This window comes from Ralstonia sp. UBA689, assembly GCF_002298975.1.
Lineage (GTDB): Bacteria > Pseudomonadota > Gammaproteobacteria > Burkholderiales > Burkholderiaceae > Ralstonia.
Window position 1 is genome coordinate 1 of sequence record NZ_DBMV01000045.1, and the last position, 56,915, is coordinate 56,915.

Here is a 56,915-nt window from a genome sequence, read left to right on the forward strand (position 1 = left end):
AGGGCATCCGCCTGAATGGCGGCGGGTCGGAGGTGGAGATTAAGCCGGAGGGTGTTTTTATCTACACCAAGGGACAGCACCTGGTGCATGCGGCCAATCACCAAGGGCTCGGGCCAATCAACAAGCCGCTCAAGATGCCGATCACCAACATCATGGATGCGAAGGTGGCCGAGCACTTTGTGCTGATGGAGCACTCGGGTTGGGTGCTGCCGCAGCAGCGCTATCGCATCACGCTCGACGATGGCCAGGTCATCGAGGGCACGACCTCCGATCGCGGCGAAACGTCGTTAGTCATGAGCGACAGCCTGCGTATCGCCGTTTTGGAGTTGCTGCGCAAAGACGGTTCGTTATTGTCGGCATTGCACGCGACCGTGGTCACGACTGCGAACGGGAAAGGGGCACCTACCTAAGGAGGAACCACATGAGTGAAGTGTGTGGGCCATCCAGACGCACTCCAGCGTGCCCGCGCGCAAGCGATGGATTTTCTTCAGTATGTTGATATGGAGGTCCCCCAATTGAAAACGATGCGAAGGTGGCCGAGCCGGTCCCGTGTTATTGCGATCACGCGGAACCGCCCTGGAAGAACAACGCACTTGTGTGTGTCGATAGGGCGGTGCCTTACCGTGAAGCTCCGTCGAATAGGTATTGCTTTGCTTGTGATCTGGCTGGCCGTGTTCGCCAGCTGGGGTCTCAATTGTCTGGCGCAGACGCGGTCGGTCGCCAAGGTCAAGGAGGCCACGTTCGTCGATCAAATTGTGTTGGTGGAGGGGGGCTCCGGCTGGAGGTTGCCTCATCAGCGCTATCGCATTAAGGTCGATGACGGTCAGGTCATCGAAGGCAAGAGCAACGATCTCGGCGAGACTGTGGTGATCAGGACCGACCAACCGCGCAGCGCTACGCTGGAGATGCTGCGCGAGAACGGTTCGCTGATATCGGTGTTGCCCGTAGTCGTGGGCAAGAGAAATGCGGACAGCAAAGGGGCACAGGCCAAGGGAGTCACCGAATGAGCGGGGTTCGCAAACACAAGGTTGGGCTGCACGAGATGCCCATCCACGACAAGGCGCAGCCCACCAGCGCTGGGTCCGTGCCGCAGTACGCCATATGTCTACCCGACCCATGGGGCATGCGGTACTCGGAAGCCGATCCTAAGCGAAAAGGTGACCTGATGTATCCGGTGGCTCGCGACTATGCCAAAGCCTTGCATGATGTGCTGATCAATCAGGTGCAGTGGGGAGCGGCCTATTTTGGGCCGCCGAGCTCTGAACCCAAGTTGAAGCTGCAATGGCCGATTGATAAGGATGCGAGCAGACAGTTGACCGACTTGGTGACGCCCGTTGTACAGGCGGCGCTGACCTACCCATCAGCGGGCTTTGGGATTCCAGATAGCGTCGTGCCAGTCAACATGGGGGTAAAGCCGCCCGACCCCAACAGGCCTGGGCTGCAGGGGGTGTTCTCTCCCAATACGTGGAGCCTGCTTCTGAGCGCTGAACAGCTTGCGCCGCTATTCCACATTGAGACCGTGGGTGCAGCCGAGAGCGGTAATCGGTACGAACAGATGGGGCCCTTGAGAGTATTTGCAGATACTTTGTATCACGAAGCGCGGCACTGTCAGCAGTGGTTCTGGGCCTTCGCCATGGTGCAGCAGTACCCGGACAATTTCCCGACTCTGCCTAACATTGGCCAATGGCCGGAGGCGTTATCCGGAGGGACACCTGAATCGAACGCAATTAGTCCAGAGCCTGATCAAGCGTACGCAGTGATCAAACTGGCGGCACAGCAGATGATCCCGGCCGAGCCGACTGCGCTCGCCAGCTTTAAGCGCATGGCACTGGGCTTGTACGTCTATACGCTCAATCTGTGGCGGCATGCCCCAAATGGCTATCGTCCGCCCTACCTGCTTGATGCGGCCGCCCTGGAAGATGAGTTTCAACGCGCCCGCGCATTGGCAGTGCATCTGCTGCAAAACGTTGGCATAGGAGGCACCCCAATTGATATTGATGCGATGGTGGCGGAACCGGTCCGGTGTTATTGCGATTACACGGAACGGCCCTGGGAGAACGACGCTTTTGCGTGCGGCGAGATGGCAGCCGCATACTGGGACGCAGAGCTTGGGCTGGCGCTCAAGACGTATACGGCGGGCCAGTGCAGCCATGCTTATGAGCTGGCTGATCGTGCTCGCCAGTTGGAGTCCCGCATGTCTGGCACAGGCGCAGCCAAGCCAGAAGGAGGGCACTGAGATGCCGTCCGTTACTGCAACTCGGATGATGGCCGAGGCCCAGCAGGCCCAATTGATCGAGTTCGTGCGCATTGGGCTGCAGTGGATGGCCGGGCAGTTGTCGTTCGATGTGGTGGTCCAGCGGTTTGGGCAGCCGAAGAAATATGAGCAGCCAAACAATATCGAGTACGTCTTCTACCTACCAGACATGTCTGTCGAGTTCCAATTCGACAAGCTGAATCTAATTAACGGTAAGCCGCGCCTCAAAGGCTTCAAACTGGAGGTGGATGCGAACGTATACACGAATATCCCCTATACGACATGGGACAGTCTGGGGATGGTTCGGGCTGAGCCGGAGGTTTTCTTTGACCCAACCGGCCGACGCGATGTTTCTGGCTGGGACCCCAAAAACTACGCTGCCTTCAAATACCGTCTGCCGATGCCACCCGATTCCCCCTTCACTGTCAGCGCTCGCTTTAGTTACCTGGGCGAATGGGTGAATGAATACGGTGATGCCACGCTGAACAACTTCCGGAATGCGATCAATCTGCGTGACCTGAGCATCGGTCGTTACTACCTGACGCCAGATGACCTACAAAAGCGCCAGCAGGCCAAGCGCCAGAAGTACGGCGAGATGCGCTTGTGCACCGGAATGATCTGTCCTGAAACGGCAATTTGGGAAGGCTGGACCCCCGGCGGCCTGACCGACAAGAGTGTCGTCTGGGCTGGACAGATGTTTCCGCGCGCCAGAACGATCCCGCTGCATATCCAGAGTTGGTCACCATCGGTCGATGCGCTGTGGATGTGGCATGGCCCCTACAGTCCAGACAAGCCCTTGGGCTAGGGGACACCGCGCCGGCGGCGGTGGGCCACGCCGTGCCGGACAACAGCCACACCGAGCAGCAACGTTAAGGAAGACCGGGATGCCAACTTTTACCTACGTGGCGGGACGCAACGACCACGCAGCGCGCGACCGCGCGTTCTACCTGCTCAAGAAGTACACGAGCGCGACGCTGCTGCGCCGCGCGATCGACCTGTATGCGGAATTCGTGCGCGACTTCGAGAGTGCAATCAAGCGTCCCGAGAATGTGTACATCAACCTGAATGGCCAGCCGATTGATTTCGGTGAGGATTTGGAGCGCTTCCTGCGCTTCCTGCAGCCGATGGAGTATGCGCGGCCGCTGCTGACCGATCCCGCGCGCCGGCCGGAGGGCTTTGCGCTGTTGCGCGATGCGATCGACTTCAGCAGCTTTATCTGGGGGCGGCGCTATGAGGAATACGGGGCCGGTGAGCTGGGCTCCTTATTCTACAAATTGGGGTATCGATGGGACAAGACAGAATCTGTTGATGCATTTGGAAAAGCCGCGTTATCTGCCTCCTTGATCTCGGTTGCGCTGACAACCATCAACAAGGCAGCGATTCTCTATTTGGGCGATCAGCATGATGCACGGTCCGTTAAGCGTTGGACCTACGAGAGCATCTTCTTTGATGATCTTCCGCTCAACCGAATCCCGCGAATCGTATTTCCCGATCAACTGCCAGCGTGCCCGCCAATGAACGAAGAAAGCGATGGGCAGGTGTGGAGTGGTGAGACGATCCCGGTGACGGGCATCTGGGAGCCGTGGGCGGTAGACCCGAAAGTGGGTGCACGGTGCCCGAACTACTACCTGGCGGGGGATGTGGCGAGCCAGTACCAGTTTGAGGGCACGGACACGCTGGAGGACGTGCGCTGGCGGCTGATCTGGAAGGACACGCGCTACGCGAACGGGGGGATTCCGAGCGAGGAAGACGATTATTTCGCGCCGGAGCAGCAGGCGGTGATGGGCGGGCGCATGCGGTCCGCTTATCCGGGCCAGCCGTGCCCCGAGAGCGGCGAATGGTATGCGCCGCACTTGAAGCTGCGGCAGCGGGTGCAGGCCGGTGCGCCCATGCCGGGGCCGGAAACGAGCCGATCAGGCAACGGGGTTGTGTGGTATCTGCGGATTGTGGAGCCGGAGCTGGTTCCCGAGCCGGAAGAAGACGTGATCGCGAAGCTTGGCTACAACCCGGTCGTAGAGCCACCGCCCATCTATTGCAAGACGCGGGAGATTTGTCCGAAGACCGGGCAGTGGATTCCGATCGTGCCGCAGGATATCGCGCAATATGAAGCGCTGACGCGCCCCGAGAGAGGGCTGACGAGGCCGCTGTATGTGAAGGCGGGCGCGCCGATGCCGCCGTTCGGTGCCTATACGAAGGAGGACGAGGCACGGATCGTGTGGAAGTGGATTGGCGAGAACGGCGAATACGGTGGCTGGAAGAGCTAAGGCGATGGCGTTGGATAGGACTGGCCCCGGCAGATCACCTACCGCAAGCAGTCTGAAGCGCATGGCGGTGGGGTTGTATTCAAGCATCCATAGCTCCGAAGCCGGCACCACTTCCTCGCCGGCACTCACCGCCGACAGGCTCCCGTCTTGGTGCAGCTTGCGCCTGCGGCGCCCTTGCTTGCACGGTTGTACGAGGGGGCGAGTTCTTGCAGCCTGGGTTGCCTATACCGTCACCTTGCCGGCATGACGATGTTTGAAGCAGTCCAGTCCGATACCGGTCCCGGACGAGAGTGTTGATCGCGCGCTCGCCTGGCTTCTCGCCGCCCCAGGTGATCCCTTCCTCCTTCCCCTTAGGCCTGGGGCATTTTTTTTGTTTGGCAGACAACCCTCTGGAGCCGATATGAAGGACTCGCACGGCCGAGAGACGGCCCGCCTGGGCGACGCCACCGACCACGGTGGCGAGATCATCGAAGCCGCAGCGGATCTGTCACACCTCGGTATCCGGGTTGCGCTGGACGGCCACCTCGTCAGGTGCCCGAAGTGCAAGGGCACGTTCCCCACCTTGCCACTGGCAGCCGAACCCACCACGGCCGACGCGTGGCCTATCTCGGCGACAAGACCGCCTGCGGCGCCACGTTCGTGCGCGCCTGATACCGATTCTTCTCCCACCACGGGACCCGTCATGTTCAACCCGATTCAATCGCGCACGCTGGCTATTGCCGGCGCGGCGCTGCCAACGTTTGGCATGGCAGCCGCGCCGGTGCTGGTGCCGGTCAAGCTCGCCGAGCGCGAAGCTCGGGCTTCCGAGCAAAAAGATTCGATTGGTCGGAGCTTGGAGAATCGACCGCCGTGCTCTGAGGTCGGGATACCGAGCTTTTCGCTCGAAGCGCCGGGCTCAAGGCTCCAGGGGCGAAGCGCGGGAGGTGCAAAAAGTCGAGCCCAGACGCTGGAACGCCACTTGCTGACCACGGGCGCCCGTGCTGTGCGTTGCAACGTCCGCCCCAAAAACAACGAGCCCGGCACTAGCTTGTCCACAGATGCCGGGGCAATGCGAAAACGCATGAGCGACTTCGCCTGATTGGCCCTTCCAGAGACGGTGCCTGCTTATGTTGCCGCACGACTTTTCAGCAAGCGCGAAAGCACCGTCTTCACTTATTTTGATTGACTCCCTTCCGTGTACGGGTCGCGTTTGACCTGTTTGGCGCCTTCCGTATAGGGGTCGCGCTTGGCATGCTTGCCCCCTTCCCAGTACGGGTCGCGTTTGCTCTGGTTGGCTCCTTCGGTATAGGGATCGCGTTTGTCCTGTTTAGCTCCTTCGGTATAGGGATCGAATTTGCCGGCCCTTTCACTGCCGCTATAAGGAGGTTCCGGCTTGCTCTGTGCGTAGGCTGCCGCAGAGGTCGTTGCTGCGACAACGAGCACCGTCATGATGAGTTTCCTATTCATCGTTTGCTCCCATGTTTGGTCAGACGACCAACAATCCAGATTGGCCCGAGACCCACTCCATCGCATTCATCTAGGTCCAGAGGCAATCGCCGCCTGCACCAAATAAAGTCTAGTAATCCAGCGGGCTTTACCGTTGACGGTGGTCAAGGCTCGACGGCCTCGACGGCCGCCAGCGCAGGCAAGGACGTGGTTGCCCGGCGCTGAGCTGTCCGCAGATGCCGGGGCGATGCAAAAACGCACGAGCGACTTCGCTTCATTGGCCCTCTCAGCGCGCGGTCGGGCTGGCGCAAAAATTGCGCATCGATCCGCCAGAACACATGTTTCAGCCGAAAGGGCGGGAGGCAGCCCACGAAGGTATGTGGGCCTGGGGCTGGATACCCGGCGTGGCATGCTCTGCGGCTTCTTTGCGGCGCACAAATGGGCCTGTGCCGGTCATGTCGTTCAGTTAGGTGATTCGGATTGATCCCGTCGTCCCTGCGCAGGGTAGGGGGCCAGCGGTTACCCGCGTGAAAGGCCCGAAGACGCTGGATTCCCGCCGCCTGCGCGGGAACGACAACACCGGCTTTGCTGAGCGGCATCAGGCCTGTGCCTGGGGTTTGGGAGGCTGCGGCCCGGCGTGTAAGCAGAAGTTTACATATCCCAATTCTCTTCCTTTAATGGACAACGCTTGCCAATGCAAACCAGCAAGGGGTGTCCATGAGCCATTTCGTTGACAGGCTGCGTTTCTTTGTTTCTGAGCGACCGAAGTTCTCGGAAGGACACGGGGCTGTCACAGACGAGGACCGCAAGTGGGAAGAGGCATACCGCCAGCGATGGCAGCATGACAAGATCGTGCGGTCCACGCACGGGGTCAACTGCACGGGATCGTGCTCGTGGAAGATCTACGTCAAAGGCGGCATCGTCACGTGGGAAACCCAGCAGACGGACTACCCGCGCACGCGCCCCGACATGCCAAACCACGAGCCGCGCGGGTGTTCGCGCGGGGCGTCGTACTCCTGGTATCTGTACAGCGCAAACCGGCTGAAATATCCGATGGTGCGCAGCGCGCTCGTCAAGCTCTGGCGCGAGCGCCGCACGATCATGGACCCTGTGCAGGCCTGGCAATCGATTGCCGAAGATGACACTGCGCGCCGCAGCTATCAGAGCCGCCGCGGCCTTGGTGGTTTTGTCCGTTCAACGTGGGACGAGGTCAACGAGATTGTTGCCGCCGCCAATGTCCACACCATCCGCAAGCATGGCCCGGATCGCGTGGTGGGGTTCTCTCCGATCCCGGCCATGTCGATGGTTTCGTACGCGGCCGGCTCGCGCTACCTGTCGTTGATCGGCGGTGTGTGCCTGAGCTTTTACGACTGGTATTGCGATCTGCCGCCGGCCTCGCCGCAAACCTGGGGCGAGCAGACTGACGTGCCGGAATCTGCCGACTGGTACAACTCGACGTTCATCATGCTGTGGGGTTCGAACGTGCCGCAGACGCGCACGCCAGACGCGCACTTCATGGTGGAGGCCCGCTACAAGGGCACGAAGATCGTCTCGGTGTTTCCCGATTACGCCGAGGGCGCGAAGTTTGGCGACATCTGGCTGCACCCCAAGCAAGGCACCGACGCTGCACTGGCGCTCGCCATGGGGCACGTGATCCTGAAAGAGTTCCACCTGGCGGGCAAGAGCGACTACTTCATGGACTACTGCCGCCGCTTCACCGACATGCCGTGCCTGGTGCGGCTTGTGCGGCGGGGTGACCAGTACGTGCCCGACCGGCTGGTGCGCGCATCGGATTTTGAAGGCGCGATGGGCGAGGCGAACAACCCCGAATGGAAGACCGTGATGATCGACGAGCTCTCGGGCAAGGTCGTCGCGCCGGTCGGGTCGGTCGGGTTCCGCTGGGGGCAGAAAGACGGCGAAGACAAGGGCAAATGGAATCTCAAGTCGGAAGCGTCGTCAGGGGCTGCCATCGTTCCGCAGCTTTCGCTTGCCAAGACCCATGACGAAGTGGTCGACGTGCTGTTTCCCTACTTCGGCAATCGCGAGCACCCGCACTTCAACCACACGGGGCACCCGTCGGAGCTGTCGCGCGCGCTTGGCGCACGGCGCCTGCAGACGCGCGATGGCGAGATGCTGGTGGTGACGGTGTATGACCTGTTTGTCGCCAACTACGGGCTGGACCAAGGCCTGGGTGGCCGCGACATCGCACAGAGCTACGACGATGACCTGCCGTACACGCCGGCGTGGCAGGAAGCCATTACCGGCGTCAAGCGGGCGGATGTGATTTCGGTGGCGCGGCAGTTTGCCGAGAACGCGCACAAGACGCAGGGCAAGTCGATGGTCATCATCGGCGCCGGGATCAACCATTGGTTCCACATGGACATGTCGTACCGCGCGATCATCAACATGCTGATCATGTGCGGCTGCATTGGTAAGTCGGGGGGCGGTTGGTCGCACTACGTGGGGCAGGAGAAGTTGCGGCCCCAGACCGGCTGGACCGCGCTGGCATTTGCGCTGGACTGGCACCGGCCACCGCGGCACATGAACGCCACGTCGTTCTTCTACGCCCATACCGACCAATGGCGCTACGACCCCATGGACCCGACGACGCTGCTGTCGCCGCTGGCCGACAAGACGCGCTTTCATGGCACGCCGATCGACTACAACGTGCGGGCCGAGCGCATGGGCTGGCTGCCGTCGGCGCCGCAACTGGCGTCGAATCCGCTGGATGTCGGCCGCAGCCTTGGAAGCGGGGGGGAGGCTCCCGATGCGGTGGCGCGCGGGCTGGCCTCTGGTGCACTGCACATGGCGTGTGAAGACCCGGACAACCCGGCCAACTTCCCGCGCAACATGTTTGTCTGGCGCTCGAACCTGCTGGGCTCCTCCGGCAAGGGGCACGAGTATTTCCTCAAGCATCTGCTGGGCGCGGTGCACGGCGTGCAGGGCGAGGAGGTTGCCAAGAACGGCGGCAATCGCCCAGAAGAGATCGCCTGGCACGACAATGCCCCGCAGGGCAAGCTCGATCTGCTGGTGACGCTGGACTTCCGCATGTCCACCACGTGCATGTACTCCGACGTGGTGCTGCCCACTGCCACGTGGTACGAGAAGGACGACATGAACACGTCCGACATGCACCCGTTCATTCATCCGCTATCGGCGGCGGTGGACCCGGCGTGGCAATCGAAGAGCGATTGGGAAATCTTCAAGGGGATCGCCAAGCGCTTCTCAGAGCTGAGCGTCGGGCATCTGGGCGTGGAGCGCGACGTGGTGCTGGCGCCCATCGCGCATGACTCGCCGGCAGAGCTGGCGCAGCCGTTCGACGTGGTCGACTGGAAGCGTGGCGAGTGCGATCCGGTGCCCGGCAAGACCATGCCGGCGGTGATTGCCGTCGAGCGCGATTATCCAAGCACGTTCCAGAAATTCACCTCGCTCGGCCCGCTGATGGACAAGCTGGGCAATGGCGGCAAGGGCATCTCGTGGGATACGAAAGACGAGGTCAAGCTGCTTGGCGACCTGAACTATCGCGTTGCGGATGCGGGTTGCGCCAATGGCCGGCCGCGCATTGACACGGCCATTGATGCGGCGGAGGTCATCCTGTCGCTTGCGCCGGAAACCAATGGCGCGGTGGCCGTCAAGGCGTGGGAAGCGGTGTCGGCCATGACGGGGATCGAACACGCACATCTGGCCGATGCCCGCGAAGACGAGAAGATCCGCTTCCGAGACATCCAGGCGCAACCGCGCAAGATCATCTCTTCGCCAACCTGGAGCGGAATCGAATCGGAGCACGTGTCTTACAACGCCGGTTACACCAACGTGCACGAGCTGATTCCGTGGCGCACCATCAGCGGCCGCCAGCAGTTGTACCAAGACCACACGTGGCTGCGCGCGTTTGGCGAGTCGTTGTGTGTGTACAAGCCACCCATCGACACGGGCAGTTATGAAGCGATGGTCGGCAAACGTTCAAACGGCAATCCGGAGCTGGTGCTCAACTTCATCACGCCGCACCAGAAGTGGGGCATCCACAGCACCTATACAGACAACCTGCTGATGCTGACCTTGTCGCGCGGCGGGCCGATCGTGTGGATGGCCGAAGCCGACGCCAAGCAGATCGGCATTGCCGACAACGACTGGATCGAGTGCTACAACGCCAACGGCGCGCTTTGTGCTCGCGCCGTGGTCAGCCAGCGCGTGCCGCGCGGCATGGTCATGATGTACCACGCGCAAGAGAAGATCGTGAACACGCCCGGCTCTGAAATTACCGGCACGCGGGGCGGCATTCACAACTCGGTCACCCGCATTGCCATCAAGCCGACCCACATGATCGGCGGTTACGCGCAACTGTCTTACGGGTTCAACTACTACGGCACGGTCGGGTCGAACCGCGACGAGTTCCTGATCGTGCGCAAGATGAAGCGGATCGACTGGCTTGACGACACTTCACCCGCCTCGTTGCCTGCAGGAGCGCGCTCATGAAAGTACGTGCACAGATTGCGATGGTGCTGAACCTGGACAAGTGCATCGGTTGCCATACCTGTTCAGTGACATGCAAGAACGTATGGACGAGCCGCGAGGGCATGGAATACGCGTGGTTCAACAACGTGGAGACCAAGCCCGGCATCGGGTATCCGAAAGATTGGGAGAACCAGGATCGCTGGCGCGGCGGCTGGGTGCGCAAGGCAGACGGCAAGCTGCAGCCGAAGCTGGGCGGCAAGTGGCGGCTGCTGGCGCAGATTTTTGCGAATCCGCATCTGCCGGAGATCGACGACTACTACGAGCCGTTCACGTTCGACTATGCCCACCTGCAAACCGCGGGCGATTCTGCCGCAATGCCGGTCGCGCGGCCGCGCTCGCTCATCAGCGGCGAGCGCCTGGAGAAGATCGAGTGGGGCCCGAACTGGGAGGAAATCCTGGGCGGCGAGTTTGAAAAGCGCGCGAAGGATTACAACTTCGAGAACGTACAGAAGGACATCTACGGCCAGTTCGAGAACACCTTCATGATGTACCTGCCACGGCTGTGCGAGCACTGCCTGAACCCCGCCTGCGTGGCAGCATGCCCGTCCGGCTCGATCTACAAGCGCGAGGAAGACGGCATCGTGCTGGTCGACCAGGACAAATGCCGTGGCTGGCGTATGTGCGTGTCGGGTTGCCCGTACAAGAAGATCTACTTCAACTGGAAGAGCGGCAAGGCGGAAAAGTGCATCTTCTGCTATCCGCGCATCGAGGTTGGGCAGCCCACCGTGTGTTCGGAAACCTGCGTGGGCCGCATTCGCTACCTGGGCGTGTTGCTGTATGACGCAGACCGCATCAGCGAGGCGGCAAGCGTGGAGCACGAAACCGACCTGTATGAGTCGCAGTTGTCGGTGTTTCTCGATCCGCACGATCCGCAGGTGATTGCACAGGCCGAGCGCGACGGCGTGCCCGCCGCCTGGATCGAAGGCGCGCAGCGCTCGCCCGTGTACAAGATGGCGATCGACTGGAAGATCGCGTTTCCGCTGCATCCGGAATACCGCACGCTGCCGATGGTGTGGTACGTGCCGCCGCTCTCGCCCATCAACGCCGCCGCCAACAGCGGCGAGCTGGGCATGAACGGCTATCTGCCCGATGTTGAATCGCTGCGCATTCCGTTGCGCTACCTCGCCAACCTGCTGACGGCGGGCAAGGAGGCGCCCGTGAAGCTTGCGCTCGAACGCATGCTGGCGATGCGCGCCTTCATGCGTGCACGGCATGTCGATGGCGTGGCAGCGCCAGCGGTGCTGGCGCAGGCGGGTTTGACCACCGCGCAGGTCGAAGAGATGTACCGGTACTTGGCAATCGCCAACTATGAAGACCGGTTCGTCATCCCGACCACGCACCGTGAATATGCCGAAGATGCCTTCGACTTGCGCGCATCCTGCGGCTTCTCGTTTGGCAACGGATGTTCGGACGGCACCTCTGACGTGGGGCTGTTCAGCTCGCGCAAGAGCGGCCGCACGATCCCCATCCGCCAGGAGTCTTGACATGCCGGCTGCATCGACCAGCTCAACAGGCGTGGTGTTTTCTGTGCTGTCGGCGCTGTTGGATTACCCAGACCAATCTACGCAGAACGCCTTGCCGGAAGCACGCGCGCTGCTGAACGCGACACGCGCGCTTGCGCCGGATGCGCGCGCCGGGCTCGACCGCTTCATCGATGAATACGCCCAGCGCGATCTGATGACGCTGCAGGAACGCTACGTTGCGCTGTTCGATCGTGGCCGCGCGACCTCGCTTTACCTGTTCGAGCACGTGCATGGCGAATCGCGTGATCGCGGTCAGGCGATGGTCGATCTGCTGAACATGTACGAGAAGCACGGGCTGTATTTGCGCCAGGGCGAGCTGCCGGACTACCTGCCGGTGTTTCTTGAATACCTCTCGCGCCTGCCTGAGAAGGAGGCGCGGGGGCTCCTTGCGGAGACCGGCGAGATTCTGCAGGCCATTACCACGCGGCTGACCGAGCGGGCGAGCCGGTATCGGTTCGTGGTCGGCGCGCTGCTGCCGCTGGCTGGTATCCGGCACAGCGTGTCGCTGGATGCCGAGAGTGCCGATGACGACGCCGATGCGCCGCCCAGCGCGGCAGACTACCGGGCACTCGACGCAGCCTATGCCGACGAGCCGGTGCGGTTTGTCGGTGCGCAGACCCCTGCGGCCGAACCCCTCCGTTTTTACGACAAGCGCCCGGGCCACCCCCGCTGAAGTGGTGCGATGAAGCGGCCCCATTCAAGTTGTCAGGAGAACTGGCATGAGTGACTACCTTCACGAGTTCCTGTATGGCATCTACCCGTACATCTGCCTTGCGGTGCTGTTACTGGGCAGCCTGATCCGCTTCGATCGCGAGCAGTACACGTGGAAGAGCGATACCTCGCAGATGCTGCGGCGTGGCACGTTGCGCGTGGGCAGCAATCTGTTTCACTGGGGCATTCTGGTGGTGGTGGTGGGCCACTTTGCGGGGTTTCTTGCGCCGCATTGGATGGTGTCGCCCTTCCTGTCGGCGTCGGGGCACCAGTTGCTCGCGATGGTGGGCGGGGGTGCGGCCGGCATTGTCTCGATCATCGGCCTGACCATGCTGATGCATCGGCGGTTGACGGATGCGCGCATCCGGCGCAACAGCCGCACCTGGGACATCGTCATCGTGCTGATGCTGTGGGTGCAGCTCGCGCTTGGGCTTGGGACGGTGGTGTTGTCGATGCGGCATATGGATGGCGCGCTGTTCGAGGTGCTGACCGACTACGTCAAGGGCGTGGTCACTTTCCGCCCTGGTGTCGCGCGCCTGCTTGTTGGCGTGCCGCTGACGTATCAGTTGCACATCCTGCTTGGTTTCACCATTTTTCTCGTGACGCCTTTCACGCGGATGGTCCATATCTGGAGCGGCTTTGCGTCGCTGGCGTATCTGATTCGGCCGTATCAGTTGGTGCGCAAGCGTTAATGGCGATGTGTGTGGGGGGGAGGCTTGATGAGCATTCAGGCAACGTCCGGCAGTGCAGCCGTGGTTCGCGTCAACGGAGTGGTGATCGACGCGGCGTTGATTGCTGAGGAAGGCCAGCACCACGCAGGCGAGCCGGAGCCGCTGGCTGCGGCAGCCTGTGCGTTGGCAATACACGAGTTGCTGCGGCAGCGCGCTGTGGCGTTGCAGCTCATTTCAGACTGCGATGCGCTGGATGATGCGTGCGTCGATGCGTTGCTCGAACGCGAGTTGGCCGTGCCCGAGCCAACCCGTGCCGATTGCGAACGGTATTACCAGAACCACCAGGCCCGCTTCCGGCGCAACGATATCGTTTATGCCAGCCATATCCTGTTTGCGGTGACCGACCGTGCGCCGGTCCCGCTGCTTTTGCAAAAGGCAGAGCAGACGCTGAAGCAGGTGTTGGACGCCCCCGACACCTTCGAGGCGGTGGCGCGCGACGTCTCCAATTGCCCGTCTGCGGGCGTGGGCGGAAGCCTCGGCCAGTTGTTGCGCGGCGACAGCGTTCCGGAGTTCGAGCGCGTGCTGTTCGATTCAACCGAAACGGGGGTTCTGCCGCGCATCGTCAAGACGCGGTTCGGATTCCACATTGTGCGTATCGAGCATCGCGTGGCGGGCGACACCGTGCCGTTCGATGCGGTCGAGACCGAGATTGCCCAGTACCTTGAAGCGCGCGTCAGGCACAAGGCCATGCAGCAATACGTGTCGATACTGGCTTCGCAAGCGCAAGTCGAAGGCGTGGATCTTGGGGCCACCAATGGCCCGCTGGTTCAGTAGGTCGGCAACGCACAGAGCAAGGGGGAGCCAGCATGCGAGCACCAGGCGCAACGGAAAATCAGGCCGGCGCACCGGCCATCTCGGCCCAGGCGTGGTCGGTGCTGCTGGCAAGCACGCTCGCGTTCATGGTCTGCTTTGTGGTGTGGATGATGTTTGGCGTGATCGGCGTTCAGTTGCGCGAAGATCTGAAGCTGAACGGCACCGAGTTCGGCTTGCTGACCTCCACGCCCGTGCTGACCGGAGCCCTGATGCGGCTGCCCCTGGGCGCGTGGACGGATCGCTTTGGTGGCCGCACGGTCATGACCACATTGCTCGTCGTCTGCGCGGTGCCGGTGTACGCCGTCAGCTACGCAACCGCGCTTTGGCAGTTTTTGGCGATCGGCTTGTTTCTCGGCTGCGTGGGTGCGTCCTTCGCGGTGGGAACCCCGTACGTTGCGCGCTTCTTTCCGCCGGAGCGACGCGGTTTTGCGATGGGGTTCTTTGGCGCTGGCACGTCGGGCGCGGCCGTCAACCTGTTTCTCACGCCGTCGCTGCAGGCGGCTTACGGTTGGCGTTTTGTACCGCGTGTGTATGCGGTTGCGTTGCTGGTGACGGCGGTCATCTTCTGGCTGGCTTCCGCACCCGATCCGGGCGCGGGGCGGGCACAAGGGTCTTGGCTGGACAGCTTCAAGGTGCTGCGTGACCGGCGTGTCTGGCGACTGTGCCAGTACTACTCGATCACCTTTGGTGGGTTCACCGCCCTGTCTTTGTGGATGCCGCAGTATCTGAAGAATGAATATGGCATGACGCTGGTGGCGGCGTCGGCGTTTGCGGCGGGGTTCTCGTTGCCTGGGTCGGTGCTGCGGGCCGTTGGTGGCTTGCTTGCCGATCGCTGGGGTGCCCAAAGCGTGACCTGGTGGGGGCTGTGGGTCGCGTGGGTCTGCCTGTTCTTGCTCGCGTATCCGCCGACCGACCTGGTAATTCACACCATCGATGGCGCATTCAACATGCATCTGCAGATGCCGCTGGTGGCGTTCATTGCGCTCATCTTCCTGATGGGCGCGGTGTTCGCCTTTGGCATGGCGTCGACCTTCAAGTACGTGGCGGACGACTTCTCGGCAAACATGGGGGTTGTGACCGGCATCGTCGGCTTGGCCGGCGGATTGGGTGGGTTTCTTCTCCCCATCATCTTTGGTGCTTTGTTGGACGTGTTCAGAGTGCGCTCGTCGTGCTTCATGTTCCTCTACGGCATCGTGTGGGTGTCGCTGATCCTCCTCTACCTGTCGGAAGTGCGGCAGGCACCGCTGACCGGGCGCGTGGGGCAGCAGGCTGTCCAATAAGGTTGGGCGTTCGGAACAGGGCAGCGAACGCCGGCTTCCGCTTGGCCTATTTACCTATTGGCGCTGTGGAAGATAGAGGGTCACAAGCACCGACGCGCTTTCCAGCGCCTCCAGCCAGTGCGGTTCTTCCGGTAGAAGCAGCAGGAGGTCTCCCGCACGCATGATGTGTGTGCCCGAGTTCATGCCGAACTTCAGGACGCCCTCAAGGCATTGCACGGTAATGTCTCCCGGCGCCTGGTGGACAGGGATTTGGCCACCTGCCGGCAGCACGAGTCGCATGACTTCAAGGTGCGCCGAGCGGATCAGGGCAACGGATTTGGCTTGCTGAAGTGCGGCGCCCAGGGGGCGGATGTCGATCAGTTCTCCGGGGGCGGCGTGCGGTATTGCCATGTGCTCTCCTGGTCGTCAAAGCGGCGTCGATCAAATTGCCCGGCGGGCGAGCATGTTTCGGATTTCGCTGATCGCCTTGGCTGGGTTCAGGCCCTTGGGGCACACGTTCGTGCAGTTCATGATCGTTCGGCAGCGGAACAGGCGGTAGGGATCGTCAAGGTTGTCCAGGCGCGCCGCGGTGGCCTCGTCGCGCGAATCCACGAGGAAGCGATACGCCTGCAGCAGCCCGGCCGGGCCGACATACTTGTCGGGGTTCCACCAGAACGACGGACATGCGCTTGAGCAGCATGCGCACAGGATGCACTCATAGAGACCATCTAGCTGGTCGCGTTCCTGAGGCGATTGAAGGCGCTCACGCTCCGGTGGCGCGCTGTCGTTGATCAGGTACGGCTTGATCGAGTGGTATTGCCTGAAGAAATCCGTCATGTCCACGATCAGGTCGCGGATGACGGGCAGGCCCGGAAGCGGGCGAAGAATGATGTGACGCGGCAACTCGTTGAGGTTGGTCGTGCAGGCAAGGCCATTCTTGCCGTTGATGTTCATCGCGTCTGAACCGCACACGCCCTCCCGGCATGATCTCCGGAAGCTCAGTGTCTGGTCTTGCGCCTTGAGGCGAATCAGCACATCCAGCAGCATCCGGTCGTCTGGCCTCAACTCGACGTCGAAGGCCTGCATGTGGGGCTGGGCATCGGAATCGGAATCGGGATCGTAGCGGTAGATGTCGACTATGCGCGTATCACTCACGACGTCTCTCCTTCGGCACGCGTTCGCCACTCGTTCGCCACTGTGATGCATCGTGCCATCGCAACTGGGCGCGACGGCAGTCAGGCGCTTAAGCGGCTTGGGCCTTCGGTTTGATGGGCGCGCCGCGTTGCTTGTTCTATCTCTATACCAGCGGCGCGTAGGTGTCTAGAAAAGCTGGAGTGATTCAACGTGCCGGTGCGGCGAGCAGCAAAAAAACCCGCCTCGGGGCGGGCTCTGGCTGGCGGCCACGCACTACCGTCCCGTTGGCGGGTGGGTGCGAATCGTCAGTAGGGAGGTGGCGTGTGCGCGTTGCATGGCGCCATGTTGCCACCGGTTCAGGCGGCGCGTGGCTCAGCCCACCAGGTTGCCGTTGTTGCCGATCATCGCGACGTCCACATAGTCGAGCCCGGCGTGGTTGCCGTGGTCGTAGTGGACGCGCACGCCGCCAAAGTCGCGCGTGCCGAACCCTTCCAGCGCCTGGATGAATGCCTCGCGCGTGGGGTTGGCGCCGCAGGCTCGCAGGCCTTCAACAATGACCCGGGCGGTGAGGAAGCCTTCAACTGCCTCGTAGGTCTGGTTGCTGCGCACGCCAAACTTGTCGTTGGCATCCCGAAACGCGCGCACCAGCGGCTGGGTACGGGCATTGGGGCCGGGCATGACCTGCGTGATGGCCACGCCGTGAGCCAGCGTGCCGGCCTTCTCGAAAACGGTCTTGGGCGTGGTGACCGACAGCACCCACGGTTGCGGCAGCGGCAGCGGGCCGTGCTTGGCCTGAAAGCGCAGCAGCATGTCGGCCACGGAAGACGCCGAGGTGAACAGCAATGTGGTCTGCGGGTTGGCGGCGGCAATCGTGTCGACCACCATGTCGATGTCGTCGCCCTTGGCGTTGTGGGGGATGAGCGTGACGATCTGCGCGCCGAATTTGCTGGCGGCCGCCTTGGCGGCATCGGCGTTGCTGGAGCCGAACGCGTTGTCCTGGTACACCACCGCAACACGCTTGAGCCCGATGGTGGTGGCGTGCTGGACCATCTTCGTGACTTCGTCGGTGTAGCTGGCGCGCGTGTGGAAGAGTGGGGCGCTGGCCTTGCGTGCGGCACCGGCGCCGGTCATGGTGCCCACGGTAGGCACGCGGTACTGCTCCAGCAGCGGCAGCGCGGCGACGGTGTTGCCGGTGCCGCCCATGCAGGCCAGCCCGAACACGCCTTCCTGCACCAGCGCCTTGATGTTGGCCACGGTCTTTTCGGGCACGTAGTTGTCTTCCAGCCGTTTGACGACCAGCTTGCGGCCGGCCACGCCGCCCTGGGCGTTGACTTGCTCGAAGCCGGCCAGCAGGCCATCGGTGTAGTTCTTGTACAGGCTGCCCCATACGCTATCGAGCCCGATGGACTGCCCAAAGACGATCTTGTCTGCAAACACGCCAGCTTCTGCCGCGCGTGCCATTGGCGCCAGCATCATGGCGCCACCCAGTACGACTGAACTACGAACGAATTGCCTCCGATCCATGCTTGTCTCCGCCCCTTGTTTTATTGGTGGTGTGGCAGGAGTGTCGAAAAGCACAGCCCGGGAGGAAATGGCGGATAACCCTGATGTGGAGAAGGGGCCGCAAAGCACGGACATCCACAAGGCCACGGAAATGGCCCGGCAGATGGGTCACCAGACAACGCTTGAGTGGATCTGCGCGCTTATGACGCATAGGGCAGGCCCGCCGCGTCAAGCCTCCACACGGCGGGCCGAGGCGGCGTCCTGCAGGTGGCAGCCAACCTCCTCGGAAGGGCTGGGTCGAGTACCGGCCGTTCAACTCGCGGCGGCTGTGCTTGATGCACGTTAAGCCGATGCGCGACGAGCGGCCGGAAACGCGAGGGCGATGCGACAAGGGCTACGCAGGTTGCTTACGTCGCCTGGGCCGCCCCATCATCATTGACCTCAGACTTTCGGGACGTGCAGTGCGTCCCACGAAGCCTTGCCGGGAATGCCGTCAGCGTCCTTGCCGGAGTAGCCGATCTTGCGCTGCCAGGCAGCGTAGGAAGCCTTGTCCCCGCTACCCCAGGTGTCCTCGTGCAGGTTCGACTCGTAGCGATTGCAGCCAACAGCGATCAAACGGGCGTGCATCGCCGCAATGATCGGACTCTTCTTGCCGTCCTTGAAGAAGGCGGCACCCGGGAAGGGCTCGAGTTTTGCCGGAACAACAGGAGGGAATGGTGGTTTGACCGGCTTGCTCGGTGTGCTGGAAGAGTAGGCCGGGCGACCGAACCCCACAATGTCGTGAACCGTGCGCTCGAAGCGACCGCAGATGTGGTCGTAGTTGCCCTCGATGGTGTGTACGACATCGCCAGAGACATCCGTCACGATGCCGACGTGGTCAATCTTGGCGATCGACTTTCCGCCGGACCACTCGAAAAAGATGATGTCACCGCGATGGATTCCCGAGCTTGCAACGCCGTGATCCACTGGGTGCCACTGGCCGTGGTCTTTGAACGCCTGTGCGTGTGCTGGGGTGTATGCAAACCTTCCGCCAAAGCAAACCGGACCAGCGTTGCCGGAGTGGTAGGCAGCGTAGGTGATTGTCATGTCACACCAAGGCTCGCCACTCGCGCCATACCACTGGGTGATCTTGTTGACGTCGTGTCCGCCGGTGTCATGGACGCCAATCAGTTCTTCCATGGCAGAGACCATTGCTTCTAATCCGCTCACTTGTAGCCTCCTGAATGAAGATGTTGACCTATTGGGTAACACGGTCAGCGCAAAAATTAAACCATTCAGTTGCGCAAATCGATCAATGAATTGTTTTTTCAAATAAATGAAAAATCAATTGAAGAATTTATATGATTTTTGGCGTGCCACCTCCTGGAAAGGCGCAAGGGAAGGATGTGCGCCTTCACCCGCTCTGGTTCATCCATAAGCTTGCCAGGCACGGCGCTCTTGCCCAAGGCGCAGGGATTAACCAGTCGCAATGTGCTGAATGCAAGCGCCTGGTCTTTCATCGTCTCATGTTGTTTTAAAGATCTCTTTTTGCTGTCAAGGATTGTGCGATCTTTTAAAGAAATGATTTGGTCTACGATAGTTTTCTAACTTGCTATCTGAGATCACACTGGCATTGAAATTAATTCATATCAGATGGCAAAATATTTTATTGCAAAAGGGCGCGCAAATAATGAGTATTGCGTTATGCGGGATTGAAGGCGAACGATGGCCGGAAATTGGGTGAGGCTACGCGCGCACCTCGGCGGATTCGGCATGGCGCCGAAGCGTGCGTCGATCCGTTCCACCAGATGATCCTGTCCGGCCGGCGTTCCAAGAAAAAGGAGGGTATGTCATGTCATTTGCACGTTTACATGGTTGGCGCGGTGACACAGTCAGACGGCACTTATCGGCCGGCCTGTGTCTCGCGCTCGCTTCGCTTTCGTTTGGTGTCTATGCCGATGAGGCGCAGGAGTGCCTGGCGGCCTCAGGGACCTTGCTCGTCGGCCGTGTCGCGTCTGCGCCGTACTTCAAACATGGCATGTTCCGCAACGGCATCGAGCTGTCACATACGCATCTGACACTGCGCAGCGATACCGACGGCGCGGACTACGACGTTGCGATCGATAACGTCTTTGCGCTGGGCTACGAAAAGAACGCCAAGGCCGTGCCTGCCCCGTTGAATTCCATCGCGGTGGGAGACCAGTTGGAGGTGTGCGGCATCCCATTCGAGGGTGGCATCCATTGGGTCCATACCAATTGCGGCGATATGCCGACGTCGCAAGAGCCGAATGGCTGGGTCAAGAAGATCGGTGATGACGGGACGGCTGGCCCGAATCTTGAGGGCGGTCAGACGTACTGTTACCTGTGGTCGCACCGCTAGACACCGCCAGATGCAAGACGCGCGCGCGGGAGTCATTCTCAGGAGGACGCCGTCATGAAGCCCAAGAAGATACTGATCATCCGCCACGGCGAGAAGCCCGGAGACCCGGGCACGGACGCAGCCACTGACGGCCCGAATCTGTCCACCAAGGGGTACGAGCGCGCAGGGGCCTTGGCACCTTATGTGCCTGAAGTTTTCGGCAAGCCGGATTTTCTGTTTGCCACGAAGGCGTCGAAACACAGCAATCGCCCCGTGGAGACCGTCACGCCGCTGGCCAGTGCGATCGGGCAGCCGATTCATGACGACCATGCCGACAACGAGTACGACCAGCTCGCCAGCAAGCTCGTCAGCGACGACAAATATGCCGGCAAATTGGTGTTGATCTGCTGGCACCACGGGACGATCCCCGAGCTGGCTGCCGCACTGGGCGGTGTGCCACCCGAACCGCATTGGCCACCCAACGTGTTCGATCGTGTCTGGATTCTCGACGGCGCGAAGGAATCGGGCCATGCGACGCCCATGCAGAATCTGCCGCAGTGCCTGCTCTTTAACGACACCCCTAAATAACGCGATGGCACTCGCCCATCCTGCCCGCACGCCGTCGTCAACCAGCGCCCGAATGGGTACGCCGATCGCGTATCCCTTGATTCCATCAAGGAGCAACCATGGCTGTTGAACTCAAGTGCTACGCAAACTGCGACGACGTCTTCCTGGCCTGGTGGTCGAGGCCGAACGGCCATATCAGCGCGATCGACGGCTGCCTGGGTTTTCAGGTCGAAGTGCGCAACGACAGCGTTGCTGGCCAGCCGGTTGAGATCCTGCCCAACCTGAAGGGCTTCAAGGCCGATAGTCCGAAGGTTGGCGAATCCCGCCCTTCGAGCGAGTGGCCGCTGCAGACGTTTTCCTGGACACATCACGCCGTTCTTCACGGCGCGACCGGAGACAAGCTGAGCTACCGCGTGACGCCCATGACGGGCCAGCCTGGGGCACTCAAGGCGGACGCGGCGAATGCCAGTGGCTGGGTTCCCGTTGTGCTGGGTGCGTCGGCAGGCCCCGACGCCAAGGCCTTCTTCAACCGAGGCGTGATCCTGTCGCAGTTCGTCAGTCGCTATGCCAAGGAGCGTGGCCTGACGACGGTGCCGGAACTCAAGCGTGACCTCACCAACGACGTCACCAGCCCGCTGATGCAGTTCCTCAGCGGGGAGCTGGGCAAGGCAATTCGCGGCATTGTCGACACCGTGAGCAAGGACGAGACGCTTGAAATTTACTGCTCGCTGTTCGAACTCGATCTCGATGACCTGATTGAAGGGTTGATTGCCTGCGGGAGCCGAGCACATGTGATTCTCGCCAACGGGTCGGTCAAGGCGGCTGGCGGTGACGAGAACAGCAAGGCGGCGGCACAACTGGAAGGCAAGGTTGATCTGCACCGGCGCATGACGGCGCCACATGGTCTCGCACACAACAAATTTGTCGTTGTGTGCGAGAACGGGAAACCGACGCATGTCTGGACCGGTAGCACGAACTGGACCCTCACGGGGCTGCATACGCAGATCAACAACGGCATTGCGCTGAACAGCGCCGAACTCGCGCAGGCGTACCTCGACCACTGGCACGCGCTGATCGAGGCTGGGGATGCGTTCCCGAAAACGCTTGTCTCCGGCGATGGCGAGCCCCAGGGCCCGTTCAAATTTTCCAGCGGCAACGCGCGCGTGTGGTTCACGCCCACGCCAAACTCAAAGGCAGACCACGATGGCGGCGCAGATATCGAGTCGTTGATCAGCGTGGTGAGTGCGGCCAAGCAGGGCATCCTGTTCATCATGTTCATGCCCGGTCAGGAGCCGCTGGACACGATCCTCAAAGCGCAGCCCAAGGGTCTCTATGTGCGCGGCGTGGTGAGTACGCTGCCGATGGGGACCAAGGACAAGCCGTCGCCCACCTTCCAGCTTCTGACGGGCGAGGATTTCAAGACGTATTCGCACGACGTGGTCCAACCACAAGGGGCCGAGGCCGTGGGCAGTTTTCTTTCGACATTCACGCGGCAGGAGTTTCTGAACGGGATGGGATTTGCCATCACCCATTCAAAGGTGATCGTGATCGATCCGTTTGGCGATCATCCCGTTGTCGTGAGCGGGTCGCACAACTTCTCGGCCAGCGCGAGCGGTAAGAACGACGAGAATCTGCTGATCATCGAGAACTGTCCAGAGCTCGCCCAGGCGTATGCGGTGAACTGCATGAGCGTCTATGGCCACTATCGTTGGCCCGCCTATCAGCACGACCAGGCGCATGCTCAACCGGCAGACGGGAACGCCGGATACCTGGCAACGACGCCTGCTTGGCAAGAGGCGGCGCTGTCCGGTCAAAAGGCAAACGACTTGACGTTTTGGGGGGCTTGAGTTTGGGCGCTCCTTGGCATTGGCCGAGTTGCGCGGGCTCCGAACTTTCGAGGTGAGCCGCTAAAGATTGGCGACGGTCGCGCTGCGGATGATGCTTGCTGTCGTTGCGCTGTCGAGCGACGCTTCCAAGGTTGCCATCATGACGTTGGGGTTCTCGCGAGTTGGGGATCCATCATCGGAGGGTTCGGTGCTTGCGAGTATTCGTGGCAACGCCAACCGTCATGGTTTTCGTGCAAGACTTGGTTGATCCCACGTATTTTCGGAACCGGCCATGCACCCCCCGTATCCCGGCGCCTGCCTGTGCGGCGACGTTAAGTACCAGCTCGTTGCTGATCCGCTCACGTTCTACGTCTGCCACTGCATGATGTGCCAGCGCCGAACCGGCGGTGCGGCGCTCCCCGTGATGTGGGTTCGTCGCACGGACTTGGAGATTCTCCAAGGGCAGGCGCCGCTTGCGGAGTTCGACTTGGGCAACGGCCATACCCGCCGCGCCCGCATCTGCCCGCGCTGCGACACGCGCCTGTGGGCCGAGCCGCTTCATAAGCCGGACATCGCGCTGCTGCGATCGGGCACGCTGGAGCATCAGCAGACGTTCGAGCCGATCGCGCATGTGTACACGCGCAGCAAGCAGCCGTGGCTTCTTATTCCGCCAGGGGTGGCGCAGTTTGAAACGTATCCTGAGCAGCCGGGGGAATTGATTCGGTTGTGGCAGTTGCGCGTCACTCGGCAGTCCGATTAGTCCGGCTTCTCACTGCCCACGCATACCGTTGTATCAGCGTCGTTGCGGCAGCCATGGCTTGCGAACTTCATTGTTCTTCCGCGCCAGGATGGCTGTATGCTCGCGCGCCATTGCTTCGGGTGCCCAGTAAGCCCGAACCGCGCCCACCGGAAGATGCCGGGCTTTCAAATCAATGCGATCAAAAATGCGGTCGACCGGCGCAAGAAGGCGAGCATCTTCAACGCAGAAAAAGAACCGTGATGACGCCTAGCGCGAGCAAGATCAAAACGATCCCGGAGATGCGCTCCAGCCAGGGCAGTGTCCGGGCGAAGCGACGCAGCACGGTCTGGTGGCCGATCAAGACGGCGATCAGCACGTCCCACAGCAGCACGACGCTAAACATCCAGGTGCCGTAGACCGTCTTCCAACCCGCGCTGGCGTGCGGGCCCGTCAGCATGGCGGCCAGGCTGGCGTAGAACAGCGCGTTTTTTGGGTTAAGGATGCCCGAGAGGAAGCCCATGCCGGTGGCGCGGCGCCAGGCGATGGGAGGATGCCGCGGCGTGGTGGCGCGGCCGCCGGATGCTGACACGTCCAGATCGTTGCTGCCGGCGTAACGCACGAACAGCACGCCGAGATAGAGCAGATAGGCACAGCCGGCCAGTTGCAGAACGACGAACAGCACACTGTCCGGCCGCAGCGCAGCGGTGCCGGCGAATGCGGCGGCGATGAACACCCCGTTGGCGAGGGCAATGCCCAGGCAGGCGCCGCTGGCGATGCGCCAGCCGGCGGACAGCGAGGTTCGAGCGATCAGAAAGAAATCAGGGCCGGGAGAGAGCAGCGCCAGGAAATGCGCTGCGGCGATCATCAGGAACTGCTGCATGCAAGGCACTCATACGGATTTTTCCTCGCAGTGTGCCGAGCGCGGCGCGTTCTGTATTGAAGGAAATTGCAGCCGTATCGCTCTGGCGCTATGCGCGGAAACGCCCAGGCGTCACGCCCGCATATGCCTTGAACACCCGTTGGAAATGCGCTTGATCGGCAAAGCCCAGGCTTTGGGCCACATCCGAAATGCCGTCCCCACTTCGAATTCGTTCCTTGGCGAGGTTGATGCGTTGGTTCAGTTGCCAGGAATGCGGGGTCATGCCGGTGACAGCGCGGAAAGCGCGGATCACCTGGTAGCGACTCATACCGGCCAGGCGCGCCAGTTCATCCAGGGCAATGCTGGAAGCCGGCTCGGTGCGCAGACAATGCAGGGCGGGCTGGATCTGTACGGCCAGGTTCAACGGAACGTTCGGTGCCTCGATGCGCAAGTCCTGCGTGGTGTCGCAATCTCCGATGAACTCGATCAGTGCTGCCTCCTTGTCACATGGGCTGGCCTCGGAGAAGAGCAACGCGTTGAACTGGCAGAAACGCGTATAGACCGCCGGGTCGGTCACGACCCGTACCGGCTCGGCATCCATCGGGCTGGCCTGCGTGTATTCCTGCCGGACGGCCCGGAGCCAGTCGGCGTCCAGGTGCAGCATCTGATAGCTCCAGGCTGTGTTGGGCGCCGGGTTGCAGGCATGCACGCGCGCTGCTGGCACGAATACGAGCGTGCCGGGATGCAGCACAACCGGGCCATCGGCGGTGCCAGTGAAGATGCTGCGGCCTTCATCAATGGCGCCGATGGAAAAGGTCGGATGGTAGTGCGGTTTGTAGCAGGCCCGGCTATGGCACGCGCGGCGGCTCTCGACAAAGGGCATGGCCGGATCGCGCCAGAACACCTGGGTCGGATCGCTACGCAGCGCCGCGCTAAGGGGCGAATGGGCTGACATCTAATGCTCAGGCTTGATGGGATCGCATTCCAGGAAATGCTACAGACAGCAGATGCTTGGTGTCTATTGAATGTGAGCCGGGCTGATGCCCGCCAGGAGACTTCCGACTGGCGGGCGAGGGTTCCATCCAGTTGGCATGCCCAGGGCATGCGCGGCAGTTTCGCCTACGCGCGAGAGCAACTTAGGGCGGCGCTCATGTTTGAGCTTATTTCGATAAGCCTTCTTAAGTGTTCAGGAGAAATGGACTTGAAACTTGCCGCCGTAGCAGGATGGTGATCGAGCCGGAAGAGGGTGCCATCGCCCACCTGTTGAGCAAGGCAGGCAAGCCGGAGTTACCGCGCGACTTCTTGCGGGCAGCGGTCCACTCACAAAAGTTCCACTGGGGCAAGCTGCTGTCGTTGGATTGGGGTGCACTTAGTTACGTGCCCGGCGGGGTCGAGTACTGCTTGTTGCCTGCCGGAGGGCCAGCAGTCTCGGTGGGTTTCCTGAGACTGGATTGGGCAACGGTGCGGCTGAACCGTACTCTCTGAGCTCGACAATCAACGATCCTATATCGCCACCACCCCCCGCCCCAACTGCAGTGGCACCTGCACCACGGCAATCCGGTTCTGCCCGCCCACCTTGGCAGAGTGCAGCGCATTGCCCGCCGCCTTGATCAAGCCTTGTGGCAACACGCCCTCCTGTGCCCAGCCGCTTGCCACGCCCACGCTCACGGTAACGTGGCCCGTTACGGCCGACCCCGCGTGCGCAATGCCAAGCGCTGCCGCTGCGTCGCACAGGCGCTGCCCGATCTGCGCTGCGGCTTGCAGATCGGACTCCGGCAGCAGGATTGCAAAGGTGTCGCCCTCGTAGCGCGCGACCAGATCGCCATCGCGCTGCACATGTTGAGCCAGGCATTGCGCGACCGAGGCCAGGCATCGGTCGGCCCGCAGGTGGCCGTAGCGGTCGTTGAAGTCTCGGAAGAGGTCAATGTCGACCAGCAGCGCAGACAGTGGAGATTCTGTGCTCGCACCGTGCCACCAAGCCTCGCCCAGGGCGGATTCAAAGGCACGGCGGCTGGCGGCACCGGTGAGCGGGTCGGTAGCAGCAAGCCGCTTGAGTTCTTCCCGCGCGGCAACCAGCCGTGCGTGCAGGACGCTGTTCTCGATCAGCAGCAGCAATAGGATGAAGCTCGCTCCCAAGAGCCCATACATGCGTCCCAGATAGAAGCCGAGGTCGTAGCGCCCATGGTTGAACACGGCACTGAGCGCGATGTCGCAGATCCAGACGCACAGCACCACCATCAGCCAGATGTCGATGGTGAGATGCGGCTTGCTGCGCCAGAGCACGGTCAGGGCGATCATGCTGAAACCCCAGATCGTGCCGGCAACCATCAACTGGGCACGTGCATAGCCATTGCCCGCCATGATTGCCGGCAGCAGATGCCCGCCCGCCGTGGCCAGCGCAACGCACGCAGCCGACGCGCCCAGCACGGCGGCAATGACCAATGCCACCGTCCCCCGCGTGAGCGGAGTGGCGGCAAAGCGATCCGGCTCCCGATCTTCAAGGACTTTCAGCACGGCATAGGCCATCACGAACAGCGGAAAGCCCGCGTGCCAGAACATGTAGATCCAGGCGGTGCTCTGTGGCCCGGCGCCCAGCAGGCCACCGGGCGCAAACAACCCCGGGAACGACAGCATGTGCCCGACTGCGGTGGCCGTCGTGAACAGGTAGCCGCAGGCCAGCGCCAGCATGGCGCGCGAACGCGTGATCGCAAACTGGCCGAACAGCAAAACGGCGGTAATCAGGTCATTGAGAATGAGCGCTGATTCATACGTCGGAATGAACAACGGGAGTTGCGCCAGCTGCACCTTGGAAAACGGCAGCACCGACAGGAAGATCAGCAAAGACAGCAGTGCCACCGCCAATGCCATGCGATAGGTCCGGCGTCCCGGGGACAAGCTCAGCAGCAAGCCCGGTTGCACTTCAAGAGATCCCGTTGCCAAGATGGCCCCCTAAGCAGGCGGTGACTGCGTCACGTGTTTTACTGCGCCGCACGGCTACGGTTTCTGATGATGCCGTTTCCCCTGAAAGGGTTTGCGTGCCTCCGATGCCTACTTACCGTTGATAGTCACGAGGGGGGCCGATGTCAACGCCGCCAATCCGGCGCCGGTGTCGTGTTGGCGAGGTGGAGGGGACGATGCATCGCACCAGCCATTTTTTCATCCCCTGCCAGGCCCTTACGCTGCGGCCGTCATGCCGATCGCACCAGCAATACCGGGAGAGAAGAGGTGCGCACCACGCTTTCCGCGACGCTTCCCAACAACGCGCGCCGCGCGCCGCGCCGACCGTGCGTGCCCAGAACCAGGAGCTCCACCCCGGCCTGCTGCGCCAGCTTTTCCAGTTCCGATGCGATATCGATGTAGGCCAGCGGATCATCCGTTGTCACGGCCGCGACCTGAATCCCCGCCTGTTGCGCCTTGCGTGTCGCTTCTGCAACGAGCTTGTGGCCTTGCTCGATCAATGTTTCGGTAATCTGCCGCGTGTTCAGCGCGCCAAGATCCCATTTGACGTGGGCGTTGTCGACGACGTGCGCGATGAGCAGTTTCGAGCCAAGCGTCCTGGCCAACCGTGTCGCCTCGTCCAAGGCGCGTTGCGCGGTTGGGCTTGCGTCGATTGCGACCATGATGGTGTCGTACATCTCGATTTCCTTGTTGTTGTTTGATGACGGGTTGGACTGGAGGACTGGGTGACGGCCGGATCAGCGTTGTGTTTTCGTCTCTGCATTTTCTGATGACGGCGTGATTGGGCCCGAGCGTCGCCTGCGCAGACGTTTGGTTTGCAGGAAGTAGCGCCAGTCGACTTTTGCGAACCCATACACCAGAGCCAGAAACACGACCTGCGACAAGACAAAGTAGAGGCCCATATAGGCCCCGTCAATCGCGGACTCTTCATCCAGGTAACGCGCCCCAATTTGGGCTATGTGTGTCCAGGTGAGGTAACTCACCCAGCGGCCGATGAAGAACGGCAGCCCGATCAGCCACAGCCGCATGCCGGTCAAGCCGTATGCAATGAAGATGTAGTTGGAGGGAAACGGGCTGAACGCATACGCCAGGATCAGCCCGGCGGTCATGCTTTTGCGCTCTTCCAACCAAGCCCGAACCACGTCGATGTTCTGGCGGTCTGCCTCGCGCATCCAGTGGTTGCGCACGAGCCAGCAAGACAATTGCGCCAGGACAAGGCGGCCGGCGGTCGCGGCGCAAGCCGCCACCCCCGCGAGGAGCACGGGATCGGCGTCGGGTCGCGAGAAGCCGATCCACGACATCACCATCCACGTGGGTGGGGCAAAGGCCGGCATCACGTTCAGCAGAAAGACCGTGGCGAACAAGGCGAGCAGGTTTTCCATGGCGATCAGGTCTCCCTGCCGAGGACGTGAAACAACTCGTCTTCCTGCGCGCAGTGCAGACGCAGGATGGCGTCCAACCCATACAGCAGACGCTGCAATTCCTGCACAACAGGTGCATCCGGGCCGTCAGCCGAAATGTCGGCGACGACCCGCCCCAGAAGGTTCGTCACCCGAAAGATTTCGCGATGCATCCCGCTCATTGCCGCCATCGGGTCATCTCCGCCGATCAGCCGCGCCAGGTCCGGATAGAGCTGCGTATCGTCTCGGCGCTCGTGCGGAACCAGGATTTCGGCCAAGGATTGGTTCAGCGCCAACAGCTCGGTCTTTGCCGCGCTGCCCTCCATGTGGGGCAGCGTGTCGGCCACCGTACGGATGCGGTTCATGATGGGTTCCAGTTCCCCGTGTTCGGCCTTGAGGTGTTCTACGTCGGCTGGCGCCAACGAGCGCGTCGCCGCGTTTGTGGCCAATTGCAATGCGCGCAAGGCATTGCCGATGGCGAGTACGTCAATGGCCTCTTGCAGTATGGCGCCCGCCAACGGCGGCAAGTAACCCAGTGCAGCGGCCGCCATGGCTGCGACCGATAACGACATACCGATACCCACGCTCTGCAGTGCGATGCGCCGGGTGCGGCGCGCAATCCGCACCGCGTCAACCAGTCGATCCAGCCGGTCGACCAGCAAGACCACGTCTGCCGCTTCTGACGATGCAGCGGCCCCGCGTGCACCCATCGCCACGCCGATGTCCGCCGCGGCGAGCGCCGGTGCGTCGTTCACGCCGTCGCCCACCATGATCACCTTGCCGGCGGCGCGTGCGTTCTGGATCGCCGTGAGCTTGGCCGCCGGCGATAGCGCCGCATAGAGCTCGGTGACGCCCAGCATGGCCCCGACCGATTCGGCAACGTCTGGCCGATCGCCGGTCAACATCGCCTGCCGTTTGATCCCCTCCTGGCGCAGAAGGCGCAGTGCGCGCGGTGTTTCGAGGCGGACACGGTCCACCATCAGTAACGCGCCAGCCAGTTCACCATCCACGCCGACAAAGACGGCTGACGCGCCCGCGTAGTTCATCCGCTTGATGAACCCCTGGCTCCAGGCAGGGGCATCGGAGTTGCCCAGCACGTAGGACAACGCGCCAAGCGAAACGACGTAACGCCCAACCCGGCCCTGGACGCCTGCTCCCGGGCTCTCAACGACGGCGCTTGGCGGTTGCAGCACGGCACTACGCTCGCGTGCGGCTCTGACGACCGCTTCCGCCACGACATGGTTCGATGCCTGCGCCAGGGAGCCGGCGAGGCCCAGAACAACATCAGGCGGATAACGTTGATCGCATTCGATGTCGACGAGTCGGGCGTATCCGCTGGTCAAGGTGCCGGTCTTGTCGAAGAACAGCGTGTCGGCCAAAGCAAGCCGTTCAAGCGCGCCACCGCCTTTGATCAGCACGCCGCGCTTGGCGCAACGCGACAGGCCTGACACGATCGCCACCGGCACAGCAAGGATCAACGGGCACGGCGTGGCCACGACCAGCACGGCCAGGCAGCGTGATGGATCGCCGGTGAGTATCCAGCTCGCCCCGGCCAGGACGACTGCCACGCCCACGAAGGCAAAGGCATAACGATCTGCCAGCCGCACGGAGGGGCTTCGCTCGGCCTGCGCCGCGCTGACCAACCGCACAACGCCCGCGAACGTGCTGTTCTCGGCGGATGCACCGGCCATCATTTCAAAGGTGGCACCGACATTCAGCACGCCACTGCAGATGGCGTCGGCCGCTGGGCGACGCCGAGCGATGGATTCTCCGGTCAAGGTGGATTCATCCAGGTCGGCCGGCTCCGACAACGTGCCGTCTACGGGAACAACTTCACCGTGCCGCACCAGCAGCCGGTCGCCCGCCCGGACTTCTGCCAGGTCAACCAGATGCCATTGGCCGGCTTCGAAGCGATTGGCTCGCTTGGGCGCATGACTCAGCAGCGCTGTCATCTCGCGCTGCGCGCGCGCCTGTGCGAATTCCTCCAGCGCGCGTCCGCTTGCGAGCATCAGGGCGATGACGGCGGCGACCAGCACTTCCCCTGAAAGCAGCGCGAAACTCATCGACATCACGGCCAAGACATCGATGCCAACCTGCCGACGCATCAGCGATCGGGCAATCGTGACCACCAGGACGATCCAGTTGGGAATGATGCCGATCAGCCAGAACTGCCGCGCATGCACTTCGGCGCCAAGGTAGCGTGCCCATAGCCCAGCGGCCAGGGTCAGCGCTGACAGCGTAAGCAGCACAAGATTGAGCAGGAGGCGCCGGGAAAGCATGAGCCAGTCTGGCGTTGGGGTGTGCTCCGGTTGCACTAGATCATGCGGCGCAGCAGCCGGTCTTTCAGGATGAACTCATGCCAGAGCGCGGCGGCCGCATGTAGTCCGACGAAGATGTACACAAACGTTGCACCCGACTCGTGAACTTCCTTGGCAGCATCCGCCCACGTCTTGTCCTGCGCGAGCGGGAGCGTCCAGTTCAGTCCAAACGGCTGAATCGGCTTGCCGGCCCAGGCCAGCGCCAGCAGGCCGAGGATCGGCATGCTGACCATCAGCACGTAGAGCGCGCCGTGCGTGAGCCGCGCGGCACGCTGCAGCAATAGTGGGCCGGGGACAGGTGCCGGTGCCTGCGTGGCCCAACGGGCGAGCAGGCGCAGCACCATCAGCGCGAGCACAGAGAGCCCCGCAGTCTGATGGACCATGAATACAGCGGCACGCGTGGCGCTGCCTTTGGGGAAGAAGTCGAGTATCTCGATTGCCGCCACTGCGATCGTGACTGCCAGGAATACCAGCCAGTGCAGGGATCGCATGACCAACGAGTACTTCGGTTCGGAATGCATAGAGCCACCCAATCAAGTGAACAGTTAAGAAATCTTGGCGATGCGTATGTCGATGTACACGCACCGAGTTGAGGAAGAGCAACCTCTAATACGCGGGCGGAACGGACGTCGGTGGTATTCGGGCTGAAGTATCCACTGGATCGACGTGGGTCATGACGTTCAGCACGTCGCGCCGCAGCATGACACGGCGCCGCGCTTCCAGCGCAATGTCGTGGCCTGCTCTCACGCTCGCATGGGCGTCGACTTCCAGGTGCACGTCCACCAGGATCATGTCGCCCATCCGGCGCGTCTTGACGTCATGCACGCCCAGCACACCGGGCGTTTCGCGCATGGCTTGGTGGATCGTCCTGACGGTTTCCTCGTCGACGGCACGGTCCATGAGGTCGTGCAGTGCATCCCAGCCGAACCGCCAGCCCATGCGGGTGACCATCAGGCCGACAATCAGCGCGGCTACCGGATCGAGCAGGCGATAGCCAAACACATTGCCGGTGATGCCGAGCGCTACCACCAGCGACGACGCGGCATCGGAGCGCGCGTGCCAGGCGTTGGCGACCAGCATGCTGGAGCGGACCCGCTCGGCCACCGCAAGCATGTAGCGGAACAGCAGTTCCTTGGCTACCAACGCACCCAGCGCAACCCACAGTGCGATCAGTTTCACCGGCTGGATGGTGTCCGGATGCTCCAGCTTCAGCACGGCGCTCCAGAGCATGCCAACGCCTACTGCGAGCAAGAGCAGGCCGAGCGCCAGCGAAGCTGCATTCTCGAAGCGTTGATGGCCGAATTGATGGGTGGCGTCCGGGCCCTTCTGGCTATGGTGGCTGGCGAACAGGACAACAAAGTCCGAAATCAGGTCGGACAACGAATGAATGGCGTCAGCGACCAGTGCCTGAGAACCGGCGAGGACGCCCGCCACCACCTGCACGCCGGTCAAACCGAGGTTGACGCCCACACTCACCAGCGTGCTGCGCCGTGCAGCGGCCTGTTTGACCGAGGCGTCTTCGGTATCCGGATCCGGGGTGGTCTCAAGGTCGATTTCTTCGGGATGTCGCATCGTTCGTCGGGGTTGGGTACGTGCAATACGCCGCCGCCTGGGCGACGGCGTCCACATTGATGATGAGGTCATCTATCCATAGGGCTTGCTTGGGCGTCGCTCAAGATCAATCGTCAAAGTCCCACATCCTGTGCAGATCAAGCTGGAGACGGCTGTCTGCTTCCAGCACATCCACCCGGGCGAGCCGTTCGGCCAGCAGCGCATCGGCCAAGCTGCGGCGTGCCGCCAGGAGCTCGGCCAAGCCCGATTCGCCTGCGCGGTACGCACGAGTTGCACGGTCGGATGCGCTTTTCTGCAACATAGCCGCTTCGAGCTGCGCTTGCGCGGTCGCCCGCTTGCCCTGGAGGTTGCGGTAGAGCACATCGAATTCTGCGCTCAGGCGCCGTTCGACACCGAGCCTGCGGCGAGCCGTTGCCTGCGCGTCGGATGCGGCTGCCAAGGCAGCCGACTGACGATGCGCTGAACCGAGCGGCATGGCCACGCTGATGCCCATGATGCGCTCTGCGCCGCCGCGTTCCACCGTGACGAACATGCCGACGGTGGGGTCGGGCCGGCGCTCCAGGTCCGCACGCTTGGCCATCTGCTGCGCCTGCGCCTCTTCCGCCATCGCAAGCCGATACTCATGGCTATCCTGAATGTACTGGGTGCGCAGCCGTTCCGGTGGGTCCTGCGGCAACGCAGGCAATGCGGTGTCGGCAGCCAACGCGGGGTGGCCCAGGCTCGGAAAGCGGGCCTGCAGTTCCGCCTGTGCCGCCTGCTCGGCCGCAGTGGCCGCTGCCAGAGCCGCCTGCATGCGAGCGTGGTCTGCCGCCGCCAGTTCGCCGTCCAGGCGTGCGGCATCGCCCAGTTGCACCCGCCGGGCCGTCAGTGCCGCCAGATCGGCCGCCGCCCGAGCGTTTTCCTGGGCGGCCTGGCGGGCCTGTTCTGCCCGCAAGGCCGCAAACCAGAGCGCCAGGATTTGCCGCGAAGTCTCGTGGCGTGCATCCTTCAACGCAAGCTCACCCGCTTCGGCCGCCGCGTCGGCAAGCTGCCCGTCGGCTTGTGCCTTGCCCCACAGCCGTAGCGGCCGTTCCACGGCAATCTGACCTTCAGCATGGCGTTCAGACGGATCGCGCACCTGCCGCCCTTGGCCAATCGCGCGCACCACCGTTTCCGCGGTGCCTACGCGGATGCCTTCGGCGCGCGCCAGTGTGGCATCGCGGCGGGACTCGGCTGCCATCACGTCTGGCGATTGCGCAACGACTTCGCGTACCGTGCTCTCAGTTGGCAGGTAGCTTGCCGTGCCTTGTGCCTGCACTGCCGTGCCCCAAACCAGCATCACGCAAGCCCCCGCCAACGCGATACGAAACATGTCCAACCTCATTGCGAATCTCCCTGCCCAGCGGCCGTACGAGACCGGGGCATACCAAAGCGTTCAAACAGCAGGGGCAGCAGGAGCAGCGTGAGCGCCGTCGAAGAGATCAGCCCGCCCGACACGACAATTGCCAGCGGCCGCTGAATCTCCGAACCCGGTCCGCTGGCCAGCAGCAGCGGAATCATCCCCAGCGCGGTAATGCAGGCGGTCATCAGCACTGGTCGCAGGCGGTCACGCACACCGGCGCGCACGGTTTCCGCCATGCTCAGACCCGACTCCAGCAGTGTGTTGAAGTGAGACACCAGCACCACGCCATTGAGCACCGCGATCCCAAGCAGGGCGATGAAACCCACCGAGGCCGGCACCGAGAGGTACTCGCCAGCAATCCGCAAAGCGGCAATGCCGCCCACCAGCGCGAACGGAATGTTGGCGATCACCAGCGCTGCCTGCCGCACTGAACGGAACGTCAGCATCAGCAACAGGAAGATTGCCCCCAAGGCCAACGGCACCACCAGCGCCAGGCGCGCCGCTGCGCGCTGCTGGTTCTCAAACTGGCCGCCCCAGACGATCCGCAACCCTTTAGGGAGCGTGCCGAGGCCGCCGACCGCCGCCTGCGCTTCCTGCACAAAGCCAGCCAGATCCCGGCCCTCGACGTTGGCCTGGATGACCGCAAACCGGGCGCCGTCTTCGTGGTTGATGCGCACCGGCCCGTCCACACGTTCGATGCGGGCCAGCGACGTGAGCGGCCACGCTTTGCCGTCCGGCGCCGTGACCAGCAGGTTGGTCAGGTTTTCGGGCGCTTGCCGCAAGCCCGTGCCGCCGCGCAGGATGAGCGGCGTGCGGACAATGCCTTCCGGCACCACGCCAATCCGGTCGCCTTCGATCAGGGCGCGCAACTGCGCCTGCAGGGCGTCTCCGGAAAAGCCTGCCTGGCCGATGGCGGCGCGGTCCAGTGACACCTTCAGGTATTGCACGCCGCTGTTGCTGGGTGCTATCACCTCGGCCGCGCCTGGTATGGTGCGGACCTTGGCGGCGATGGCCTGCGCCGCCGCGTCGATGGAGGCGAGGTCGCTGCCGAAGAGCTTGATGGCGATGTCGCCACGCGTGCCGGTCAGCATTTCGGAGACGCGCATCTCGATCGGCTGCGTAAAGCCGTAGATCACGCCGGGAAAGCGCTCCATCACGCGCCGAATCGCAATGGCGATGTCCTCCTTGCTGCCGCGCCACTGGTCCTTGGGCTTGAGCACCAGGAAGGTATCGGTCTCGTTCAGGCCCATCGGGTCCAGGCCCAGATCGTCCGAGCCGGAGCGCGCCACAATCGAGCGGATCTCCGGCACCTCCTTGAGCAGCGCCTGCTGCACGCGCTGGTCCAGATCCAGCGATGCCGCCAGGGAGACCGACGGGGCCTTCTGCAACTGCACGATCAGATCGCCTTCGTCCATGGTCGGCATGAAGGTCTTGCCGACCGACATGTACAGCACCACGGCCACCGCCAACGCCGCCCCCGCCACGCCGAAGACGATGCGGCGATGCGCCGCCGTCCACGTTTGCATCCGGGCGAAGCCGCCGGCCACCTTGCGCATCAGCCAAGGCGGTTCATCCGCATGCGCAAGCAGCAGCAAGGACGCCAGCGCGGGCACCACCGTAAAGGCGATCACCACGGACGAGGCCAGCGCCAGCACAATCGTCAGCGCCACCGGCCCGAACAGCTTGCCCTCCAGCCCCTGCAATGACAGCAGCGGCAGAAACACGATGGCGATGATGGAAACGCCGGAGAGCATCGGCACGGCCACCGTCGCCACCGCGTGACGGATGACCGCGCCGCGCAGCGCCGGGTCGGTCTTGTGGTCTTGGGCGCGGGCCATGGCGGTCTCGATGTTCTCCACCACCACCACCGCCGCATCCACCAGCATGCCCAGCGCAATGGCCAGGCCGCCCAGGCTCATCAGGTTGGCGGTCAGGCCCACATAGCGCATCAGCAGGAAGGTCGCCAGCATCGACAGCGGCAGCGTCGCCGCCACCACCAGCGCAGCCCGCACGCCGCCCAGGAACAGGTACAGCGTGACCACCACCAGCACGCTGGCTTCGATCAGTGCACGGACAACGGTGTTGGCCGCGCGTGTCACCAGCTCGCCTCGGTTGTAGAAGACGCGGGTCGACATGCCCTTGGGCAACTCCGGCGCCAGTGTGTCCAGCCGCGCCTGCACTGCCTCGACCAGCTTGCGGGCATCGCTGCCGCGCAAGCCCAGCACCAGCCCTTCGACCACCTCACCGTTGCCATCCTTGCTGACGGCGCCGTTGCGGGTGGCCTCGCCCAGGCGCACGGTGGCGACGTCGCCGACGGTGACTGCGGGAGCGGAAGACAAGCTCTGCGCCGGCACCACGACAATCGCGCGCAAGTCATCGAGCCCCCGCACGCCGCCCTCCACCCGCACGACCCAGTGCTCGTCGCCTCGATCCAGGCGCCCCGCGCCGTCGTTGCGGTTGTTGGTGTCAAGCGCTTGCCGCAGTTGCTCCAGCGTCAAGCCACGCGCGCGCAGGCGCGCAGGGTCGGGTATCACTTCGTAGCTGCGGACTTCGCCGCCCAGCGCGTTGACATCCGCCACGCCCGGCACCGTGCGCAGCGCCGGCCGGATGACCCAGTCGAGCACACGGCGTCGCTCAGCCAGCGAGTAGCCGTCGCCCTCCACGGTAAACATGAACATCTCGCCCAGCGGCGTGGTGATGGGCGCCAGTCCGCCCACGGCGGTCGACGGCAGGTCGCGCGCCAACCCGGCCAGGCGCTCCGACACCTGCTGGCGTGCCCAGTAGACGTCCACACCGTCTTCAAAATCGACGGTCACATCGCTGATGCCGTATTTGGATACCGAGCGCACGATTGTCTTGTGCGGGAGGCCAAGCAACTCCTGCTCGATGGGCGTCGAGACGCGCTGCTCCACTTCTTCCGGCGTCATGCCCGGCACCTTGAGCACCACCTTGACCTGCGTTGGCGAGATATCGGGAAACGCGTCGATCGGCAGGTTCAGGTACGCCCACACGCCGGCGGCGGCAAGCACGCCGGCCGCGATCAGCACCAGCACGCGCTGCCGCAGCGAAAACTCAATCAGACGGGGCAGCATTACTGTTCTCCCGCGAGCAAGCCCTTGAGCGCGCCGATGCCCGTTACCGCCACACGTGTTCCCGCAGGCAGATTGGCACGCACGACAGCGACGGCCTCGTCTGTGCTGGCGACAGCGACTTCCTGGAAGCGGAAGCCTTTGTCGGTCGAAATGAACACGCCCGGCACGCCATGTACGTAGACCAATGCTGCCGCCGGAACCCGCAACAGGCCCGACGCGCCCGCGCCCGTGGAGCCGCGCAGTTTGAGCGTTACGTTGACGCTTTCACCGGCACGCAGGTCGCCGCGGCGCTCCAGCGATGCCCGCACGCGGACCCCAGCCGTGCCGTCGCCCGACGGCGCCACACCAATGACCGTGCCGCTTGCGCCGCGCTGCGCAATCTCAATGCGGTCGCCCGAGGTCGGTACTGGCACATCGCGGCCAACCAGCAGGTCCAGCTCCAGCGCGGCAGGATCAACGATCCTGAAGAGCGGCGCTGCAGCGTCGACCCGCGCACCCGGAACCACATTGACTTCCGACACCACGCCGCCACGGCTGGCAACCAGCTGCGCTTCACCACCCGCGCCGGTGAACGCAATGCCTGCGGAAGCCAGCTCGGCCCGGCGTGCTTTGGCCATGGCGTTGGCCTCCGCAGCTCGCGCCTGCGTTGCTTGCCAGCGACTTTCAGCGACGATGCCGTCGTTGTAGAGCGCCTTGTCGCGCTGCAGTGATTGCTGCGCCAGGCGCGCCTGCGAGTTGGCCTCTGTGAGTGCGCGGCTCGCTTCGAAAAGCTGCGGGCTCAGGAAGCCCGCCAGCGGCTGGTTCGGGCGGACTGTCTGCCCCACGGAAACCAGCACACGAGGCACCATGCCCGCATACGGGGCTGCCACCACATACTGCGCGTCAGGCTTGTAGACGACACGCGCATGCGTACCGACATCCAAGCCCCCAGATGCGGCGATTGGGCTGAAGCGCACGCCCAGCGAACGCGCCTGTTCAGCCGACAGCGGCACTGCCTGGGCAGTTGTCTGTGCTGCAGCCCGCTCGAAAGAAAACGCGGTCAGCGCAATCCACGCACCAATCGCTACGATTCGTTTGAAAAACATGCCTGACTCCAATCCATGAAGGCAACGCTGCGGGCGCCGCCTCCGGACTCCGTCGCACTCACGTAGCGGCACAAAGATCAACGACCTCTGAGCATCGCCACGCGACGCGAATAACAAACTGCGACAGTGGATGGCTAACGGATGGCGAAGCCGCTACCGCCTCGTTGCGTCAAGCGAGTATGAAGAGCCAGAAGCCAACGCTTCTGACGGATTCATCATCGCCAATGCAAAGACAAAGGGCTTGTTGCAGGTCAACAAATAGCGGTCCGCTGCCGCGCAGCGACGCGCGGCCAGCCGTTAGCCGGATACCGATTAGGACGGCAGCGGTGGAGCCTGGGCCGGGGGCGGACGATTGATGCGATCGCGCCAGCGCGCGCGAACCGGGGCTGGCCGGAAGGCGCGGCGTGAAATGGCAGCGCAGGCAAGCGCGGTCAGCAGGAGGAAAGTGAGCGCGGAGACTCCCGGACCCACTGCAGCCCAAAGAAATGTGCTGAGATCTTTCGGGCCAATCGCGGGTTCGACGTCAACCTCAAAGGGTTCCTTGCTCGTCAGCACCCAGTCATGATCGATCGCATGCACCGCCTGAGAGGAGGCTCGGGCATGGGAAGATTCGAGGGATTGGAAATGAGAATCAACTGCGCCAGAGAGCGACGCATGCACGTGCAGGCCAGTTTGTTTCGGAGTTCCGAGATGGCCGTGCAGGAGCGGGCTTAGCAGTTGCGTCAATACGATGATGAGCAACATGACTGCCCGAAGCGAGACGCTTTGGGTTGCACGTGACATGCGCGCATTGTAGTGCAATCCGTCATTCCAGTCAGACAGCTTGCGCGGAGAGCGTGTGCGGTCTTCGCTCGGTCAGCCGATGGCTGCGCGGAGCGCTCCATGACTGGTCGGCATTCGCACCCCTGAGCGGTAGTCAGCAGGTCCGCGCGCAGGCTCTCCGCCGCGCATGCTGAGAAATCTCGTCGGTCAAGGTTTGGCGAAGTTCCGGCCAGCTCATTGGCAACGGCACAAACACGCTGTTGTTGTTGTCCGACGAGACGCAGAGCTTGATATGGCTGACGCAATCGTCCGCGCCATATTGAACATGAAGGATTCGCGTGGTCGCGGACGGGTGCCACACCACCTCTGCGAGAAAGTATGAGCGGGTGCCGCCCCGCTCGACGGCGTCGGCGACCAAACCAAAATGGGTGGTCAGGAATGTGTGAAGCTGTTCTCTGGTCATGTCCGAATGCAATGCGCGGAGTTGCTCGGGGTATCCGAAAGCAGGAGGGGGCAGACCTTACCCGGTACACCGCAGTCACAACTTCTCGGTCGCCAGCTTCAGGCCCAGTCCGACGAACAACGCTCCCATTGCCTTCGTCAGCCATGCCGAGAGGGTCTTGTTACGCCGGAGCGCTTGCGTCATTCGAGAGGAAAGGAAGACATAAGCAACGCTCGTCGTAATGCCAACCATGTTCCCGATCACGCCTAGCGCGAGGAGATGCGGCACCGGGTGCGGGTCGTGCGCGTTGACGAACTGGGGAAGCAGCGAGATATAGAACAGTGCGACCTTGGGGTTCAACACGTCGCTGAGGAAACCTTGCCAGAAGATGCGGTGCAGTGCGGTCTCCCACCCACCTCACGGCGGCAACAGCGCAGCGCGGGCAGCAGCCAGAACCTCGCGACTCAACCCATCGAGCAACGCCGATGCCGCACGTGCGTGTTGCCAGTAAAGCGGTACATCCAACGGCGTATCCGGCACCAGTTCGACCAATGAGCCGTCTTCAATATGCGGTGCGATCAGCGCCTGCGGATGCAGGCCCCAGCCCATGCCGGCCAAGGCTGCTGTCACGAAGGCCTGTGACGAGGGGAGCGTGTGGCGGGGCAGCTCGACATGCCGATGGCACAGGCGCCGCGCCCAGCGGGCCTGCAATTCGTCCTTGGTGTTGAACACCAGGCAGGGCGCTTTCGCCAGGCTGCCGGCGCCCACGCCCTCCGCAAAATGGTGCTGCACGAACGCCGGGCTGGCGGCCGCCAGGTAGCGCATGGCGCCCAACGGGCGGCTGTTGCAGCCCGCTGCCGGGCGGGCCGTGGCTGTCACGGCGGCCAGCACGGCGCCGCTGCGCAGCCACTCGGTGGTGTGGTCCTGGTCATCCACCGCCACCTCCATCAACACGGGGTGCTCTGCGCCAAAAGCGGCGATGGCCGGCGCGAGCCAGGTGGCGAGGCTGTCGGCATTCACCGCAATCGGCAGCGTGACCCGTGCAATGCCCTGCGGAGCCAGGGTCGGCAGGGCGCCTTGCAACTCCTGCTCGAGCAGCCGCACGCGGTCGACGTGCTGGCACAGCCGTCGCCCGGTCTCGGTGGCCCGGCAGGGCTGGTCGCGCACGACCAACGCGCAGCCCACGCGCTCTTCCAGCAGGCGAATGCGCTGCGAAATCGCTGATGGCGTCACGTGCAGCACGCGGGCTGCACGCTCGAAGCTGCCTTCGCGAATGACAGCGGCCAAGGCAGATAGCGCAGGGTAATCCAGCATTTAGGTAAGAAAAACTAAATTGAATAAAGAAGAGATAGTTTGTCTTCATAAAAGCGAGCAGGCAAGCTGCACGCATGGATACCTCGTTTGCCGCCTCGCTTCCCTTGACCGTTTCCCTGCAGGGCCTGGCCCTGAGCCTGGGGCTGATCGTCGCCATCGGCGCGCAGAACGCGTTCGTACTGCGCCAAGGATTGCGTCGTGAGCATGTGGGCAGCGTGGTGCTGTTCTGTGCCTTGGCCGATGTCTTGCTGATTGCGGCGGGTGTCTTGGGCATGGCGCAGGCCTTGGGCGAGCGCCCGGGCCTTGCGCGTGCCCTTGCGCTGGCCGGTGCCGTCTTTCTGGTGGCATACGGCTGGCGGGCATTGCAACGCGCCCGGCATGCCCGCCAGTTGAGGGCGTCGGAGGGTGGGGGCAGTCTGAGCCGGGGCGCTGCGTTGGCGCAGGCGGCCGCTTTTACGCTGCTCAACCCACATGTCTATCTGGATACGGTGCTGCTGGTGGGCAGCATCGGCGCACAGCATCCGCCGGCATTGCGCGGCTGGTTCGTGGCGGGGGCCGGTTCGGCCAGCCTGTGCTGGTTTGTGTCGCTGGGGTTCGGCGCGCGCTGGCTGGCGCCTTGGTTTGCCAGGCCGAGGGCATGGCAGGTGCTCGATGGCCTGATCGGCGTGACCATGCTTGTGCTGTCGGCGCTGTTGGTGCGTCACGCCTTCAGGGGGCTCTGACTTTACGCAGGAGCCGCATCCGGTGCGATGGCCTCAGCGAGCTTCCCGTGCCGCTTCCCACAAGTCGCCCGCCCCCAGGCCCGCCCGCCAGGCTTCGAAGCGCGACCGCCATTGTTCAAAGGGTTCGCCCAGCGGATGTCTCGGGTCGCCGCTCAACGCATACGCCATCCCTTCGATCAGCCAACCGGGTTTGGTCGCCACCGCAACGTTTCCCAGCGTTTCCGCCTGCCTGAAGTGGATCAACTCGTGGGCCACGTAGAAGGTTTGCCACCCGCGCGGCGCAACCACAAAGCCGAGATTACCCACGGCTTCCGCCGCACGGCGGCCAAGACCGAACGTGTCGGCACAGGCGGGCGTCGTGCAGAACACGCCGCGTGGTGCCTGCTGGAATGGGCCGACCGCGCCCGCAGCCTTGGCGTAGCCTGCCTGGTACAGCGTCTGCGCGTCGTCCAGGCTGGCGGGGTTGTCCGTGCAGATCGTCGGGGTCGGACAGGTGATGCCCGGCATGAGTGTCGGGGCGACAACCCGTAGCGGCTTGATGAAGGCAAGCGCCGCCATGGGCAGCGCAAACAGCGCGGCACTGGCGACCAGCAAAATGCGGTCGAGCTTCATGGGTGGACGTGAGGATGAGGGGCAGCAAGCGGTGCGATGGCGATGATTATCCGGCATCGCATCGCTTGCTGTCCTTACAGCATGTCGAGCGGGCGCGGGCCCACAGGCGGGGGGAAGATGCGATCCAGCCCCGCCAGTTGCTCGGGTGTCAGCGTGTGCGCCAGCGCGCCGACGTTCTCGCGCAGCCGCTCGCGATGGCTGGTTTTGGGAATGGCGATGATGTCCTCGCGCGCCATCAGCCATGCCAAGGCAACCTGCGCCGGCGTCATGCCGTGCGCCTGCGCGAAGCGCATCAGCTTCGGGTGTCGGGCCAGACGTGCCTGCTCGATGGGCGAGTACGCCATCACGGGTACGCGGCGTTCGCGCAGCCAGGGCAGCAAGTCCCACTCGATGCCGCGCCGGCCAAGGTTGTACAGCAACTGGTTGACCGCCACCTGATCGCCGCCGGGAATGTTCCAGAGCTCTTCCATGTCGGACAGGTCGAGATTGCTCACGCCATAGTGGCGGATCTTGCCCTCGCGCTGCAGTGCTTGCAGGCACTGCACGGTTTCTTCCAGCGGGACGCTGCCGCGCCAGTGCAGCAGGTACAGGTCGATGCGGTCGGTGCCGAGCCGGCGCAGGCTGCGCTCGCAGGCGGCGGCCATGTCGCGCCGGCCGGCATGATGGGGATAGACCTTGCTGACAAGGAACACTTCGTCACGCCGCCCGGCGATCGCTTCGCCGATCAGCGCTTCGGACAAGCCCTCGCCGTACATCTCGGCCGTGTCGATGAGGCGCAGGCCCAGATCGAGCCCCAGGCGCAGCGTGGCGATCTCTTCGGCGCGCGTGGCGCGGTCGTCGCCCATATTCCACGTTCCCATGCCGAGCGCCGGCACACGTTCGCCATCGGGCAAGGTGACATGTTTCATGCGGGTTTCCGGTTGGTGCGGGCAGGTGGCTCAACAGGCCCTTGCGGGCTCGGCAGCGTTCACCCACACGCGGCGTTGATCACGTAGGAATCTACAGGACGCTGTGCGTGCAGGTAAGCCCGGTACCGTCCGGTCAGAACCATCTCTGATGACGGCATCGGCATGACGCCCGAGGTGCTTGGCAAGATCTTCGACCCGTTCTTCACCACCAAGCCGGTCGGCCACGGTACCGGCCTGGGGCTCTCGGTTTCCCACGGTATGGTGAAACACCATCAGGGGCGCATTGACGTCGTCACGCACCCAGGGCCGGGTACGACCTTTGCCGTTGCGCTGCCTGTGCGGCACGAGGCGAGAAATGGAAACGGGAATGAGGCCGCCCAGGCTGCCGCTTGCGCGGCGTAAAGAGTGGCCCTGGCGTTCCCGTTGCCTTTCTACCGGCCGCTCTGCGCGGGATAGGGCTCTTCCAGGGCGATGGCGCCGGTCTCCAGCAAAGATTTGAGGTTGGACATGATCTTCGGCCAGCCGCCGGACACCGCCTCGATGAACTTCGAAGGCTCGCGCTCGATGCTGTGGGTGATGGAAAGCTTGACCGCGCCTGCGCTGGGTTCCAGCTCTATCGTGCACAGCGACGCGCCTTCCGCCGTGAGCTCGGGCTTGTTCTGATGCTGCCAGCGGATCACCAGACGCCGCGGCGGCTTGGCTTCGACGATCTCGCCGGCATCCCAGACCTGCCCGTCGCCGGACACCAGCTTCCAGGAAGACCCAGCTGTCCACTGGCTTTCACAGCGCATGCCGAACCAGTACCGCTGAATGAACTCAGCATCGGTCAGGGCCGACCACAGCTTCTCGGGCGTGGTGCGAATGTATGTGACATAGACAAAGGTCGATCTGGCCATGGGTTTTCTCCAGATGCAGTGGAGCGAGGGTGGGCGATTGAGTGCGCGCCGGTGGGCGAGGTGGCACGCAAGACATATGCCTTACCCCATCGGCTTCACGCCAATCCACCACCCGTGCAGGAAGAATGCGAATGCAACCCAGGCGACGCTGCCCACCACGACCGGAATCACATCGCGCGGGAGGCTGCCATCGGGATAGACGATGCCTTCTGCGCGATCCCTCCGTCGCGCCGCTGCAAAATCGACGAGCGCCCAGACGAGGAATGCCCCGAACAACACGGCTGCGTTCAGCGTTGCGTTGGCCAGCAGGTGCGCGAATGCCCACAGCGCGACCCCGATAACCTGCGGATGCTTGAGCCATGCCTTGAAGTGCGTGCCCGGGATGTATGCCGCCAGGAAGAGGATGAACGCCACGAGCGTGAGCCCACCAGCAAGATGCGGCGCCCATGCCGGCGGTGCCCAAAGCACGACAGGTTGGTGCCGCGCCATGCCGTATCCCCGGATGATCAGCACAAATCCAACGATGGACACGATGGAATACGCCACTTTCCATCCCTTCTCGCCCATCTGCGCGATCTGCATCCTGCGCCAGCCTTCCGCAAAGATCCGGACCGAATGTGCACCGAGAAAGATCAGCAACCCCAGGATCAGGATCGACATGACAGGCTCCTTATGGAGGAGGTCGGCAGGTGACGTTGATTCTCCTGCAGGATGCCGGCTGCGCCAATGCTTATATGCGTGCGCCGCATAAGCACGTACGCCGCCGCAGGCATGCCCATATAGCCATTTGATCGTTCTCGCATGCGGGCTGCGTGGCTATCCTTGCCGGTTTCGTTAAGGATCACCATGCTGTCTCGTATCGCTTCATCCGTTCCGCGTGCGCTTGCCGCGCTTCTGTTGCCGTTGTCGTTCGGCGCTGCCGTATCGGCACAGGCACAGACTCAGGGCCAGTCGCCCATTCTCGATCAGATCCGTCAGTCGGGCACGATCACGCTGGGTTATCGCGAGGGCGCGGTGCCGTTCTCGTTCTCCGACGTCAAGGGACAGCCTTCCGGCTACGCGGTCGACCTGTGCCTGCGTGTGGCAGAGGCGGCGCAACGCAAGCTCAATCTGCCGGAACTGAAGGTGCGCTGGCTGCCCCTGAGTGCGCAGAGCCGCGTGCCCGCAGTGGTCAACGGTCTTGTTGCCATCGACTGCGCGCCGAACACCATCACCGCCGAGCGCAAGAAGCAGGTGGATTTCAGCCTCGCGTACTACGTCTCGGCCGTGCGCATGCTGGTGCGAACGGACTCGGGCATCCGCTCGTTTGACGACATGCGTGGCAAGACGGTGGTGACCAGCGCCGGCTCCACCAGCGACCGCCATGTGCGCCGCCTCAAAGACCGGTACGGCTACAACGAGGTCTACGCCAAGGACCACGTCGAATCATTCCTGATGCTTGATACGGGCCGCGCGCAGGCCTTTGTGCTCGACGACGTAGTGCTCTACGGCCTGCGCGCCAACGCCAAGAATCCGACGCAGTACGAAGTGGTCGGTCCCACGCTATCGGTGGAGAAGAACGCGCTGATGCTCTCCAAGGCCGACCCGCAATGGAAGGCACTGGTGGATCAGACGCTGGCTGCCCTGTTCGCCAGTCCAGACGTGCTCGCGCTGCAGAAGCGCTGGTTCCAGCAGCCGATCAGCGCGCGCGGAATCGTGCTCGGCTTGGCCCCGTCACCGGAAGCGCTGGCGGCCTGGAAGCATCCGTCGGACGAGGCCGCAGAGTGACGGCACCCGTGCTGCCTGGCTGGAGCGACGTGGTTGCGGCCAGCGAGCGCCTGGCCGGCCACGCGCTGCGCACTCCGGTGCTGCGCTCGCCCGCAATGGACGCGTGGGTGGGCGCGCAGGTGGTCTTCAAGTGCGAGAACCTGCAGCGCACCGGTGCCTTCAAGTTCCGGGGCGCATTCAACGCGCTGGCGCGTTTCGATGCCGGGCAACGCCGGCGCGGCGCGGTTGCGTTCTCGGGCGGCAACCATGCGTTGGGCATGGCGTTGGCCGGACAGATGCTCGGCATTCCCGTGACGGTGGTGATGCCGCACGACGCCCAGGCGACCAAGGTGGATGCCGCCCGGCGCTGCGGCGCAAGCATCGTCTTCTACGATCGCTGCACCGACGACCGCGAAGCCATTGCGCGCGAGCTGTCCGAAACGCAGGGCCTGACGCTCGTCCCGCCGTATGACCATGCCGATGTGATTGCCGGGCAGGCCACCGTCACGCGCGAGCTGATCGAAGAGGCCGGCCCGCTGGATGCGGTGTTCGCAAGCCAGGGCGGTGGTGGGCTGCTGGGTGGTGCGACACTGGTGACGGCCGCGTTGGCGCCGGGCTGCAAAGTGGTTGGGGCCGAACCGGTGACGGGCAACCACGGCCGGCAATCGCTGCGTGCCGGCCGCATCGTCCATATCGACCCGCCAGACACAATTGCCGATGGCGCCCGCGCGCAGCATCTGGGGGTACTCAACTTTGCGTTGCTGCAGCAAGGCGTGACGGACATCGTCTCTGTTGAAGACGCCATGCTGGTGGAATGCATGCGCCGCTTCGCGCAGGACATGAAGCTGGTGGTGGAGCCCACCGGCTGCCTCGGGTTGGCGGCGGCGCGCTACGGCGGCCTGCCCATCCAGGGGGCGCGTATCGGCGTAATCGTCACTGGCGGCAATATCGATCTGCCGCGCTACCTCGATCTGCTGCGGGCGGGCTAGGGGCGGGCTGCCTGCCGCGGGGTCAGACGGTGCAGGCCAGACGCTCCCGAATGGTCCGCAAGACTTCCCGCCAGTGCGAATAGATCAGAAAGTGGCCTCCATCCTCAATCTCGTGAAGCTGCGCTCCCGGGATGCGGCGCACCAGCGCGCGCGCCGCCTGGATGGAAACGTGCCAGTCCAGCGCGCCGTGAAAGAACTCGACCGGCATCGCAAAGCGGTGCCCGTCCACCTGCCAGCCGTGCACGTTCAATAGCGTCTCGACCACGAAGTGCTGCCCGCCGTGTTTGACGCCCGCCAGCAGTTCCCGTGCATAGTTTTCGCGAAAGGCGGCTTGCTTGAAGACCTGCTGGCCCACTTCCGGCATCGATTTCAGGATGGACTCGATGTACCGGTACACATCCTTGCGGATGCTGCGTACCACCACATGCAGCAAGGGAGGCAGCAGGTTTGGCATGTAGCGCGCCACCATGAGCCCCATGCGGAAGTGCGCCGAATAGGCCTTGATGTCCTCGACGCGCTCGATCGGGGGCGTGACCGCCACGATGAAGACGGCCGACACGCGCGCGAGGGCATCGCCTGCGCGGTGGCAAATGCATAGGGCATGCCGGCCGAATACCCCAGCACGACAAAGCGATCGAGCTTCAGGTGATCGGCCAGCGCCTGCAGCAGGCTGGGCCACAAGTCGTCGTCGCTCGCGGCGCCATAGATCAGGCCAATAAACTTGGACAGTGTCTGCGCCGGAATATCACCCTTCTCGCTCATCCCCGCTCCCTGCGGCGCAAGACCCCGCCACAACGCCGATCATGGCACGTGAGCGCACGCCGCGCATACCCCAATCGGGTGATGCATGTTCACCGGACTCCATACACCATGAGCCCTGATGGAATACGGTATGGCGTCCTTGGGGGGACAATCCACCTTCGAGATCACGAAAGCGGAGGCCAGGGTTCTGGCCGGGCTTGCCCAGGGGCTCGCGCCGTGCGAGCTGGCTGCCCAGAACCGCATTTCCGAACACACCGTGCGATCGCACATCGCCAATCTCAAGCTGAAGATGGATTGCGGCCGGATTGTCGATCTGGTGAAGCTGGCGCTGCTGGCGCAGGACTGATTGCGATGCGCAGCATAGCGAAGGATGCCAATCTTCAAGCGATGCTTTGCAGCCGGTCGTTCTTTTCGTCTGCAACGGGCGGCGTTGGCATGCTTTGCACAACCGGCAGCCACGCCTTGGCCAACTCCACCCAGTACGTCACACCCGTCACCAGAATCTCGTCATTGAAGTCATACAACGGGCTGTGAAGCTGATACGAGTGGCCGTTCGCCGGCGTAGTCGGCGCGGCCGTCGTACGCAGCCGGCCGTTGCCCAGGAAGGCGTAGCAGCCCGGCTTGCGCTGCAGGAAGAACGAGAAATCTTCCGAGGCCATGCTGCACGCGACGTTCTCGTCCACGCATTCGATGCCGGCCACGGCGCGCATGACCGAGGCGGCCAGTGCGGCTTCGGCCGGGTGGTTGACCACAGCCGGATACATGCGGTTGAAGTCGAAGCGCAGCTCCGCCCCAAAGGCGCCTGCAATGCCGTCGGCAATGCTGCGCATGCGCTGCTCGATCAGGTCGAGCACGGCAGTGTCGAACGTCCGCACCGTGCCGCGCAGCACAGCCGTTTCCGGAATCACGTTGACGGCCGTGCCGGTGTTGATCTGCGTGACGGAGAGCACGGCGGCGGCGTTCGGGTCGACATTGCGCGAGACGATCGACTGCCACGCCTGCGCAATCTGCACCGCCACCATGACGGGATCGATGCTGCGGTGGGGCTGCGCGGCGTGCGAGCCGCTGCCGTGAATCTCCACTTCAAAGGTGTTGCTGGACGCCATGATGGCGTCGGGCCGTACGCCAAAGCTGCCGGCCGGCAGCCCCGGCCAGTTGTGCAGGCCGAAGATGGCGTCGGCCGGAAAGCGTTCGAACAGCCCATCGTCGAGCATCTTCTTGGCGCCGGCGCCGCCTTCCTCCGCCGGCTGGAAGACAAACTGGACGGTGCCGTCGAAGCCGCCATGCGTGGCCAGGTACCGGGCCGCGCCCAGCAGCATGGTGGTGTGGCCGTCGTGCCCGCAGGCGTGCATCTTGCCCGCGTGCTGCGAGGCATGTGTGAAGCCGTTGAGTTCCTGCAGGGGCAATGCGTCCATGTCGGCCCGCAGGGCGATCGCGCGGCCCGACGTGCCGCGCCTGCACGTGCCGACCACGCCGTGCCCGCCGATGCCGCGCGTGACCTCGATACCGCAGTCTTCCAGGTAGGCGGCCACGAACGCGGCGGTCTGTTCCTCTTCGAAGCGCAGTTCGGGATGTGCGTGCAGTTGGCGGCGGATGCGCACGAGCTCGGGTTTGAGGGCCGCGATGGCCGGCGTTGCAGTCATGGTTCTTACAGCGGAAAGCGTGCCGGGCAGCATGGGCGCATGGGCGCGCCCGCCGGCCCGGCCAAGGTTACGGAGTACTGGGAATCAGGTGCCGGCCTTGGCCGCGGCTTGCGCGGCCGGCGCAGGCCGGAACAGGGTCAGCAGCACGGCGCTGACGATGGCCGCGCATGACAGGTAGAGGCCGACGACCAGCTTGTCGCCGGTCCAGTGGATCAGGCTGGTGACCAGCAGCGGCGTCAGCCCGCCGAAGATGGTTACGCCCAGCGCATATGAGATGCCCACGCCGGTGGCGCGGAAGTGCACCGGGAAGATGTCGGCGAGCACGCGGGAGGCGCACGCGGCATAGCTGGCGAGCAGCAGTGCGATCACGCCCTGCACCACGATCAGCATCGGCAGGCTCGGGTGCTTGGCCAGCACCCAGAACAGCGGATAGGCCAGCAGTGCCGAGAGCCCCGCGCCAAAGGCCATCAGCTTGAACGGGCCAGTGCGGTCGGATAGCGCGCCGAACGCCGGGCAGGCCACCAGCATGGTCACGCCGTAGGAGATCTGTCCCAGGTAGCTTTGCAGCAGGCTCAGGTGCAGCTCGCGCACCGCATAGGTGGTGAAGTAGTTGGAGACGTAGGTGGCGATGGTCCAGAACACCATCACGCCGATGCCCATCAGGATCTGGCCGCTGTGCCGTGCGAGGCCAGACAGCAGGCGCTCGTCGGTGCGCGTGGCGTGCGAGGCGGAAAACTCCGCCGTCTCGGGAATCGCGCGGCGGATGTACCAGCCCACCGGCCCGATCAGCACGCCAAACACGAAGGCCAGGCGCCAGCCGCCGTCCAGGATCTGCTGCTCGGTGAACACGCTGGTCATGAACACGCCGAGCAGGCCCGCCACCAGCACCCCGCCGCCTTGGGACATCTGCTGAAACGAGCCGTACAGCCCGCGATGTTTGCCGCCGGCGTTCTCGACCATCATGGCCACCGCGCCGCCGACTTCACCGCCGGCCGAGAAGCCTTGCACCAGGCGACCCAGCACGATGATGATCGGCGCAGCCACGCCAATGGCCGCGTACGACGGACACACCGCCGGCACCAGCGTGCCCAGCGCCATCAGCACCAGCGTCAGGCTCAGCGCGCGCTTGCGGCCCACGCGGTCGGCATAGCGGCCCAGCAGCAGCGCGCCCAGCGGCCGAGCCAGGAAGCCGGCCGCAAACGTCATGAACGTCATGATCAGCGCGGCGAAGTCGCTGCCGGCCGGAAAGAAGGTGCGCGCAATCGGCACCGCAAAGATGCCAAAGGCGATGAAGTCGTAAATCTCGAGCACGTTGCCGATGGATGCCGCGACCACGGCCCGTCGTCGCATCGGTGCGTCGGCCGAAACGCCGGCCGTTGCGTGCACATTGCTGCCGTTCATGGGAACTCCTCCTGTTCTGGGTTATGCGCGAAAGCTTAAACGGCAGCGTGATATATGAAAAAATACAAAATAACGATAGCCAATATGCCTGTGAGGTATAGATGATTGAAATCCGGCATCTGCGTTACTTTCTGGCCGTTGCGGAGTCGGGCAGCGTGGCCGAGGCCGCGCGCCGTCTGCACATCGCGCAACCGGCCCTCAGCCGACAGGTTCGGGAGCTGGAGGAGCGCCTGGGCGCCGCGCTGTTCGTACGCGGCGTCAAGGGCGTGAAGCTGACCACCGCCGGCGCCCAGTTCCGCCTGGACGCGCAGCAATTGCTCGATGAGCTGGCGGCCGCGCGTGAGCGCGTTGCGCACATCGCGCGTGGCCAGCAGGGTGCGCTGCGCCTGGGCGTGGCGCCCAACTACAGTTGGCACCCGGTGATCCTGCGCTCGCTGCAGGCGTTCAAGCACGCGGTGCCCGGGGTCACGGTGATGCTGGAGCCGTCATTGGCGGCTCGGCAGTTGGAGCGCATCGCCCGCGGCAGTCTCGACGGCGGCTACCTGACCTGGCGCAACCCCGCCGACCCTGCCTACAGCGCGGTGCGCCTGTTCGACTGCCGGCTCAAGCTTGCGCTGCACCGGCACAGCTCACTCGCGGAGTCGCCGCCGCACCGGCTGGCGGATCTGCAGGATGAGCCCTGCATCTGGTTCCGCCGCGAGATCGCACCCGCCTACAACGATTTCCTCACGCACCAGTGTCATGTGGCGGGGCTGTCGCCGCGTACGCTGCAGATCGGCAGCGACGTCTCGACCATCCTCGGGCTCGTGGCCGCCGGCATGGGCTATTCGATCGTCTCGGATGCGTCGACCTATCACTGCCCGGCTGACGTCATCCTGCTCGACCACCCGGACCTCACCATGACCTACCCGGTCGAGTTCGTCTGGCGCACTGCGGACGACAACCCGGTGCTGGCGCGTTTTGTTGAGGTGTTGCGCGATGGCTTGGCTGGGCTGCCCGCCATTGGCGATGTGCCGTAGGGGCCATAGACCAGCCGGCCGATGCCGAAGCATTATGTCAGCCGTGGCGGCGGCGCGCCCCGGTACAGCGCGAAGTCGTGCGCCTTGTCCTGCGTTGTCACCCGGACGGGCTCGGCATCGTCGCGAAAGCACGCCGCCGGCGCGGCGCACTGCATGTCGAAGCCGGTGTCGGGCGAGAGCTGTGCAGCTTGCCTCTTGCGTTCCAGTTCCGCGCGCAGCCACGCGCCGACGCTTGCGCAGGCCACTTCCCGCTTGGGGTGGTTCAGGCCGCAATAGGTCCGTACCTCGGTGGCACTGATATGACATGCCAATGTGCATGGCATCCGATTGCCATGCGAGCCCTCGAATGACCATTGCGCCAGGACGTTGTATCCGCCACACGCACTGCGCGACGCCTGGATGAGCGCACTCGGTGGCAGTGCCGCGCTGACGGCCTTTTCCAACTCCCACAGCGTGGCGGCAACCACTTCGTCTGGTTGTGCTTCCAGCATGATTTCCCTTTTTTCCCTTTTTCGGGCCTGCTTCGTGTCTGTTTCCGGCCCTGTTTTCAGTTGTCAGCGTACGCTTGCGGTGCACCAGGAGGCTGACGCTGGTCAAGAGTCTGACTAGAGCGCCGCCTCTTCCTTTCGCTTGAGATGCATCAAATGCGCACGGTCCCGGCTGGCATCTAATGCCTCGTATACCAACGCAATCGTTTTACGCCCCCAATCATGCGCACTGCGCCCGTCGTGTCTTCGCTCGCCTTCGAATGGATGGATCGCCGCGCGGCCAAGCACACCAAGCTGATGGCCGCCGCCGCAATGACCGCGTTGCTGGCGCTGTCGGGCTGCATCTCGATGGCGCCGCATTATGAGGCACCGGCATTGCCCGTCGCCCAGCAGTACGACACCGACGACGGCCGCGATGGCCTGCCCGCTGCAGCCACCGGCTGGCAGGCGTATTTCACCGAGCCACGCCTGCAGGCATTGATCACGCAGGCGCTGGAAAACAACCGTGACCTGCGCACGGCCGTGCTGCGTGTGGAAGAGGCGCGCGCGGCGTTTGGCATCCAGCGCGCGGACTTGTTTCCCCACCTCAACGCGCAGGCCGGCATCAACCGCCTGGGCATTCCGGCCGACCTGAGCCCGTTCGGCACGTCCATGCGCGTGAGCCAGTATCAGGTGGGTGCAGGCGTTTCGAGCTGGGAGATCGATTTCTGGGGGCGCGTGCGTAACCTCAACGATGCCGCGCTGGAGAACTACGTGGCCTCCGATGCCGCGCGCCGCGCCGTGGCACTGGGGTTGATCGCGCAAGTGGCCGACAGCTACCTGGTGCTGCGTGAACTGGACGAGCGCATCGCGCTGGCGCGGCGGACCGTGGACAGCCGCACCGAAACGCTACGCATCTTCTCGCGCCGCGTGGCGGTGGGAGCGACTTCGCGGCTGAACCAGACGCAGGTCGAGACCCTGCTGACCCAGGCGCAAGCGTTGCTGGCACAACTGCAGCAGGCCCGCGACGCGCAGGCACACAGCCTGGCGCTGCTGGTGGGCAAGCCCATCGACTTCCCCCCAATGGCAGAACCGCTGGATGAGCACCGCATGCTGGCCGATCTGCGCGCCGGCTTGCCGTCCGATCTGCTCACGCAGCGCCCGGATATCGTGGCCGCCGAACACCGCTTGCGCGCCGCGCACGCCAACATTGGCGCGGCTCGCGCGGCGTTCTTTCCGCGTGTGACGCTCACCGGCGCCTACGGCGCGGTCAGCCCGGAACTGGACAACCTGTTTGCACCCGGCACCCGTGCCTGGGTCTTTGCGCCGAGCATCAGCATCCCGCTGTTCGAAGGCGGCAAGTTGCGCAGCAACCTGGATCTGGCCGAAGCCCGCCGCGACCTCGCGGTGGCCGGCTACGAGAAGACTGTGCAGAGTGCTTTCCGAGACGTGTCGGACGCGCTGTCCGCGCGCAAGTGGTTGGCCGAGCAACTCGATATTGCGCAGACCGCGCTGGCCGCGCAGACCGAGCGCGCGCGGCTGTCGCAACTGCGCTTCGATGCCGGCTCATCGACGTACCTGGAGGTGCTCGACGCGCAGCGCGATCTGCTGGCTGCGCAGCAGCAGGTGGTGCAGGTGCGCCGCGCATTGCTGTCCAGCCGCGTGGGTTTGTATGCTGCGCTGGGCGGCGGCACGCAGGCCAGCGAAGCCGCATCGGTATCCCTTTCGAACCCCCAACGGAACCCGGCATCGCTCGTGCATGCGGCCGGCCAAGCAACACCATGAAGACGACCCCCCGACAACGATCGATTGCGCTGCTATTGGCCGCCCTGGTGGTGGCCGGTGGCCTGTTTGCATGGAAGACCCTGCGGCACGACGGCCCCGGCAAGGGCTTCGCCAGTGGCAACGGCCGCATCGAGGCCACCGAGATCGACGTGGCGACCAAGCTCCCCGGCCGCGTGCAGGACATCCTGGTAGACGAGGGGGATTTCGTGACGGCCGGCCAGCCGCTTGCGCACATGCAGGTGCAGACGCTGGAAGCCCAACGTGATGAAGCGCTGGCGCGGCAGCAGCAGTCGGTGTCGGCCGTGGCAAGTGCGCAGGCCCAGGTGGCCGTACGCGAGGCGGACCGGCAGGCAGCGCTGGCGCAGATCGCGCTGCGCGAGAGCGACCTGGATGCCGCGCAGCGCCGTCTGGCGCGCTCGGAGACGCTGTCACACGAAGGCGCCTCGTCGATGCAGGAGCTGGATGACGACCGCGCCCGCGTGCGCAGCGCCAAAGCCGCGCTGGTGGCCGCTCGCGCCCAGGCCGAAGCGGCGCAGGCTGCGGTGTCGGCGGCCCGCACGCAGGTGGCCGGTGCCAATTCCACCGTCAAGGCGGCAGATGCGACCGTGCTGCGCATCAAGGCCGACATTGACGACAGCGCCTTGACGGCTCCGCGCGATGCGCGCGTGCAATACCGCATCGCCCAGCCTGGCGAGGTGCTGGCCGGTGGCGGGCGGTTGCTCAATCTGGTGGATCTGTCCGACGTCTACATGACCTTCTTCGTGCCCGAAACCGATGCCGGCCGTATTGCCATGGGCAGCGAGGTACGTATCGTGTTGGACGCCGCGCCGCAGTACGTGATTCCGGCGCGTGTGTCGTTCGTGGCCAGCACGGCGCAGTTCACGCCCAAGACCGTGGAGACCGCCACCGAGCGGCAGAAGCTGATGTTCCGCGTCAAGGCGCAGATTGATCATGACCTGCTGCGCAAGAATCTGAAGCTGGTGAAGACAGGGTTGCCGGGGGTGGCCTGGCTGAAGCTCGATCCGCAGGCCGAGTGGCCGGCCAACCTGGCGATCAGGGTTCCGCAGTGAGCACGTTCGCGCAAGCGCCTCGCGTGGACGCCGCATGGCTGGCGCACCCGCCGGTGGCAAGCCTTGCCCACGTGAGCCTGAGGTATGGGCGCGGACGCAGCAAGACGCCGGCGCTGGACGACATCTCGCTCGACCTGCCCGCAGGCTGCATGGTGGGGCTGATCGGCCCCGACGGGGTGGGCAAGTCGAGCCTGCTGGCTCTGGTGGCCGGCGCGCGTGCCTTGCAGGATGGCGCCGTGCACGTGCTGGGCAGCGACATGGCGGATCGCCGCGCGCGCGCGGTGGTCGGCCCGCGCATCGCTTACATGCCGCAAGGGCTGGGGCGCAACCTTTATCCCACGCTGTCGATCGAGGAGAACCTGCAGTTCTTCGGCCGCCTGTTCGGCCATGACGCGGCGGAGCGCCGCCGCCGCATCGATGCATTGACGGCCAGCACCGGCTTGCGGCCATTCCTGTCGCGGCCGGCAGGCAAGCTGTCGGGCGGCATGAAGCAGAAGCTGGCGCTGTGCTGCGCGCTGATCCACGACCCCGACCTGCTGATCCTCGATGAGCCAACCACCGGCGTTGACCCGCTCTCGCGCAGCCAGTTCTGGGACTTGATCGGCGGTATTCGTGCCGAGCGGCCGGGCATGAGCGTGGTGGTTGCGACTGCCTACATGGAAGAGGCCGAGCGTTTCGATTGGCTGGTCGCCATGGATGCGGGGCGCGTGCTTGCCACCGGCACGCCGGCCAGCCTGCGCAGCCGCACGGGCACCGATGCATTGGAGGCCGCCTTCATCGCGCTGCTGCCGCCGGCGCGCCGGCAGGGGCACCAGGCCGTGGTGGTACCACCGCTGGTGGCCGGCGCAGAAGACGACGTGGCGGTACAGGCGCGCGGGCTGACCATGCGCTTTGGCGACTTTGTGGCGGTCGACCATGTCGATTTCCGCATTCGCCGTGGCGAGATCTTCGGCTTCCTGGGCTCCAACGGCTGTGGTAAATCCACCACCATGAAGATGCTCACCGGCCTGCTGCCCGCCAGCGAGGGGCAGGCTTGGCTGTTCGGCCACGAGGTGAATCCGAAGGACATCGATACGCGCCGGCGCGTCGGCTACATGTCGCAGGCGTTCTCGTTGTACGGCGAACTGACCGTGCGCCAGAACCTTGTGCTGCACGCGCGCCTGTTCCAGGTGCCCGAGCCGGAGGTGGAGGCGCGCGTGGCCGAGATGCTGGCCCGCTTCGGCTTGCAGGCGGTGGCCGACCGCCTGCCAGAGAGTCTGCCGCTGGGCATGCGGCAACGCCTCTCGCTGGCCGTGGCCATGGTGCACAAGCCGGAACTGCTGATCCTGGACGAGCCGACATCGGGCGTGGACCCGGTTGCGCGCGACATGTTCTGGCGCCTGATGATCGATCTGGCGCGGCAGGACCGTGTGACGATCTTCATCTCCACCCATTTCATGAACGAGGCCGAGCGCTGCGACCGCATCTCGCTCATGCATGCCGGCCGCGTGCTGGTGAGCGACGCGCCGGCCGCACTGGTGCACGCGCGCGGCACGCAGACGCTGGAGCAGGCGTTCATTGCCTATCTGCGAGAAGCCTCCGAAGCCACCTCCGGCGCGACCGCCGAAGCGGCTGCGCCACCCGTCGCCCAGGCGGTGTCAGCCAGCGCGCCCGCCGTTGCGCCTGTCCGACGGCACTTCAGTTTCGCGCGCGCCCTGAGCTATACGCTGCGTGAGGCGCTGGAACTGCGCCGCGATCCCGTGCGCGCCACGCTCGCGCTGCTGGGCACCGCCATCCTGATGTTCATCATCGGATACGGCATCAGCCTGGATGTGGAAAACCTGACCTACGCGGTGCTTGACCGAGACCAGACCGCGCTCTCGCGCGATTACACGCTCAACCTGGCCGGTTCGCGCTACTTCATCGAGAAACCCCCCATTCGCGACTACGCTGAACTGGACCGTCGCATGCGCAACGGCGAGTTGTCGCTGGCCGTGGAGATCCCGCCGGGCTTTGCACGTGACCTGGAGCGTGGCGCGCCGGTGCAGATCGGTGCCTGGGTGGACGGCGCCATGCCCACGCGCGCAGAAACCGTGCGCGGCTACGTGCAGGCCATCCACCAGCTCTGGCTGGC

The 56,915-nt window shown here is 63.8% G+C and carries 52 protein-coding genes and 2 pseudogenes (1 of these 54 running past the window's edge); 26 read left to right on the forward strand and 28 right to left on the reverse strand.

Annotated features, from left to right (window positions below):
• The 6 genes and pseudogenes from B4F51_RS21910 to B4F51_RS24685 all read left to right on the forward strand — a co-directional run.
• A pseudogene (locus tag B4F51_RS21910) lies at nt 1-410 on the forward strand (type VI secretion system tip protein VgrG); the annotation flags it as partial.
• 213 nt (nt 411-623) lie between these two features.
• Entirely contained in the window at nt 624-1,007 is a 384-nt protein-coding gene (locus B4F51_RS21915) for a hypothetical protein (protein ID WP_296228841.1), read from the forward strand.
• A complete protein-coding gene (locus tag B4F51_RS21920; RefSeq protein ID WP_296228842.1) occupies nt 1,004-2,236 on the forward strand; it encodes a hypothetical protein in 1,233 nt (410 codons plus the stop codon). The genes B4F51_RS21915 and B4F51_RS21920 overlap by 4 nt, the downstream gene beginning before the upstream one ends.
• Before the next feature lies 1 nt (nt 2,237).
• Nucleotides 2,238-3,059 carry a hypothetical protein gene (locus B4F51_RS21925; protein WP_296228843.1) on the forward strand — a complete coding sequence of 274 codons (822 nt, stop codon included), beginning with the start codon at nt 2,238-2,240 and terminating at the stop codon, nt 3,057-3,059.
• A gap of 79 nt (nt 3,060-3,138) precedes the next feature.
• Nucleotides 3,139-4,518: an Imm72 family immunity protein gene (locus tag B4F51_RS21930; RefSeq protein ID WP_296228844.1), complete on the forward strand. Its 1,380-nt coding sequence runs from the start codon at nt 3,139-3,141 to the stop codon at nt 4,516-4,518.
• A 400-nt stretch (nt 4,519-4,918) separates the two neighbouring features.
• Nucleotides 4,919-5,596, forward strand: coding sequence for a PAAR domain-containing protein (locus B4F51_RS24685; RefSeq protein ID WP_414706808.1), 678 nt, complete (start codon nt 4,919-4,921; stop codon nt 5,594-5,596).
• Nucleotides 5,597-5,670: 74 nt separating this feature from the next.
• Here the strand turns inward: B4F51_RS24685 and B4F51_RS21945 are convergent, their stop codons facing one another.
• Nucleotides 5,671-5,946, reverse strand: a complete 276-nt coding sequence (locus tag B4F51_RS21945; RefSeq protein WP_296228846.1) for a hypothetical protein — start codon at nt 5,944-5,946, stop codon at nt 5,671-5,673.
• Between the two features lie 714 nt (nt 5,947-6,660).
• Between B4F51_RS21945 and B4F51_RS21950 the strand changes: the two genes are divergently transcribed.
• The 6 genes from B4F51_RS21950 to B4F51_RS21975 are packed head-to-tail and all read left to right on the forward strand — an operon-like array spanning nt 6,661 to nt 15,513.
• Nucleotides 6,661-10,416, forward strand: coding sequence for a nitrate reductase subunit alpha (locus tag B4F51_RS21950; protein WP_296228847.1), 3,756 nt, complete (start codon nt 6,661-6,663; stop codon nt 10,414-10,416).
• Nucleotides 10,413-11,939 (forward strand): nitrate reductase subunit beta, encoded by a 1,527-nt coding sequence (gene narH, locus B4F51_RS21955; protein WP_296228848.1) that lies wholly within the window; start codon nt 10,413-10,415, stop codon nt 11,937-11,939. Before B4F51_RS21950 ends, narH begins: the two co-directional genes overlap by 4 nt.
• A 1-nt stretch (nt 11,940) precedes the next feature.
• The gene (gene narJ, locus B4F51_RS21960) at nt 11,941-12,651 is read left to right on the forward strand and encodes a nitrate reductase molybdenum cofactor assembly chaperone (protein WP_296228849.1); all 711 of its coding nucleotides are present in this window, start codon (nt 11,941-11,943) and stop codon (nt 12,649-12,651) included.
• A 46-nt stretch (nt 12,652-12,697) separates the two neighbouring features.
• A complete protein-coding gene (gene narI / locus B4F51_RS21965) occupies nt 12,698-13,381 on the forward strand; it encodes a respiratory nitrate reductase subunit gamma (RefSeq protein WP_296228850.1) in 684 nt (227 codons plus the stop codon).
• Nucleotides 13,382-13,408: 27 nt separating this feature from the next.
• Nucleotides 13,409-14,194: a peptidylprolyl isomerase gene (locus B4F51_RS21970; RefSeq protein ID WP_296228852.1), complete on the forward strand. Its 786-nt coding sequence runs from the start codon at nt 13,409-13,411 to the stop codon at nt 14,192-14,194.
• Nucleotides 14,195-14,226: 32 nt separating this feature from the next.
• The gene (locus B4F51_RS21975) at nt 14,227-15,513 is read left to right on the forward strand and encodes an MFS transporter (protein ID WP_296228854.1); all 1,287 of its coding nucleotides are present in this window, start codon (nt 14,227-14,229) and stop codon (nt 15,511-15,513) included.
• Nucleotides 15,514-15,567: 54 nt separating this feature from the next.
• Here the strand turns inward: B4F51_RS21975 and B4F51_RS21980 are convergent, their stop codons facing one another.
• The 4 genes from B4F51_RS21980 to B4F51_RS21995 form a co-directional block, all read right to left on the reverse strand.
• Nucleotides 15,568-15,903 carry a cupin domain-containing protein gene (locus B4F51_RS21980; RefSeq protein WP_296228856.1) on the reverse strand — a complete coding sequence of 112 codons (336 nt, stop codon included), beginning with the start codon at nt 15,901-15,903 and terminating at the stop codon, nt 15,568-15,570.
• 30 nt (nt 15,904-15,933) lie between these two features.
• Complete coding sequence (locus B4F51_RS21985; RefSeq protein WP_296228857.1) at nt 15,934-16,647, reverse strand: succinate dehydrogenase/fumarate reductase iron-sulfur subunit; 714 nt, start codon at nt 16,645-16,647, stop codon at nt 15,934-15,936.
• 351 nt (nt 16,648-16,998) lie between these two features.
• Nucleotides 16,999-18,150, reverse strand: a complete 1,152-nt coding sequence (locus tag B4F51_RS21990; RefSeq protein ID WP_296228858.1) for an ABC transporter substrate-binding protein — start codon at nt 18,148-18,150, stop codon at nt 16,999-17,001.
• A gap of 420 nt (nt 18,151-18,570) precedes the next feature.
• Nucleotides 18,571-19,308: a peptidoglycan-binding protein gene (locus B4F51_RS21995; protein WP_296228859.1), complete on the reverse strand. Its 738-nt coding sequence runs from the start codon at nt 19,306-19,308 to the stop codon at nt 18,571-18,573.
• A gap of 652 nt (nt 19,309-19,960) precedes the next feature.
• Here B4F51_RS21995 and B4F51_RS22000 point away from each other — a divergent pair.
• From B4F51_RS22000 to B4F51_RS22020, 5 genes are all read left to right on the forward strand, one after another.
• Entirely contained in the window at nt 19,961-20,488 is a 528-nt protein-coding gene (locus B4F51_RS22000; RefSeq protein ID WP_296228860.1) for a hypothetical protein, read from the forward strand.
• Between the two features lie 54 nt (nt 20,489-20,542).
• Nucleotides 20,543-21,055: a histidine phosphatase family protein gene (locus tag B4F51_RS22005; RefSeq protein WP_296228861.1), complete on the forward strand. Its 513-nt coding sequence runs from the start codon at nt 20,543-20,545 to the stop codon at nt 21,053-21,055.
• A gap of 98 nt (nt 21,056-21,153) precedes the next feature.
• Nucleotides 21,154-22,881 carry a phospholipase D-like domain-containing protein gene (locus B4F51_RS22010; protein WP_296228862.1) on the forward strand — a complete coding sequence of 576 codons (1,728 nt, stop codon included), beginning with the start codon at nt 21,154-21,156 and terminating at the stop codon, nt 22,879-22,881.
• A gap of 271 nt (nt 22,882-23,152) precedes the next feature.
• Entirely contained in the window at nt 23,153-23,620 is a 468-nt protein-coding gene (locus B4F51_RS22015) for a GFA family protein (protein ID WP_296228864.1), read from the forward strand.
• Between the two features lie 96 nt (nt 23,621-23,716).
• Nucleotides 23,717-23,860, forward strand: a complete 144-nt coding sequence (locus tag B4F51_RS22020; RefSeq protein ID WP_296228865.1) for a hypothetical protein — start codon at nt 23,717-23,719, stop codon at nt 23,858-23,860.
• Here the strand turns inward: B4F51_RS22020 and B4F51_RS22025 are convergent.
• The 15 genes from B4F51_RS22025 to B4F51_RS22095 all read right to left on the reverse strand — a co-directional run bounded on the left by B4F51_RS22025 (nt 23,838) and on the right by B4F51_RS22095 (nt 40,782).
• The gene (locus tag B4F51_RS22025; protein WP_296228866.1) at nt 23,838-24,479 is read right to left on the reverse strand and encodes a LysE family translocator; all 642 of its coding nucleotides are present in this window, start codon (nt 24,477-24,479) and stop codon (nt 23,838-23,840) included. The two genes, B4F51_RS22020 and B4F51_RS22025, sit on opposite strands and share 23 nt — an antisense overlap.
• Nucleotides 24,480-24,567: 88 nt before the next feature.
• Nucleotides 24,568-25,413, reverse strand: a complete 846-nt coding sequence (locus B4F51_RS22030; RefSeq protein ID WP_296228868.1) for a helix-turn-helix transcriptional regulator — start codon at nt 25,411-25,413, stop codon at nt 24,568-24,570.
• A 548-nt stretch (nt 25,414-25,961) separates the two neighbouring features.
• Nucleotides 25,962-27,326, reverse strand: a complete 1,365-nt coding sequence (locus B4F51_RS22035) for a sensor domain-containing diguanylate cyclase (protein WP_296228870.1) — start codon at nt 27,324-27,326, stop codon at nt 25,962-25,964.
• A gap of 320 nt (nt 27,327-27,646) precedes the next feature.
• On the reverse strand, nt 27,647-28,093 hold the full coding sequence (locus tag B4F51_RS22040; protein WP_296228871.1) for a universal stress protein: 447 nt from the start codon (nt 28,091-28,093) through the stop codon (nt 27,647-27,649).
• A 60-nt stretch (nt 28,094-28,153) separates the two neighbouring features.
• Complete coding sequence (locus B4F51_RS22045) at nt 28,154-28,798, reverse strand: hypothetical protein (protein ID WP_296228874.1); 645 nt, start codon at nt 28,796-28,798, stop codon at nt 28,154-28,156.
• A gap of 5 nt (nt 28,799-28,803) precedes the next feature.
• Nucleotides 28,804-31,095 (reverse strand): heavy metal translocating P-type ATPase, encoded by a 2,292-nt coding sequence (locus B4F51_RS22050; RefSeq protein WP_296228876.1) that lies wholly within the window; start codon nt 31,093-31,095, stop codon nt 28,804-28,806.
• Between the two features lie 35 nt (nt 31,096-31,130).
• Complete coding sequence (locus B4F51_RS22055) at nt 31,131-31,655, reverse strand: cytochrome b (RefSeq protein ID WP_296228877.1); 525 nt, start codon at nt 31,653-31,655, stop codon at nt 31,131-31,133.
• Between the two features lie 85 nt (nt 31,656-31,740).
• Nucleotides 31,741-32,706 carry a cation diffusion facilitator family transporter gene (locus B4F51_RS22060; RefSeq protein WP_296228878.1) on the reverse strand — a complete coding sequence of 322 codons (966 nt, stop codon included), beginning with the start codon at nt 32,704-32,706 and terminating at the stop codon, nt 31,741-31,743.
• Nucleotides 32,707-32,812: 106 nt separating this feature from the next.
• Nucleotides 32,813-34,069, reverse strand: a complete 1,257-nt coding sequence (locus B4F51_RS22065; protein WP_414706809.1) for a TolC family protein — start codon at nt 34,067-34,069, stop codon at nt 32,813-32,815.
• Complete coding sequence (locus B4F51_RS22070; protein ID WP_296228880.1) at nt 34,066-37,179, reverse strand: efflux RND transporter permease subunit; 3,114 nt, start codon at nt 37,177-37,179, stop codon at nt 34,066-34,068. Before B4F51_RS22070 ends, B4F51_RS22065 begins: the two co-directional genes overlap by 4 nt.
• Entirely contained in the window at nt 37,179-38,264 is a 1,086-nt protein-coding gene (locus tag B4F51_RS22075; RefSeq protein ID WP_296228881.1) for an efflux RND transporter periplasmic adaptor subunit, read from the reverse strand. Before B4F51_RS22075 ends, B4F51_RS22070 begins: the two co-directional genes overlap by 1 nt.
• Nucleotides 38,265-38,576: 312 nt before the next feature.
• A complete protein-coding gene (locus B4F51_RS22080; RefSeq protein ID WP_349676321.1) occupies nt 38,577-39,008 on the reverse strand; it encodes a hypothetical protein in 432 nt (143 codons plus the stop codon).
• Between the two features lie 172 nt (nt 39,009-39,180).
• Nucleotides 39,181-39,489, reverse strand: a complete 309-nt coding sequence (locus B4F51_RS22085; RefSeq protein ID WP_296228883.1) for a hypothetical protein — start codon at nt 39,487-39,489, stop codon at nt 39,181-39,183.
• A gap of 75 nt (nt 39,490-39,564) precedes the next feature.
• Nucleotides 39,565-39,828 carry a LysE family transporter gene (locus tag B4F51_RS22090; protein ID WP_414706810.1) on the reverse strand — a complete coding sequence of 88 codons (264 nt, stop codon included), beginning with the start codon at nt 39,826-39,828 and terminating at the stop codon, nt 39,565-39,567.
• A 57-nt stretch (nt 39,829-39,885) separates the two neighbouring features.
• Entirely contained in the window at nt 39,886-40,782 is an 897-nt protein-coding gene (locus B4F51_RS22095; protein WP_296228884.1) for a LysR family transcriptional regulator ArgP, read from the reverse strand.
• Between the two features lie 74 nt (nt 40,783-40,856).
• Here B4F51_RS22095 and B4F51_RS22100 point away from each other — a divergent pair, with 74 nt between their 5' ends.
• Entirely contained in the window at nt 40,857-41,504 is a 648-nt protein-coding gene (locus B4F51_RS22100) for a LysE/ArgO family amino acid transporter (protein ID WP_296228885.1), read from the forward strand.
• Nucleotides 41,505-41,537: 33 nt separating this feature from the next.
• Here B4F51_RS22100 and B4F51_RS22105 read toward each other — a convergent pair whose 3' ends face one another.
• Complete coding sequence (locus tag B4F51_RS22105) at nt 41,538-42,116, reverse strand: hypothetical protein (protein WP_296228886.1); 579 nt, start codon at nt 42,114-42,116, stop codon at nt 41,538-41,540.
• 74 nt (nt 42,117-42,190) lie between these two features.
• Nucleotides 42,191-43,024, reverse strand: coding sequence for an aldo/keto reductase (locus tag B4F51_RS22110; RefSeq protein ID WP_296228887.1), 834 nt, complete (start codon nt 43,022-43,024; stop codon nt 42,191-42,193).
• Nucleotides 43,025-43,165: 141 nt separating this feature from the next.
• Here B4F51_RS22110 and B4F51_RS22115 point away from each other — a divergent pair.
• Nucleotides 43,166-43,426 (forward strand): annotated as a pseudogene (locus B4F51_RS22115) (sensor histidine kinase); the annotation flags it as partial.
• Between the two features lie 29 nt (nt 43,427-43,455).
• Here B4F51_RS22115 and B4F51_RS22120 read toward each other — a convergent pair.
• Complete coding sequence (locus B4F51_RS22120; RefSeq protein ID WP_296228888.1) at nt 43,456-43,920, reverse strand: SRPBCC family protein; 465 nt, start codon at nt 43,918-43,920, stop codon at nt 43,456-43,458.
• 81 nt (nt 43,921-44,001) lie between these two features.
• Complete coding sequence (locus B4F51_RS22125; protein WP_296228889.1) at nt 44,002-44,580, reverse strand: NnrU family protein; 579 nt, start codon at nt 44,578-44,580, stop codon at nt 44,002-44,004.
• A gap of 186 nt (nt 44,581-44,766) precedes the next feature.
• On the opposite strand from B4F51_RS22125, the gene B4F51_RS22130 reads away from it, so the two are divergent.
• Nucleotides 44,767-45,687 carry an amino acid ABC transporter substrate-binding protein gene (locus B4F51_RS22130; protein ID WP_296228890.1) on the forward strand — a complete coding sequence of 307 codons (921 nt, stop codon included), beginning with the start codon at nt 44,767-44,769 and terminating at the stop codon, nt 45,685-45,687.
• Nucleotides 45,684-46,655 (forward strand): threo-3-hydroxy-L-aspartate ammonia-lyase, encoded by a 972-nt coding sequence (locus tag B4F51_RS22135; RefSeq protein WP_296228891.1) that lies wholly within the window; start codon nt 45,684-45,686, stop codon nt 46,653-46,655. Before B4F51_RS22130 ends, B4F51_RS22135 begins: the two co-directional genes overlap by 4 nt.
• Nucleotides 46,656-46,677: 22 nt before the next feature.
• Here the strand turns inward: B4F51_RS22135 and B4F51_RS22140 are convergent, their stop codons facing one another.
• Nucleotides 46,678-47,214, reverse strand: coding sequence for an alpha/beta fold hydrolase (locus B4F51_RS22140; RefSeq protein WP_296228893.1), 537 nt, complete (start codon nt 47,212-47,214; stop codon nt 46,678-46,680).
• Nucleotides 47,215-47,535: 321 nt separating this feature from the next.
• Between B4F51_RS22140 and B4F51_RS22145 the strand changes: the two genes are divergently transcribed.
• Nucleotides 47,536-47,763 (forward strand): LuxR C-terminal-related transcriptional regulator, encoded by a 228-nt coding sequence (locus B4F51_RS22145; RefSeq protein WP_296228895.1) that lies wholly within the window; start codon nt 47,536-47,538, stop codon nt 47,761-47,763.
• A gap of 34 nt (nt 47,764-47,797) precedes the next feature.
• On the opposite strand, the gene B4F51_RS22150 is transcribed toward B4F51_RS22145, so the two are convergent.
• Together B4F51_RS22150 and B4F51_RS22155 are read right to left on the reverse strand one after the other, a co-directional pair.
• Nucleotides 47,798-49,060 (reverse strand): M20 aminoacylase family protein, encoded by a 1,263-nt coding sequence (locus B4F51_RS22150; RefSeq protein WP_296228896.1) that lies wholly within the window; start codon nt 49,058-49,060, stop codon nt 47,798-47,800.
• A gap of 84 nt (nt 49,061-49,144) precedes the next feature.
• Nucleotides 49,145-50,461 (reverse strand): MFS transporter, encoded by a 1,317-nt coding sequence (locus B4F51_RS22155; RefSeq protein ID WP_296228898.1) that lies wholly within the window; start codon nt 50,459-50,461, stop codon nt 49,145-49,147.
• 101 nt (nt 50,462-50,562) lie between these two features.
• Between B4F51_RS22155 and B4F51_RS22160 the strand changes: the two genes are divergently transcribed.
• Nucleotides 50,563-51,480, forward strand: coding sequence for a LysR family transcriptional regulator (locus B4F51_RS22160; protein ID WP_296228900.1), 918 nt, complete (start codon nt 50,563-50,565; stop codon nt 51,478-51,480).
• A 32-nt stretch (nt 51,481-51,512) separates the two neighbouring features.
• On the opposite strand, the gene B4F51_RS22165 is transcribed toward B4F51_RS22160, so the two are convergent.
• A complete protein-coding gene (locus B4F51_RS22165) occupies nt 51,513-51,971 on the reverse strand; it encodes a hypothetical protein (RefSeq protein ID WP_296228902.1) in 459 nt (152 codons plus the stop codon).
• A gap of 261 nt (nt 51,972-52,232) precedes the next feature.
• Between B4F51_RS22165 and B4F51_RS22170 the strand changes: the two genes are divergently transcribed.
• The 3 genes in view from B4F51_RS22170 to rbbA are tightly spaced (each overlapping or abutting the next) and all read left to right on the forward strand, a layout consistent with a single transcriptional unit that may run on beyond the window.
• A complete protein-coding gene (locus B4F51_RS22170; protein WP_296229142.1) occupies nt 52,233-53,732 on the forward strand; it encodes an efflux transporter outer membrane subunit in 1,500 nt (499 codons plus the stop codon).
• Complete coding sequence (locus B4F51_RS22175) at nt 53,729-54,802, forward strand: HlyD family secretion protein (RefSeq protein ID WP_296228903.1); 1,074 nt, start codon at nt 53,729-53,731, stop codon at nt 54,800-54,802. The genes B4F51_RS22170 and B4F51_RS22175 overlap by 4 nt, the downstream gene beginning before the upstream one ends.
• Nucleotides 54,799-56,915, forward strand: the 5' portion of a protein-coding gene (gene rbbA, locus B4F51_RS22180) for a ribosome-associated ATPase/putative transporter RbbA (RefSeq protein WP_414706811.1). Its footprint extends 685 nt past the window's final position; the window shows 2,117 of its 2,802 coding nt (coding positions 1-2,117); the start codon lies at nt 54,799-54,801; its stop codon lies off the right edge, out of view. Before B4F51_RS22175 ends, rbbA begins: the two co-directional genes overlap by 4 nt.

Excerpts from the sequence above, each read along its gene's own strand:
- B4F51_RS21920 (WP_296228842.1), top strand. The coding sequence starts at position 1,004 with ATGAGCGGGGTTCGCAAACACAAGGTTGGGCTGCACGAGATGCCCATC.
- B4F51_RS21925 (WP_296228843.1), top strand. The coding sequence starts at position 2,238 with ATGCCGTCCGTTACTGCAACTCGGATGATGGCCGAGGCCCAGCAGGCC.
- B4F51_RS21930 (WP_296228844.1), top strand. The coding sequence starts at position 3,139 with ATGCCAACTTTTACCTACGTGGCGGGACGCAACGACCACGCAGCGCGC.
- B4F51_RS24685 (WP_414706808.1), top strand. The coding sequence starts at position 4,919 with ATGAAGGACTCGCACGGCCGAGAGACGGCCCGCCTGGGCGACGCCACC.
- B4F51_RS21945 (WP_296228846.1), bottom strand. The coding sequence starts at position 5,946 with ATGACGGTGCTCGTTGTCGCAGCAACGACCTCTGCGGCAGCCTACGCA.
- B4F51_RS21950 (WP_296228847.1), top strand. The coding sequence starts at position 6,661 with ATGAGCCATTTCGTTGACAGGCTGCGTTTCTTTGTTTCTGAGCGACCG.
- narH (WP_296228848.1), top strand. The coding sequence starts at position 10,413 with ATGAAAGTACGTGCACAGATTGCGATGGTGCTGAACCTGGACAAGTGC.
- narJ (WP_296228849.1), top strand. The coding sequence starts at position 11,941 with ATGCCGGCTGCATCGACCAGCTCAACAGGCGTGGTGTTTTCTGTGCTG.
- narI (WP_296228850.1), top strand. The coding sequence starts at position 12,698 with ATGAGTGACTACCTTCACGAGTTCCTGTATGGCATCTACCCGTACATC.
- B4F51_RS21970 (WP_296228852.1), top strand. The coding sequence starts at position 13,409 with ATGAGCATTCAGGCAACGTCCGGCAGTGCAGCCGTGGTTCGCGTCAAC.
- B4F51_RS21975 (WP_296228854.1), top strand. The coding sequence starts at position 14,227 with ATGCGAGCACCAGGCGCAACGGAAAATCAGGCCGGCGCACCGGCCATC.
- B4F51_RS21980 (WP_296228856.1), bottom strand. The coding sequence starts at position 15,903 with ATGGCAATACCGCACGCCGCCCCCGGAGAACTGATCGACATCCGCCCC.
- B4F51_RS21990 (WP_296228858.1), bottom strand. The coding sequence starts at position 18,150 with ATGGATCGGAGGCAATTCGTTCGTAGTTCAGTCGTACTGGGTGGCGCC.
- B4F51_RS21995 (WP_296228859.1), bottom strand. The coding sequence starts at position 19,308 with ATGGAAGAACTGATTGGCGTCCATGACACCGGCGGACACGACGTCAAC.
- B4F51_RS22000 (WP_296228860.1), top strand. The coding sequence starts at position 19,961 with ATGTCATTTGCACGTTTACATGGTTGGCGCGGTGACACAGTCAGACGG.
- B4F51_RS22005 (WP_296228861.1), top strand. The coding sequence starts at position 20,543 with ATGAAGCCCAAGAAGATACTGATCATCCGCCACGGCGAGAAGCCCGGA.
- B4F51_RS22010 (WP_296228862.1), top strand. The coding sequence starts at position 21,154 with ATGGCTGTTGAACTCAAGTGCTACGCAAACTGCGACGACGTCTTCCTG.
- B4F51_RS22015 (WP_296228864.1), top strand. The coding sequence starts at position 23,153 with ATGCACCCCCCGTATCCCGGCGCCTGCCTGTGCGGCGACGTTAAGTAC.
- B4F51_RS22020 (WP_296228865.1), top strand. The coding sequence starts at position 23,717 with ATGCTCGCGCGCCATTGCTTCGGGTGCCCAGTAAGCCCGAACCGCGCC.
- B4F51_RS22025 (WP_296228866.1), bottom strand. The coding sequence starts at position 24,479 with ATGCAGCAGTTCCTGATGATCGCCGCAGCGCATTTCCTGGCGCTGCTC.
- B4F51_RS22030 (WP_296228868.1), bottom strand. The coding sequence starts at position 25,413 with ATGTCAGCCCATTCGCCCCTTAGCGCGGCGCTGCGTAGCGATCCGACC.
- B4F51_RS22035 (WP_296228870.1), bottom strand. The coding sequence starts at position 27,326 with ATGGCATTGGCGGTGGCACTGCTGTCTTTGCTGATCTTCCTGTCGGTG.
- B4F51_RS22040 (WP_296228871.1), bottom strand. The coding sequence starts at position 28,093 with ATGTACGACACCATCATGGTCGCAATCGACGCAAGCCCAACCGCGCAA.
- B4F51_RS22045 (WP_296228874.1), bottom strand. The coding sequence starts at position 28,798 with ATGGAAAACCTGCTCGCCTTGTTCGCCACGGTCTTTCTGCTGAACGTG.
- B4F51_RS22050 (WP_296228876.1), bottom strand. The coding sequence starts at position 31,095 with ATGCTTTCCCGGCGCCTCCTGCTCAATCTTGTGCTGCTTACGCTGTCA.
- B4F51_RS22055 (WP_296228877.1), bottom strand. The coding sequence starts at position 31,655 with ATGCATTCCGAACCGAAGTACTCGTTGGTCATGCGATCCCTGCACTGG.
- B4F51_RS22060 (WP_296228878.1), bottom strand. The coding sequence starts at position 32,706 with ATGCGACATCCCGAAGAAATCGACCTTGAGACCACCCCGGATCCGGAT.
- B4F51_RS22065 (WP_414706809.1), bottom strand. The coding sequence starts at position 34,069 with ATGAGGTTGGACATGTTTCGTATCGCGTTGGCGGGGGCTTGCGTGATG.
- B4F51_RS22070 (WP_296228880.1), bottom strand. The coding sequence starts at position 37,179 with ATGCTGCCCCGTCTGATTGAGTTTTCGCTGCGGCAGCGCGTGCTGGTG.
- B4F51_RS22075 (WP_296228881.1), bottom strand. The coding sequence starts at position 38,264 with ATGTTTTTCAAACGAATCGTAGCGATTGGTGCGTGGATTGCGCTGACC.
- B4F51_RS22080 (WP_349676321.1), bottom strand. The coding sequence starts at position 39,008 with ATGTTGCTCATCATCGTATTGACGCAACTGCTAAGCCCGCTCCTGCAC.
- B4F51_RS22085 (WP_296228883.1), bottom strand. The coding sequence starts at position 39,489 with ATGACCAGAGAACAGCTTCACACATTCCTGACCACCCATTTTGGTTTG.
- B4F51_RS22095 (WP_296228884.1), bottom strand. The coding sequence starts at position 40,782 with ATGCTGGATTACCCTGCGCTATCTGCCTTGGCCGCTGTCATTCGCGAA.
- B4F51_RS22100 (WP_296228885.1), top strand. The coding sequence starts at position 40,857 with ATGGATACCTCGTTTGCCGCCTCGCTTCCCTTGACCGTTTCCCTGCAG.
- B4F51_RS22105 (WP_296228886.1), bottom strand. The coding sequence starts at position 42,116 with ATGAAGCTCGACCGCATTTTGCTGGTCGCCAGTGCCGCGCTGTTTGCG.
- B4F51_RS22110 (WP_296228887.1), bottom strand. The coding sequence starts at position 43,024 with ATGAAACATGTCACCTTGCCCGATGGCGAACGTGTGCCGGCGCTCGGC.
- B4F51_RS22120 (WP_296228888.1), bottom strand. The coding sequence starts at position 43,920 with ATGGCCAGATCGACCTTTGTCTATGTCACATACATTCGCACCACGCCC.
- B4F51_RS22125 (WP_296228889.1), bottom strand. The coding sequence starts at position 44,580 with ATGTCGATCCTGATCCTGGGGTTGCTGATCTTTCTCGGTGCACATTCG.
- B4F51_RS22130 (WP_296228890.1), top strand. The coding sequence starts at position 44,767 with ATGCTGTCTCGTATCGCTTCATCCGTTCCGCGTGCGCTTGCCGCGCTT.
- B4F51_RS22145 (WP_296228895.1), top strand. The coding sequence starts at position 47,536 with ATGGAATACGGTATGGCGTCCTTGGGGGGACAATCCACCTTCGAGATC.
- B4F51_RS22150 (WP_296228896.1), bottom strand. The coding sequence starts at position 49,060 with ATGACTGCAACGCCGGCCATCGCGGCCCTCAAACCCGAGCTCGTGCGC.
- B4F51_RS22155 (WP_296228898.1), bottom strand. The coding sequence starts at position 50,461 with ATGAACGGCAGCAATGTGCACGCAACGGCCGGCGTTTCGGCCGACGCA.
- B4F51_RS22160 (WP_296228900.1), top strand. The coding sequence starts at position 50,563 with ATGATTGAAATCCGGCATCTGCGTTACTTTCTGGCCGTTGCGGAGTCG.
- B4F51_RS22165 (WP_296228902.1), bottom strand. The coding sequence starts at position 51,971 with ATGCTGGAAGCACAACCAGACGAAGTGGTTGCCGCCACGCTGTGGGAG.
- B4F51_RS22170 (WP_296229142.1), top strand. The coding sequence starts at position 52,233 with ATGGATCGCCGCGCGGCCAAGCACACCAAGCTGATGGCCGCCGCCGCA.
- B4F51_RS22175 (WP_296228903.1), top strand. The coding sequence starts at position 53,729 with ATGAAGACGACCCCCCGACAACGATCGATTGCGCTGCTATTGGCCGCC.